The organism is Streptomyces sp. NBC_00252, from assembly GCF_036187565.1.
In the GTDB taxonomy this organism is placed as follows: Bacteria; Actinomycetota; Actinomycetes; order Streptomycetales; family Streptomycetaceae; genus Streptomyces.
In genome coordinates this window covers 3,958,986-4,015,382 of the sequence record NZ_CP108087.1, presented here as the reverse complement: position 1 = coordinate 4,015,382, position 56,397 = coordinate 3,958,986, and the positions used below count along the sequence as shown (strand labels likewise).

General features: G+C 70.3%; 54 protein-coding genes (2 of these 54 running past the window's edge). 27 read left to right on the top strand and 27 right to left on the bottom strand.

Annotation, left to right across the window (positions count from 1 at the left end; all coding sequences use genetic code 11):
* A protein-coding gene (locus OHT77_RS17270; protein WP_443047871.1) for an IS5 family transposase occupies positions 1-836 on the bottom strand; the annotation gives its coding sequence in 2 pieces (ribosomal slippage) (positions 1-469 and positions 471-836; 861 coding nt in all) (it extends 26 nt beyond the left edge of the window).
* Positions 837-1,019: 183 nt separating this feature from the next.
* On the opposite strand from OHT77_RS17270, the gene OHT77_RS17265 reads away from it, so the two are divergent.
* Positions 1,020-2,321, top strand: a complete 1,302-nt coding sequence (locus OHT77_RS17265; protein ID WP_328829361.1) for an AI-2E family transporter — start codon at positions 1,020-1,022, stop codon at positions 2,319-2,321.
* A gap of 162 nt (positions 2,322-2,483) precedes the next feature.
* On the opposite strand, the gene OHT77_RS17260 is transcribed toward OHT77_RS17265, so the two are convergent.
* Both OHT77_RS17260 and OHT77_RS17255 read right to left on the bottom strand, forming a co-directional pair.
* Complete coding sequence (locus OHT77_RS17260) at positions 2,484-3,020, bottom strand: alkyl hydroperoxide reductase (RefSeq protein ID WP_033286581.1); 537 nt, start codon at positions 3,018-3,020, stop codon at positions 2,484-2,486.
* A 6-nt stretch (positions 3,021-3,026) separates the two neighbouring features.
* The gene (locus OHT77_RS17255) at positions 3,027-3,581 is read right to left on the bottom strand and encodes a peroxiredoxin (protein WP_328829360.1); all 555 of its coding nucleotides are present in this window, start codon (positions 3,579-3,581) and stop codon (positions 3,027-3,029) included.
* Between the two features lie 135 nt (positions 3,582-3,716).
* Here OHT77_RS17255 and OHT77_RS17250 point away from each other — a divergent pair, with 135 nt between their 5' ends.
* From OHT77_RS17250 to OHT77_RS17235, 4 genes are all read left to right on the top strand, one after another.
* On the top strand, positions 3,717-4,691 hold the full coding sequence (locus OHT77_RS17250) for a LysR substrate-binding domain-containing protein (RefSeq protein ID WP_328829359.1): 975 nt from the start codon (positions 3,717-3,719) through the stop codon (positions 4,689-4,691).
* Between the two features lie 177 nt (positions 4,692-4,868).
* Positions 4,869-5,777 (top strand): MarR family transcriptional regulator, encoded by a 909-nt coding sequence (locus OHT77_RS17245; RefSeq protein ID WP_328829358.1) that lies wholly within the window; start codon positions 4,869-4,871, stop codon positions 5,775-5,777.
* Between the two features lie 69 nt (positions 5,778-5,846).
* Positions 5,847-6,206 carry a roadblock/LC7 domain-containing protein gene (locus tag OHT77_RS17240; RefSeq protein WP_266776718.1) on the top strand — a complete coding sequence of 120 codons (360 nt, stop codon included), beginning with the start codon at positions 5,847-5,849 and terminating at the stop codon, positions 6,204-6,206.
* A 4-nt stretch (positions 6,207-6,210) separates the two neighbouring features.
* The gene (locus OHT77_RS17235; protein ID WP_266772045.1) at positions 6,211-6,639 is read left to right on the top strand and encodes a hypothetical protein; all 429 of its coding nucleotides are present in this window, start codon (positions 6,211-6,213) and stop codon (positions 6,637-6,639) included.
* Positions 6,640-6,670: 31 nt separating this feature from the next.
* Here the strand turns inward: OHT77_RS17235 and OHT77_RS17230 are convergent, their stop codons facing one another.
* The 5 genes from OHT77_RS17230 to OHT77_RS17210 form a co-directional block, all read right to left on the bottom strand.
* Positions 6,671-9,004, bottom strand: a complete 2,334-nt coding sequence (locus OHT77_RS17230; protein WP_328829357.1) for an ABC transporter permease — start codon at positions 9,002-9,004, stop codon at positions 6,671-6,673.
* The gene (locus OHT77_RS17225) at positions 9,001-9,693 is read right to left on the bottom strand and encodes an ABC transporter ATP-binding protein (RefSeq protein WP_328829356.1); all 693 of its coding nucleotides are present in this window, start codon (positions 9,691-9,693) and stop codon (positions 9,001-9,003) included. Before OHT77_RS17225 ends, OHT77_RS17230 begins: the two co-directional genes overlap by 4 nt.
* Complete coding sequence (locus tag OHT77_RS17220) at positions 9,690-10,214, bottom strand: PadR family transcriptional regulator (RefSeq protein WP_019058490.1); 525 nt, start codon at positions 10,212-10,214, stop codon at positions 9,690-9,692. The genes OHT77_RS17225 and OHT77_RS17220 overlap by 4 nt, the downstream gene beginning before the upstream one ends.
* Before the next feature lie 116 nt (positions 10,215-10,330).
* Positions 10,331-10,570, bottom strand: coding sequence for a hypothetical protein (locus OHT77_RS17215; protein ID WP_328829355.1), 240 nt, complete (start codon positions 10,568-10,570; stop codon positions 10,331-10,333).
* Positions 10,567-11,493 carry an SPFH domain-containing protein gene (locus OHT77_RS17210; protein WP_328829354.1) on the bottom strand — a complete coding sequence of 309 codons (927 nt, stop codon included), beginning with the start codon at positions 11,491-11,493 and terminating at the stop codon, positions 10,567-10,569. Before OHT77_RS17210 ends, OHT77_RS17215 begins: the two co-directional genes overlap by 4 nt.
* Positions 11,494-11,728: 235 nt before the next feature.
* On the opposite strand from OHT77_RS17210, the gene OHT77_RS17205 reads away from it, so the two are divergent.
* Positions 11,729-14,038, top strand: a complete 2,310-nt coding sequence (locus tag OHT77_RS17205) for a transglycosylase domain-containing protein (protein WP_328829353.1) — start codon at positions 11,729-11,731, stop codon at positions 14,036-14,038.
* A gap of 82 nt (positions 14,039-14,120) precedes the next feature.
* On the opposite strand, the gene OHT77_RS17200 is transcribed toward OHT77_RS17205, so the two are convergent.
* The 7 genes from OHT77_RS17200 to OHT77_RS17170 form a co-directional block, all read right to left on the bottom strand.
* Positions 14,121-15,578, bottom strand: a complete 1,458-nt coding sequence (locus tag OHT77_RS17200) for a catalase (RefSeq protein WP_328829352.1) — start codon at positions 15,576-15,578, stop codon at positions 14,121-14,123.
* Positions 15,579-15,674: 96 nt separating this feature from the next.
* Entirely contained in the window at positions 15,675-17,777 is a 2,103-nt protein-coding gene (locus tag OHT77_RS17195; RefSeq protein ID WP_328829351.1) for a SpoIIE family protein phosphatase, read from the bottom strand.
* A 290-nt stretch (positions 17,778-18,067) separates the two neighbouring features.
* Complete coding sequence (gene fomD, locus OHT77_RS17190) at positions 18,068-18,760, bottom strand: cytidylyl-2-hydroxypropylphosphonate hydrolase (protein WP_328829350.1); 693 nt, start codon at positions 18,758-18,760, stop codon at positions 18,068-18,070.
* 72 nt (positions 18,761-18,832) lie between these two features.
* Positions 18,833-20,236: a class II fumarate hydratase gene (locus OHT77_RS17185; RefSeq protein WP_328829349.1), complete on the bottom strand. Its 1,404-nt coding sequence runs from the start codon at positions 20,234-20,236 to the stop codon at positions 18,833-18,835.
* An 89-nt stretch (positions 20,237-20,325) separates the two neighbouring features.
* On the bottom strand, positions 20,326-21,126 hold the full coding sequence (locus tag OHT77_RS17180; protein WP_328829348.1) for a DUF2690 domain-containing protein: 801 nt from the start codon (positions 21,124-21,126) through the stop codon (positions 20,326-20,328).
* 159 nt (positions 21,127-21,285) lie between these two features.
* Positions 21,286-21,648 (bottom strand): SH3 domain-containing protein, encoded by a 363-nt coding sequence (locus tag OHT77_RS17175; RefSeq protein ID WP_328829347.1) that lies wholly within the window; start codon positions 21,646-21,648, stop codon positions 21,286-21,288.
* A 166-nt stretch (positions 21,649-21,814) separates the two neighbouring features.
* Positions 21,815-23,485 (bottom strand): fumarate hydratase, encoded by a 1,671-nt coding sequence (locus tag OHT77_RS17170; RefSeq protein WP_328829346.1) that lies wholly within the window; start codon positions 23,483-23,485, stop codon positions 21,815-21,817.
* A gap of 191 nt (positions 23,486-23,676) precedes the next feature.
* On the opposite strand from OHT77_RS17170, the gene OHT77_RS17165 reads away from it, so the two are divergent.
* Both OHT77_RS17165 and OHT77_RS17160 read left to right on the top strand, forming a co-directional pair.
* Positions 23,677-24,396 carry a DUF1707 SHOCT-like domain-containing protein gene (locus OHT77_RS17165; RefSeq protein ID WP_328829345.1) on the top strand — a complete coding sequence of 240 codons (720 nt, stop codon included), beginning with the start codon at positions 23,677-23,679 and terminating at the stop codon, positions 24,394-24,396.
* A gap of 173 nt (positions 24,397-24,569) precedes the next feature.
* Complete coding sequence (locus tag OHT77_RS17160; protein WP_266772065.1) at positions 24,570-24,944, top strand: WhiB family transcriptional regulator; 375 nt, start codon at positions 24,570-24,572, stop codon at positions 24,942-24,944.
* A 187-nt stretch (positions 24,945-25,131) separates the two neighbouring features.
* On the opposite strand, the gene glpX is transcribed toward OHT77_RS17160, so the two are convergent.
* Positions 25,132-26,166 carry a class II fructose-bisphosphatase gene (gene glpX, locus OHT77_RS17155; RefSeq protein WP_328829344.1) on the bottom strand — a complete coding sequence of 345 codons (1,035 nt, stop codon included), beginning with the start codon at positions 26,164-26,166 and terminating at the stop codon, positions 25,132-25,134.
* 126 nt (positions 26,167-26,292) lie between these two features.
* Between glpX and OHT77_RS17150 the strand changes: the two genes are divergently transcribed.
* Positions 26,293-26,814, top strand: a complete 522-nt coding sequence (locus OHT77_RS17150) for a DUF4245 domain-containing protein (RefSeq protein WP_328829343.1) — start codon at positions 26,293-26,295, stop codon at positions 26,812-26,814.
* An 84-nt stretch (positions 26,815-26,898) separates the two neighbouring features.
* Here OHT77_RS17150 and OHT77_RS17145 read toward each other — a convergent pair whose 3' ends face one another.
* From OHT77_RS17145 to OHT77_RS17130, 4 genes are all read right to left on the bottom strand, one after another.
* Positions 26,899-27,489: a malonic semialdehyde reductase gene (locus OHT77_RS17145; protein WP_328829342.1), complete on the bottom strand. Its 591-nt coding sequence runs from the start codon at positions 27,487-27,489 to the stop codon at positions 26,899-26,901.
* Between the two features lie 260 nt (positions 27,490-27,749).
* A complete protein-coding gene (locus tag OHT77_RS17140) occupies positions 27,750-27,983 on the bottom strand; it encodes an exodeoxyribonuclease VII small subunit (RefSeq protein WP_328829341.1) in 234 nt (77 codons plus the stop codon).
* 9 nt (positions 27,984-27,992) lie between these two features.
* Positions 27,993-29,201 (bottom strand): exodeoxyribonuclease VII large subunit, encoded by a 1,209-nt coding sequence (xseA, locus tag OHT77_RS17135; protein WP_328829340.1) that lies wholly within the window; start codon positions 29,199-29,201, stop codon positions 27,993-27,995.
* Positions 29,202-29,464: 263 nt separating this feature from the next.
* Positions 29,465-30,835: an APC family permease gene (locus OHT77_RS17130; protein WP_328829339.1), complete on the bottom strand. Its 1,371-nt coding sequence runs from the start codon at positions 30,833-30,835 to the stop codon at positions 29,465-29,467.
* Between the two features lie 98 nt (positions 30,836-30,933).
* On the opposite strand from OHT77_RS17130, the gene OHT77_RS17125 reads away from it, so the two are divergent.
* Together OHT77_RS17125 and ppgK are read left to right on the top strand one after the other, a co-directional pair.
* Complete coding sequence (locus OHT77_RS17125) at positions 30,934-31,959, top strand: 4-hydroxy-3-methylbut-2-enyl diphosphate reductase (RefSeq protein ID WP_328829338.1); 1,026 nt, start codon at positions 30,934-30,936, stop codon at positions 31,957-31,959.
* Between the two features lie 29 nt (positions 31,960-31,988).
* Entirely contained in the window at positions 31,989-32,735 is a 747-nt protein-coding gene (gene ppgK / locus OHT77_RS17120; RefSeq protein WP_328829337.1) for a polyphosphate--glucose phosphotransferase, read from the top strand.
* Positions 32,736-33,075: 340 nt separating this feature from the next.
* Here ppgK and OHT77_RS17115 read toward each other — a convergent pair whose 3' ends face one another.
* Positions 33,076-33,651 carry a DUF6542 domain-containing protein gene (locus OHT77_RS17115; protein ID WP_328829336.1) on the bottom strand — a complete coding sequence of 192 codons (576 nt, stop codon included), beginning with the start codon at positions 33,649-33,651 and terminating at the stop codon, positions 33,076-33,078.
* Between the two features lie 199 nt (positions 33,652-33,850).
* Between OHT77_RS17115 and ychF the strand changes: the two genes are divergently transcribed.
* From ychF to OHT77_RS17050, 13 genes are all read left to right on the top strand, one after another.
* On the top strand, positions 33,851-34,939 hold the full coding sequence (gene ychF / locus OHT77_RS17110) for a redox-regulated ATPase YchF (protein ID WP_033286607.1): 1,089 nt from the start codon (positions 33,851-33,853) through the stop codon (positions 34,937-34,939).
* Between the two features lie 142 nt (positions 34,940-35,081).
* Positions 35,082-35,576 carry a hypothetical protein gene (locus tag OHT77_RS17105; protein ID WP_328829335.1) on the top strand — a complete coding sequence of 165 codons (495 nt, stop codon included), beginning with the start codon at positions 35,082-35,084 and terminating at the stop codon, positions 35,574-35,576.
* A complete protein-coding gene (locus OHT77_RS17100) occupies positions 35,560-36,531 on the top strand; it encodes a bifunctional lysylphosphatidylglycerol flippase/synthetase MprF (RefSeq protein ID WP_328829334.1) in 972 nt (323 codons plus the stop codon). The genes OHT77_RS17105 and OHT77_RS17100 overlap by 17 nt, the downstream gene beginning before the upstream one ends.
* Positions 36,532-36,871: 340 nt before the next feature.
* A complete protein-coding gene (locus OHT77_RS17095; protein ID WP_328829333.1) occupies positions 36,872-38,002 on the top strand; it encodes an acyl-CoA dehydrogenase family protein in 1,131 nt (376 codons plus the stop codon).
* Between the two features lie 128 nt (positions 38,003-38,130).
* Entirely contained in the window at positions 38,131-39,279 is a 1,149-nt protein-coding gene (locus OHT77_RS17090; protein WP_328829332.1) for an SDR family oxidoreductase, read from the top strand.
* A 443-nt stretch (positions 39,280-39,722) separates the two neighbouring features.
* The gene (locus OHT77_RS17085) at positions 39,723-41,096 is read left to right on the top strand and encodes an aspartate aminotransferase family protein (protein ID WP_328829331.1); all 1,374 of its coding nucleotides are present in this window, start codon (positions 39,723-39,725) and stop codon (positions 41,094-41,096) included.
* A gap of 100 nt (positions 41,097-41,196) precedes the next feature.
* Entirely contained in the window at positions 41,197-41,664 is a 468-nt protein-coding gene (locus tag OHT77_RS17080; RefSeq protein WP_328829330.1) for a type II toxin-antitoxin system RatA family toxin, read from the top strand.
* Positions 41,657-42,214: a flavin reductase family protein gene (locus OHT77_RS17075; protein ID WP_328829329.1), complete on the top strand. Its 558-nt coding sequence runs from the start codon at positions 41,657-41,659 to the stop codon at positions 42,212-42,214. The genes OHT77_RS17080 and OHT77_RS17075 overlap by 8 nt, the downstream gene beginning before the upstream one ends.
* Positions 42,211-43,566 (top strand): NAD(P)/FAD-dependent oxidoreductase, encoded by a 1,356-nt coding sequence (locus tag OHT77_RS17070; RefSeq protein ID WP_328829328.1) that lies wholly within the window; start codon positions 42,211-42,213, stop codon positions 43,564-43,566. Before OHT77_RS17075 ends, OHT77_RS17070 begins: the two co-directional genes overlap by 4 nt.
* Before the next feature lie 71 nt (positions 43,567-43,637).
* Positions 43,638-44,318, top strand: coding sequence for a class I SAM-dependent methyltransferase (locus OHT77_RS17065; protein WP_328829327.1), 681 nt, complete (start codon positions 43,638-43,640; stop codon positions 44,316-44,318).
* A 10-nt stretch (positions 44,319-44,328) separates the two neighbouring features.
* Positions 44,329-45,738, top strand: a complete 1,410-nt coding sequence (locus OHT77_RS17060; RefSeq protein WP_328829326.1) for a cytochrome P450 — start codon at positions 44,329-44,331, stop codon at positions 45,736-45,738.
* A gap of 58 nt (positions 45,739-45,796) precedes the next feature.
* Complete coding sequence (locus OHT77_RS17055) at positions 45,797-46,813, top strand: hypothetical protein (protein ID WP_328829325.1); 1,017 nt, start codon at positions 45,797-45,799, stop codon at positions 46,811-46,813.
* Complete coding sequence (locus OHT77_RS17050) at positions 46,810-47,292, top strand: SRPBCC family protein (protein ID WP_328829324.1); 483 nt, start codon at positions 46,810-46,812, stop codon at positions 47,290-47,292. The genes OHT77_RS17055 and OHT77_RS17050 overlap by 4 nt, the downstream gene beginning before the upstream one ends.
* 109 nt (positions 47,293-47,401) lie before the next feature.
* Here the strand turns inward: OHT77_RS17050 and OHT77_RS17045 are convergent, their stop codons facing one another.
* The 5 genes from OHT77_RS17045 to OHT77_RS17025 all read right to left on the bottom strand — a co-directional run bounded on the left by OHT77_RS17045 (position 47,402) and on the right by OHT77_RS17025 (position 52,737).
* Complete coding sequence (locus OHT77_RS17045; protein WP_328829323.1) at positions 47,402-48,955, bottom strand: ABC1 kinase family protein; 1,554 nt, start codon at positions 48,953-48,955, stop codon at positions 47,402-47,404.
* A 102-nt stretch (positions 48,956-49,057) separates the two neighbouring features.
* Entirely contained in the window at positions 49,058-49,678 is a 621-nt protein-coding gene (locus tag OHT77_RS17040; RefSeq protein ID WP_328829322.1) for a hypothetical protein, read from the bottom strand.
* A gap of 64 nt (positions 49,679-49,742) precedes the next feature.
* Positions 49,743-50,297, bottom strand: a complete 555-nt coding sequence (locus OHT77_RS17035) for an RNA polymerase sigma factor (RefSeq protein ID WP_266772105.1) — start codon at positions 50,295-50,297, stop codon at positions 49,743-49,745.
* A gap of 191 nt (positions 50,298-50,488) precedes the next feature.
* Positions 50,489-51,244, bottom strand: a complete 756-nt coding sequence (locus OHT77_RS17030; protein WP_328829321.1) for an SDR family oxidoreductase — start codon at positions 51,242-51,244, stop codon at positions 50,489-50,491.
* A 14-nt stretch (positions 51,245-51,258) separates the two neighbouring features.
* A complete protein-coding gene (locus OHT77_RS17025) occupies positions 51,259-52,737 on the bottom strand; it encodes an FAD-dependent monooxygenase (protein WP_328829320.1) in 1,479 nt (492 codons plus the stop codon).
* Positions 52,738-52,860: 123 nt separating this feature from the next.
* Here OHT77_RS17025 and OHT77_RS17020 point away from each other — a divergent pair, with 123 nt between their 5' ends.
* From OHT77_RS17020 to OHT77_RS17010, 3 genes are all read left to right on the top strand, one after another.
* A complete protein-coding gene (locus tag OHT77_RS17020; protein WP_328829319.1) occupies positions 52,861-53,478 on the top strand; it encodes a TetR/AcrR family transcriptional regulator C-terminal domain-containing protein in 618 nt (205 codons plus the stop codon).
* Between the two features lie 285 nt (positions 53,479-53,763).
* On the top strand, positions 53,764-54,780 hold the full coding sequence (locus tag OHT77_RS17015) for a glycoside hydrolase family 11 protein (RefSeq protein WP_328829318.1): 1,017 nt from the start codon (positions 53,764-53,766) through the stop codon (positions 54,778-54,780).
* 35 nt (positions 54,781-54,815) lie between these two features.
* Positions 54,816-55,814: a polysaccharide deacetylase family protein gene (locus tag OHT77_RS17010; RefSeq protein WP_328829317.1), complete on the top strand. Its 999-nt coding sequence runs from the start codon at positions 54,816-54,818 to the stop codon at positions 55,812-55,814.
* A gap of 491 nt (positions 55,815-56,305) precedes the next feature.
* On the opposite strand, the gene OHT77_RS17005 is transcribed toward OHT77_RS17010, so the two are convergent.
* Positions 56,306-56,397 carry the 3' portion of an SsgA family sporulation/cell division regulator gene (locus OHT77_RS17005; RefSeq protein WP_328829316.1) on the bottom strand. It continues 325 nt past the right edge of the window, so 92 of the gene's 417 nt are visible here — the last part of the coding sequence; its start codon lies off the right edge, out of view; its stop codon occupies positions 56,306-56,308.

Below are 56,397 nucleotides of genomic sequence, written 5' to 3'. Positions count from 1 at the left end.
ATGACGCGAGATTGACCGCTGCTTCGTAGGAGGTGGCGGTCTTGTCGTATCTGGTGGCGATGCCGCGGAAGCCCTTGAGCTGGTTGAAGCAGCGCTCGACGACGTTGCGCCGACGGTAGAGCTGGCGGTCGAAAGCGGGTGGCCGGCCTCCTCGGTAGCCGCGATTGTGGCGGTGACGCTTCTGGTCGGTCTTTTCCGGGATGGTGCATGCAATTCCGCGTTTGCGCAGGTAGGCGCGGAAACCACGAGAGCTGTAAGCCTTGTCGGCGACGACCTGGTCGGGTCTGCAACGGGGTCGGCCCAGTCCCATACGCGGGACGCGAATGCGTTCCAGGAGGGGACGCGCGCAGGTGCTGTCGTGGCGTTGTCCGGGTGTCAGCAGGACGGCCAGGGGCCTGCCGCGGCCGTCGCAGGCGAGGTGGATTTTGGTGGTCAGTCCGCCTCGGGATCGGCCGAGGGCGTGATCGTCCGGTTCGTCCGGCCGGCTGATCCCCTTTTCGGCCGGTGGCGGCCGAGTGTTGGTGGGCGCGGACGATGGTGGAGTCGATCTGGACGAGCCAGTCGATGTCGCCGACAGCGTCCGCGTCGGCCTGGATCTGCTGGAGTGCCCGGGTGAACACGCCGTCCAACGCGTAGCGGCGAAAGCGGGTGTAGACCGTCTGCCACGGCCCGTAGCGTTCCGGCAGGTCACGCCAGGAGACCCCGGTCCGGATCTTGTAGACCATCCCGTTGATGACCTGCCGGTCTGGCACGCGCGGTCGTCCCGTCGCGGCACGCGGTATGAGCGGAGCAAGTAACTCCCACTCCAGGTCGGTGAGTTCATGGCGGCGTATCACCCGACCATGATCCACCACTCAATGATCTTTGAAGACGGACCCTAGGTCGTACGCCCGTTCCGGGCCGCTCAACCTCACGAGGCCCCTCCCCGTCATAGGGGGAGGGGCCTTCGCCCTGTACGGTCGGACTCGCAGCGACTCCAGGGGGGAGTAGTGGGGCAAGACGGGGGAAGAGGACGCATCATGTCGCGAGTACCAGGATGGCTCGGCAAGGTCGGTGCCGGACTGAGCGAGATGGGGGAGCGGTTGGACGAGCGCCGTGCCGAGGTGGCGAAGGAACACGCCGAGGCCGCGCCCGCACCGCCCGCCGAACACCCCGAGCCCCGGGAGCCCGTCCCGGTCACCATCGCCCGCGACCGCCCGGACCCCTCGCTCGCCGTGCCGTGGGGCGTGCGCGTCGCCGCCGAGGCCGGCTGGCGGCTGCTGATCCTGGCCGGCACGGTCTGGGTCCTGATGCGGGTCATCAGCGCGGTCCAACTGGTCGTCCTGGCCTTCGTGGCGGCCCTCCTCATCACGGCCCTGCTCCAGCCGACGGTCGCCCGCCTGATCCGCTACGGCTTCCCGCGCGGCGTCGCCACGGCGCTCACCGCGATCCTCGGCTTCGTCGTGATGGGGCTCATCGGCTGGTTCGTGACCTGGCAGGTCATGGCCAACATCGACAACCTCTCGGACCAGGTCCAGAACGGCGTCGACGACCTGCGCAACTGGCTGCTCAAGGGCCCGTTCCACGTCACCGAGAAGCAGATCAACCAGATCGCGAAGAACCTCCGCGAGGCCATCGGCGCCAACACCGACCAGATCACCTCGGCGGGCCTGGAGGGCGTCCAGGTCATCGTGGAAGCCCTGACCGGCATCCTGTTGACGGTCTTCTCGACCCTCTTCCTTCTCTACGACGGCCCGCGCATCTGGCAGTGGTCGCTGAAGCTGGTGCCCGCGGCGGCCCGGCCGGCGATGGCGGGCGCGGGCCCGCGCGCCTGGCGCACGCTCACGGCCTACGTCCGCGGCACGGTGATAGTCGCCCTCATCGACGCCGTCTGCATCGGCATCGGCATCTATTTCCTCGGCGTTCCGATGGCCGTGCCGCTGGCCGTGTTCATCTTCCTGTTCTCGTTCATCCCGCTGGTCGGCGCGGTGGCCTCCGGCGCGCTGGCGGTGGTCGTCGCGCTGGTCACCCAGGGCGTGTTCACCGCGCTGATGACGCTCGCGGTGGTCCTCGCGGTGCAGCAGATCGAGGGCCACATCCTCCAGCCCTTCATCCTGGGCCGCGCGGTCCGGGTCCACCCGCTCGCGGTGGTCCTCTCGGTCGCCGCGGGTGGGATGGTCGCGGGGATCGGCGGAGCGGTGGTGGCGGTGCCGTTGGTGGCGGTACTGAACACGGTCGTCGGCTACCTCAAGTCGTACTCCCAGGAACCGGTGCCGCCCCAGTCCCCGAAGCCGCGGGGAGCGACGGCGCTGTCCTCGACGCCGGACGACGAGGCCCCGTAGCACCCCTGGGGGCTCCGCCCCCAGACCCCCATTTCCCGCCCACCCACCCGTTACTGGCGTTTCAAGGTGAACCTGAAAGCGCCCGTAAACGGGTGGTGGGCGGGCAAAGGCCCGGGGGTCTGGGGGCGGAGCCCCCAGCAAGCACACGACGGTCAGCCGAAGTCACTCGGCGGCGAGAACCGCCTCCGCCTCCAGCGTCACCCCGACCGCCTCCACAACCGCCGCGATCTTGAACGCCTCCTGGATCACCTCGCGCTCGACACCCGCCTTGCGCAACACCTGTTCGTGCGAGTCGAGACACATCCCGCACCCGTTGATCGCGGACACGGCGAACGACCACAGCTCGAAGTCGACCTTGTCGACCCCGGGGTTGCCGATGACGTTCATGCGCAGGCCGGCGCGGAGCGTGCCGTACTCGTGGTCGGACAGGAGATGCCGCGTCCGGTAGAAGACGTTGTTCATCGCCATGATCGCGGCGGCTGACTTGGCCGCGCCGTACGCCTCCGGCGAGAGGTTGGCCTTCGCCTCGGGCGCCAACTCCCGCAGCACCAGAGGAGAACGCGAGGCGATCGCCGTGGCGAGGACCGTGCCCCACAGCTGCTGTGCCGGCAGGTCGGAGTTGCCGATGACCGAACCGAGGTTGAGCTTCAGGTCCTTGGCGTAGTCCGGTATGGCGGACTTCAGGGTGTCCAGTGACATCTCAGGTCACTCCCCGGCGAGCAGCGCGCCCGCGTCCAGGGTGTCGTCGCCCTTGGTCCAGTTGCACGGGCAGAGCTCGTCCGTCTGGAGCGCGTCGAGGACCCGGAGGACCTCCTTCGGGTTACGGCCGACGGAGCCCGCGGTCACCATGGAGAACTGGATCTCGTTGTTCTGGTCCACGATGAACACCGCGCGCTTGGCGAAGCCGTCCTCGCCCTCGATGCCGAGCTCGCGCATCAGCTCGTGCTTGGAGTCGGCGAGCATCGGGAACGGCAGGTCGCGCAGGTCGTCGTGGTCCTTGCGCCAGGCGTGGTGGACGAACTCGGAGTCGCCGGAGAAGCCGAGCACCTGGGCGTCACGGTCGGCGAACTCGTCGTTCAGCTTCCCGAAGGCGGCGATCTCGGTGGGGCACACGAAGGTGAAGTCCTTGGGCCACGCGAAGACGATCTTCCACTTGCCCTCGTAGGTCTTGTGGTCGATCTGCTGGAACTCCTCGCCCTTCTCCAGCGAGACACAGGCGGTCAGATCGAACGACGGGAACTTGTCACCGACAGTGAGCACACGCACTCCTTGCAGCGGAGAAACACCCAAGCGGAATGGGTGCTTCTCGTGGGTTGGTCGGCCCCGATCCTGGCACAACGTGCATTGATTGTGGAAATAGCTACACTTGGTCGTGTTGATCGGAGGCGGTTATCAGTGACCGTTAGTAATACGAGCAAGAGGCGCCAGCCCAGCCTCGCGCAACTGCGCGCCTTCTCCGCGGTCGCCGAGCACCTCCACTTCCGGGACGCGGCCGCCGCGATCGGCATGAGCCAGCCCGCCCTCTCCGGTGCCGTCGCCGCGCTGGAGGAGACCCTCGGCGTCACCCTCCTGGAGCGCACCACCCGCAAGGTGCTGCTCTCGCCCGCCGGTGAGCGGCTCGCCGTACGGGCGAAGGCGGTGCTCGACGAGGTCGTGGCGCTGCTGGAGGAGGCGGAGGCGGTGCGGGCGCCGTTCACCGGGGCGCTGCGGCTCGGGGTCATCCCGACCGTCGCGCCGTATCTGCTGCCGACCGTGCTGCGGCTGGTGCACGACCGGTACCCGGACCTCGACCTCCAGGTGCACGAGGAGCAGACCGCGAACCTGCTGGAGGGGCTGACCACCGGACGGCTCGACCTGCTGCTGCTCGCCGTGCCGCTCGGGGTGCCCGGGGTGGTCGAACTCCCGCTGTTCGACGAGGACTTCGTGCTCGTCACGCCCCTCGGTCATCCCCTCGGCGGGCGCTCCGGCATCCCGCGCGAGGCACTGCGCGAGCTGAACCTGCTGCTGCTCGACGAGGGGCACTGCCTGCGCGACCAGGCGCTCGACATCTGTCGGGAGGCGGGGCGAGCGGACGCCCCGGTGACCACGACCGCGGCCGGGCTGTCCACGCTGGTGCAGCTGGTGGCCGGCGGGCTCGGGGTCACCCTGCTGCCGCGCACCGCCGTGCGCGTCGAGACCACCCGCAGCGACCAGCTCCTCACCGGCTACTTCAGCGAGCCCGCCCCGACCCGCCGGATCGCCCTCGCGATGCGCACCGGCGCGGCCCGTCGCGCCGAGTACCAGGAGCTGGCCGCCGCCCTCCGCGAGGCGCTGCGGCCGTTGCCGGTAAGGGTGTTGGGCGGCGACCGGACCGCACCGGCCACCCGCTGACCCGGCCCCGTTCGGTCAAATGGGCGTCGTACAAAGGACGTCGAACGGCGGGAATTCTCAACTTCCGTCACCCGCAGGCAGGTAGGAAGAACCCGTCCTGAATATGCGCCCGGACTGATAAACCTTCACCCCTCAGCGCTACACGTCAGTTGCGTGTACGAAAAGCCTAGGGGAGTGATGTCGGGCATTCGGGATTCCCTCGGCCGGGTCGGTCACGACCTGCTCGCGCGGGCTCTCGCGGACTGCGGACGCGAGGAGTTCACCGGGGGACTGCGGGTGGCCGGCAGACCCGGCGGCACCTTCCATCTGCGCGGCGGGCTCGTCATCGCCGTGGAGAGTCCGGGCGCTCCCGGACCGGAGGCGCTGCTGCTGCGCTCCGGACGGATCGGCGGGGACCAATGGGCCGAACTGGTACGGGAGTCGGGCGGCAAGCGCTGGCCGCTTGAGGGGCTCGTCGCCCACGGGTACGCGGGCGCAGCCCAGTTGCGGATCGTGTGCGTGCTCGCCCTGCACGACGCGGCCTTCGCGGTCGCCTCCGGAGACGTCGAGGACTGTCAACGCGCCCCGGACATAAGGCCGTTGGCCCCGGTCGCGCTGGGTGAGCCGCCGGTCCGGCTGCTCCAGGACGCGGCCCGGAAACTCACCGCGCTCGCCGCGCTGCCGTATCCCGTACGACCCGACCGGGAGCGCCCGCGGGCCCCGGCATGCCCGCTCGACGAGGCCGGACTCGGGCTGCTGCAACGGGAGTTGCTCGCCCACGTCGACGGCCGCAGGACCGCCCGCGATCTCGCGTTCCGTGCCGGGCGCGGGGTCTACCCGGTCACCGCCGAGGTCGCGCGGATGCTCGCCGAGGGACTGCTGGAGTGCGCGGACACCCCCGTGCCGATCCCGGTCCTGCTCCCGCCCGACGCGCCCGTGGTGCGCCGCCGCGAGCAACCGGCGCTCCCGCCCGCGCAGTTCACCGCGCCCGCCGAACTGCCCCGCCGTAATCCGGGCGCCAGCGGTATCACCGAATCTCTCGTCCCCGAGAAGAGCGGGGCGGGTTGGAAAGGGTTCTTCCGCATGCGGAACGGAACCTCCAGATGACCCCGATGGACACATGCGATCAGTTTCAGGGGAGTTGAGTAAGTGGATCACAAAGCCCTGGCTTTGGAAATGCGCGAACTGCGGGAAAAGGTGACCGGTATCACCGACACCGCGCTCACGGCGGCCGACGGACTGCTCATCGCGGCCGACACCGCCGCCTCGATCGACCCGGAGGCCCTCGCCGCACTGGCGGCGGCCGGCCTGGGTCTGGCCCGGCGCACCGCCGAGGCCACCGACCGCGGCACGCTGCGCCAGATGGTGACGTACGGCAGTCACGGCTGCGCCGTGACCTACGCCGTCGGCGACACCGCGCTGATGGTGGTGCTCGGCGACGAGGGGATGGACGTGGACCGGCTGCATCTCGCGGCCCGGCCGACGCTCGACCGCATCGAGTCGATCCTCGCCGAGAAGGCGTCAGAAGGAGTGTGAAGGGATGGCGACGAAACGTATGACCCCAGGATTCTCCGACCAGGTGATGGGCCTGGTCAAAACCCTCAGGACCGATGCCCCCGACTGCGTGGCCTCGGGCGTGGTCGACATGGCGACCGGCATGCTGCTGTCGTACGAGACCATCGACAACCACCCGCCAGAGGTCCTCGACCTGCTGGCGGGTGCGACCCTCGACCTGTTCCAGGGCCGGACGGTCGTGATGATCGAGGACGTCTTCAAGGAGCGTCGCGGGATCACCAGTGACCACCACTTCTTCCAGGAGATCCTCGTCAACAGCGAGAACCTCACCCATCTGTTCGTGCGGATGACCGAGCAACAGGACGTCGTCGCCGTGGTGGTCTGCCGCAAGTCGGTCAACGTGGGCATGCTCTTCGCCCAGGTCCGGCGCGTGGTGAAGGAGTACGGACTCTGACGAAGGCGGGCGGGCGGCTGCGGACGGACTCCTACTCCGTGCGCAGCCCGTCCGGTCGCATCATCCGCAGCAGCGGCGGCAGGCTCAGCAGGGTCACCACCAGGACGACCCCCGCCCCGATGCCGGACATCGCCAGCACGCTCGACCAGTCGATGCGGATCTTCGCGGCGCTCATCTTCAGCAGCACCGCGCCCAGCGTCAGCCCCACCGCCGTGGCCAGCACCAGGCCCAGGGCGACCGGGATCGCCGTCTGCCACAGCACCGACAGGCTCAGCGTGCGCCGCCGGGTGCCGAAGGCGACCAGCGACGACAGCAGCTTCTTGCGCTCACGCAACTGCTCCAGCTGCGACACCAGCAGACTCGCCCCGATGAGCAGCAGCACACAGCCCGCGCCGACGAACAGCCCGGTACGGATCGAGCGGAACTGCCGGGACTGCTCGCTGGCCCCCAGCGAGAACACGTTCGCCAGCGGATCCATCCGTGCCACGGTGTTCCGTACGTACTCGGTCGCGTCCGGCACCGACGGGTCCAGTGAGACGTACGCCCTCTGGGTCAGCCCCTTCGCCGCCTGCGCGGGCAGCGCCCCCGAGGTGAACAGCAGCCCGTCGCGCGCGTACCCGGTCGGGTCCTTGCGGTGGGCCGCGGACTTCACTCCGGCCGGCACCTTCCACGGGGTCGGTTCGGTCGGCGAGGCGGCGTACGTGGGGTTGAGGTAGACCGTGTTGCCCGTCTTGGTCACGCGGCGCGTCTGGTCGTCGTACTCGCCGCCCCCGATCCGGAAGACATCGCCGTTGCGGCAGCTCGTCAGGCGGGCCACCTCGCGCAGTTCGGCGCAGCTGCCGACGGTCACCTCCAGCTCGTCGTCCGGGTTGTGCGCCCGGTTCCCGACCGAGGTCGTCGAGATCGCCCAGGCTTCACGCACGCCCTTGGTGTCCGTGAGCCGGCGGCCGACCTCGGCCAGCGAGGTCGTACCGGCGACGTTGGCCTCCATCTGGGCACGGCTGAGATCGTTGGCGGTCTCCTTGGTGTAGTCGCCCTGGACGCCGGCGAACAGCATCTGCAGGGCGATCGCCCCGGCCACCGCGACCGCGATGCCGTTGACCATCCGGGCGGCCGAACCACTGCTCAACTGAAGCCTGCGGACGGCGAGTTGCCAGGACACCGAGCCGGAGTTCAACCGGATCACGGCGGCCTCGACGACCCAGGGCAGCAGGGCGGTGACGCCGACCAGCAGCAGCACCGTGCCGCCGATCACCAGCCACTGGTTGAAGTTGCCGTTCGTGTTGCCCTTGCCGGTCATCGGATAGAGCATCGCCAGGCCGATCAGCGGCATCAGCAGCCGCCACCACAGCCGGCGGCGCGGCGGCTTCGCCTTGCGGACCACACCGAGCGGTTCGATGACGACCCCGCGCAGCGCGAACAGCGTCACCAGGACGGCCGCGGCCGGTACGGCGACGGCCACCAGCAGGGCGAGCGCGGGCGACGGGTTGAGGTCGCTGGTGAACACGCTGATGTCCCGCACGTCGACCAGGGTCGCCAACTGCCGCCCCACCAGGAAGAACCCGGTGCCGAAGACGAGCCCGAGGAGCGCCCCCGCGAGCGCCTCGCCACCCGCGATCCGGCGCGCCATCCGGCCGTCCGCCCCGACCAGCCGCAGCGCCGCGAGCCGCCGGTCCCGGCGCTCGCCGCCGAAGCGCACCGCCGCGGCGATGAACACGGCGACCGGCAGCAGCAGGACGACGAAGACCATCACGATCAGCAGCAGCAGGATCGGGTCCAGCTTGTCCGGCCGGGTGTTGGGGGAGGGCCCGAAGTAGTTGATGCGCTCGACCGTGCCGCCGGAGAAGTGCTGCTCAAGACCCGTCCCGCCCGCGTAGTAGGCGAGTTCGGCGGGTCCGATGAGCCCGGTCTGCGCGATGGTGCCGGTGACCCGGTACGGCAGCCGCTCGCGCAGCAGCTTCCCGGAGTCGGACGTGAGGAGCTTGTCGAGCGCGGGGGAGACCACCATCTCGCCGGTCGCGGGGAACGCCCCGATGCCCGGCGGCAGCGGCGCCTTGGAACCCTCCGGCTGCAGCAGCCGGCCGCGGACGTCCTTGTTGTGGAAGGTGGTGTCCCGGTCGGCGACGATGAGGGTGTCGTCCGCCTTCGGCAGCAGCTTCCCGCTGTAGGTGAAGTCCTGCCGGGCGCTGCCGCGTTCGTCGCGGTTGGCCAGCGCGTTCGGCAGGGCCGTGGTGAGCAGCAGCAGCGCCACCCCGAGCCCGACGCCGACGGCCGTCAGGACCGCCCGTATCCAGCCCTCACGCCCGCCGCCGAAGGCGAACCGCACGCCCATGGCCAGATCGGCCCCCCACTGACGGGCGTTCATACGATGCGCTCCATGTCCCGGGACTTCCCGTCCCGTACGACGATCTCGCGGTCCGAGTAGGCGGCCACCCGCGCCTCGTGCGTGACCAGCACGACGGCCGCGTTGGTGGACCGGGCCGCCTCGGTCAGCAGCTCCATCACGCGCTCGCCGTTGAGCGAGTCGAGCGCGCCGGTCGGCTCGTCGGCGAACAGCACCCGCGGTCCGGTGACCAGCGAGCGGGCGACGGCGACGCGCTGCCCCTGTCCGCCGGAGACCTCACCGGGCCGCTTCTTGGCGAGGTCGTCGACCTCGAGCCGCTCCATCCAGGCGAGCGCGGTCCGCTCGGCCTCCTTGCGGTGGGTGCCGTTCAGCCGCAGCGGCAGCGCGACGTTCTCGACGCAGGTCAGTTCCGGCACCAACTGCCCGAACTGGAACACGAACCCGAACTCCGAGCGGCGCAGCGCACTGCGCTGGGCGTCGCTCATGGTCGCCATCTCCTGCCCGTTGTACGTGATCGAGCCCGAGTCGGGCGGCACGATCCCGGCGAGACAGTGCAGGAGCGTCGACTTCCCCGACCCGGAGGGCCCCATCACGGCGACGACCTCGCCGGGGTGGATGGAGAACTCCGCGCCGTCGAGCGCGGTCGTCGGGCCGTAGGCCTTGCGCAGCTCATGGGCCGCGAGCAGGGAACCGGCGGGATGTGTCGTCACTTGGCCACCACCTCGGCGAGCTTGTCGAGGCGCGCGGCGGTGAGCTCCAGCCACCGCAGGTCGGCCTCCAGATGGAAGAGGGCGTGGTCGCAGATCAGCTGGTCCGCGAGATCGCCCTTGCGCTTGCGGTCGGTCAGGATGCGCATGCTGCGCAGATGCTCGGAGCGCTGCACGTCGAGGATCTCCGCCGCGTTGCGGTGGGTCAGCAGCGCGAGGACGACCTTGGTGTAGAGGGCCGACTGCAGATACGGCTCGGGCTTCTCCGGTGTCGCGAGCCACTGCTGTACGTCGGTGATCCCGGCGTCGGTGATGGCGTACCGCTTGCGCTCGGGACCGCCGCCCGCCTCGATGCCGTCGACCTCGACGAGGCCGTTCTTCAGCAGTCGGGACATCGTCGAGTAGACCTGGCCGTAGTGCAGCGGCCGGTCGTGACCGAACTTCTCGTCGAAGGCCCGCTTCAGGTCGTAACCGTGGCGCGGGCCGGACTCCAGGAGCCCCAGGAGGGTGTGACCGATGGACATGCCGAGCACTCTACACACGGGGTATACCTGCCGTGTATACGCACCGTGTGTAGATCATGGCGGGGGGTGCGAACGCGCAGGTGGGGCCCGGGTGGAGCCCGATTGTCACGGTTCTGTCATTGAGGCGGCGCGGGAGGCCGGCCACGACGCGGCAGCGGTCCCGCCTCGCCGGGAAGCCGCCCCGCCTCCGCCAGCGCCCGCCGCAGCAGGAACTCGATCTGCGCGTTCGCGGACCGCAGTTCGTCGCCGGCCCACCGCGCGATCGCCTCGTACACCGAAGGGTCCAGCCGCAGCAGCACCTGCTTGCGCTGCTGCGGCTGACGCTGGGGGGCCGAACCCCCGGAGGGAACCGTCACTGGTACAGGGTGCCCGTGTTCAGCACCGGCTGCGGCGCCCGGTCCCCGCAGAGCACCACCAGCAGGTTGGACACCATCGCCGCCTTGCGTTCGTTGTCCAGCTCCACGATGTCCTGCTCGGTGATCCGGGTCAGCGCCGCCTCGACCATGCCCACCGCCCCGTCCACGATCTGCCGCCGCGCCGCGACGACCGCTCCCGCCTGCTGCCGCTGAAGCATCGCCGACGCGATCTCGGGCGCGTAGGCGAGGTGCGTGAAGCGGGACTCGATGATCTGCACCCCGGCCGCCTCGACCCGCGCGCTCAGCTCGACGGCCAGCTTCTCGGTGATCTCCTCGGCGTTCCCGCGCAGCGAGAGCCCGCCCTCGTCGTGGGCGTCGTAGGGATACTCGATCGCGATGTGGCGGACGGCCGTCTCGGTCTGGGTGGCGACGAACTCGGTGTAGTCGTCGACCTCGAATGTGGCCTGCGCGGTGTCGCGGACCTTCCACACGACGACCGCGGCCAGCTCGATCGGGTTGCCGTAGGCGTCGTTGACCTTGAGGGCCGGGGTCTCGTGGTTGCGGACCCGGGTCGAGATCTTGGTGCGCGAGGTGAACGGGTTCACCCAGCGCAGCCCGTCCTGCCGGATCGTCCCCCGGTACCGCCCGAAGAGCTGCACGACCCGCGCCTCGCCCGGCGCCACCGTGTTCAGCCCGCGCATCGCGATGAACGCGGCGATCAGGACGAAGATGCCGCCGATGATCAGCGCTGCCTTGGCGCCGGCCTCGTCGACCGCGCCGGCGCCGGTCAGCAGCCCGGCGGCGACGAGCAGTCCGGTGAGGCCGAGGACGAGCGCGAGCGCGCCGCCGATGCTGTGCGCGGCGAACTCGCGCACACGTGGTGCGGGCATCTCCGGGACGTCCGCGGTCACGTCGGTGGTCATGGTGTTCCCCCGTAGCTCGGTTGAATCAAAGTGATATCACTTTACCCGGGTGCGGCAACCCTCAACCCCTCTCGTACGTCGGTTCCATAAGGACGGGTGCTGATTGTCACGTCCGTAATGGACCGGATCGACAGCCCTTTGTCACAACTCCTGGTGTTAGCTTTCTGAGCTGACTTGACGGGCGAACCTGTGTGACAACGGATCACAAGAGAGCGAAGCGGAGCGGAACGGACTCATGGGACGAGCGGAAGAGAGACGAGCGCGCCAACGCGGTGGCCACCGCGCTGCGCCCAAGACCCGCCGCTCGTCGGGGGCGGCCGCCGAGGGCGCCAAGGGCGGCAAGGACGGCAGGAGCCTCATACGCAGGCTCTTCACCTGGAAGAAGATTCTCGGCGCGTTCCTCGGCGCCTGCCTGCTCGGCATCGGCGCGTTCATCGTGCTCTACATGATGATCAGCATCCCCGCGGGCAACGCCGACGCGAAGCTGCAGAGCAACGTCTACAAGTACAGCGACGGCTCGATCCTGACCCGCAAGGGCGATGTGAACCGCGAGAACGTCGACCTCTCGCAGGTCCCCAAGGCCGTCCAGGAGACCTTCGTCGCCGCCGAGAACAAGACGTTCTACAGCGACGCAGGCGTCGACCTCAAGGGCACCGCCCGCGGCCTGCTCAACACGCTGTCCGGCAAGGGCGCGCAGGGCGGCTCGACGATCACCCAGCAGTACGTCAAGAACTACTACCTGACGCAGGACCAGACCGTCACGCGCAAGCTGAAGGAAATGGTCATCTCGCTGAAGCTGGACCGCGAGAAGTCCAAGGACTACATCCTCGCCGGGTACATCAACACCAGCTACTACGGCCGCGGCGCCTACGGCATCCAGGCCGCCGCCCAGGCCTACTACCGGGTCGACGCCAAGGACCTCACCGTCCAGCAGGGCGCCTATCTCGCCGCGCTGCTCCAGGCGCCGAACCAGTACGACTGGGCGATCGCGAGCGACACCGGCAAGAAGCTGGTGCAGGCGCGCTGGAACTACGTCCTGGACAACATGGTCGGGCAGGACTGGCTGAGCTCCACCCAGCGCCAGGCCATGAAGTTCCCGGTCCCGAAGGCGCCCAAGCCCGAGGCCGGCATGGCGGGCCAGACCGGCTACATGGTGACCGCCGCCAACGCGGCCCTGGAGAAGCAGCTGATCTCCTCGGGGCAGGCCTCCGACACCAAGGAGGCCGAGGCGCTGGTCGACGCGGGCGGCTGGACGATCACGCTCAACATCGACAAGAAGAAGCAGGCCCAGCTGGAGAAGTCGGTCAAGTCCCAGCTGACCAGCAAGCTCGACGCCAAGAAGCGCAAGGTCGACGGCAACGTCCAGCCCGGCGCGGTCTCCGTGAACCCGAAGACGGGCGCGGTCGTGGCGATGTACGGCGGATCGGACTACCTCAAGCACTTCACGAACAACGCGACCCGCAGCGACTACCAGCCCGCCTCCACCTTCAAGCCGGTGATCCTGGCCGCGGCCCTGGCCGACGAGGCCAAGACGCAGTCCGGCAAGCAGATCACGACCGACACCCTCTACGACGGCACCAGCAAGCGCCCCGTCGTGGGCAGCGACATCGGGTTCGCGCCGGAGAACGAGGACGACCAGAGCTACGGCAAGGTCACCGTCCAGACGGCGATGAACAAGTCGATCAACTCGGTCTTCGCGCAGCTCGGTGTCGACGTCGGCATGGACAAGGTCATGAAGACCGCGGGCGAGCTGGGCATGGACACCGGCGACCTGAAGGCCGTACCGGCGCAGACCCTCGGCACCATGGGCGCGAGCCCGATGGAGATGGCCGGGGTCTACGCCACCTTCGACAACCACGGCAAGAAGGTCACCCCGGCGATCATCAAGTCGGTCGCGCACAACACGCGCACGGTCACCATGTCGAACCCGATCGGCGCCCAGGTCATCCCGCGAGGGGCGGCCGACACGGTGTCCTCGGTGCTGACCGGTGTGGTCGACGACGGTACGGCGAAGGTGTCGGTGGCCGACAACAGCAAGCGTGACGGGCAGCAGGTCGCGGGCAAGACCGGTACGTCCGACAACAACAAGTCGGCCTGGTTCACCGGTTACACGCCCGACCTGGTCACCTCGGTGGGCCTGTTCGGTGAGGACGCCAAGTCCCACGCCCAGGTGCCGCTGACCGGGGCGACCGGCCTGATCAGCGCGGGCGGCGGCCGTATCAACGGTGGTGGCTACCCGGCGCAGATCTGGGCGACGTACATGTTCGGAGTGACCAAGGCGAACGGCAAGTTCGACCTGGACACCGACCAGGGCGCGGCCGTCGAGCCGACCTACACCCCGACGCCGACCCCGACCCCGTCGGCGACCCCGTCCGAGACGCCGACCACCAAGTCGCCGTCCCCGACCCCGACGACGGAGTCCCCCACCCCGACTCCCACCCCGACGCCGACCCCGACACCCACCCCGACGCCGACGACCAGCGCGCCGACGACACCGGGTGAGGGCGACGGCACGGACGAACCGTTCGGCGGGCTCGGCCAGTAGGGGTCGTCCCGTACGACGAGAGTGGGCGCCCGGCATGCCGCCGGGCGCCCACTCTCGTACCGCTGGGTGAACTCGCCTGTCGTTAGGCGAAGTTCGCGGCGATCCGGTCGCCGACTTCCTTGTCGATGTTGTGCCAGTACTGCAGGGCGCGGTCGAGGACCGAGCGGGAGACGTCGGCCTTCAGGTGGCCGCTGACGTTCTCCACGAGACGGTCACGGGCCGCGTCGTCCAGGACCTCGCGGACCATCGTGCCCGCCTGGCCCCAGTCGTCGTCCTCGGCGTGCCGCTTCGTCGCCTCGCGGACCAGTTCACCCGCGGTCTGCCAGCTCGCCGGGTCGCCGAACTGCTCGTAGTCGGCGGCGGGGCCGCCGTAGGAGTTCGGGGCGTACGGGCGGGCGGTGCGCGACGGTTCGTAGCGCATCGGGCCGTCCTTGGCGTACGAGTTGACCGGGGAGTGCGGCCGGTTGGGCGGCAGCTGGGCGTAGTTGGGGCCGATCCGGTACCGGTGGGTGTCCGGGTACGAGAACAGCCGGCCCAGCAGCATCTTGTCCGGCGAGGGGCCGATGCCCGGCACCAGGTTCGAGGGCTCGAAGGCGGCCTGCTCGATGTGGACGAAGTAGTCCTCGGGGTTCTTGTTGAGGGTCATCCGGCCGACGTCGATCAGCGGGTAGTCCCCGTGCGGCCAGACCTTCGTCAGGTCGAACGGATTGAACCGGTAGTCCGCCGCGTCCTCGAACGGCATGATCTGGACCTTCAGGGACCAGCTCGGCGCGTTCCCGGCCTCGATCGACTCGAACAGGTCACGGCGGTGCTTGTCGCCGTCGGAACCGGCCAGCTCGTCGGCCTCGGCCTGCGTGAGGTACTCGATGCCCTGGTCGGTCTTGAAGTGGTACTTCACCCAGAACCGCTCACCTGCGCCGTTGATCCACATGTAGGTGTGGGAGCTGTAGCCGTTCATGTGGCGGTACGTCTTCGGGATGCCCCGGTCGCCCATCAGCCAGGTCACCTGGTGCGCCGACTCGGGGGAGAGGGTCCAGAAGTCCCACTGCATGTCGTTGCTGCGCAGCCCGGTCACCGGGTGGCGCTTCTGCGAGCGGATGAAGTCCTGGAACTTGATCGTGTCACGGACGAAGAAGACCGGGGTGTTGTTGCCCACCATGTCGTAATTGCCGTGCTCTGTGTAGAACTTCAGCGCGAAGCCGCGGGGGTCGCGCCAGGTGTCGGGCGAGCCCTGCTCACCGGCGACAGTGGAGAACCGCGCCAGCATCTCGGTGCGTTTGCCCGGCTGGAAGAGGTCCGCCCGGGTGAACTGGCTGACGTCGTTGGTCACTTCGAAGAAGCCGTACGCACCGGAGCCCTTGGCGTGCACCACCCGCTCGGGGACCCGTTCCCGGTTGAACTGGGCCATCTTCTCGATGAGGTAGTGGTCCTGGAGCAGGATCGGGCCGTCGGGTCCGACGGTGAGCGAGTGTTCGTCGCTCTCCACCGGGATGCCGACGTTGTTCGTGGTGTACGGAGTGTGCTGGGGGGACTGCGTCACGAGCGTCCTCCTGTTCGAAGAAAGTAGGTCGCTTTCGCTTCGCGTACCCCAGCAGTCAACTCCGACGCCGGAATGTCGGCAACTTTTGGACGAGTTCTAATTCCGGTTCAGTTCGAACCAGACCACCTTCCCCGTGCTCAGCCGCGTGGCTCCCCACCGACGGGCCAGTCTGTTGACCAGATACAGCCCGCGTCCGCCCTCGTCCGTGGCCCGCGCCTGGCGCAGCCGGGGCAGCTGGGGCACGTCGTCGCCGACCTCGCAGCGCAGCACGTCGGTCCGCAGCAGTCGGAGCGTGACCGGCCGCGAGGCGTACCGCACGGCGTTGGTCACGACCTCGCTGACCAGCAGCTCCACGGAGTCGCTCATGTCCTCCATGCCCCAGCGGGCCAGCGCGCGCCGGGCCAGCCGGCGGGCCTGGCCGGGGGCCGAGTCCTCCGGGTCGAGGAACCAGTACGCCACGTCACTGGGCGCGATCCCGTCGAAGCGGGCGGCGAGCAGCGCGATGTCGTCGTCCCGGTCGCCCGGGCCGAGCATGTCGAGCACCTCGTCGCACAGGGCTTCCAGGGGCGGCGGGTGATCGGGTCCGGTGAGCTGCGCGACCGCGGCGAGCTTTTCGCGCAGCTGTTCTATTCCGGTCCACACGTCCCGCAGCCGCGACTCGACCAGCCCATCCGTGTACAGCAGCAGCGTCGCGCCCGCCGGGGCGTCCAGCTCCACGGCCTCGAAGTCGACCCCGCCCACGCCGATCGGGGCGCCGGGCGGCACCCGCAGCACCTCGGCCCGGCCGCCCAGGTGCAGCAGCACGGGCGGCGGGTGGCCCGCGTTGGCGATGGTGATGCGGTGCGAGACCGGGTCGTAGACCGCGTAGAGGCAGGTCGCCATGCGGTCGGTGCCCAGCCGCTGGGCCTGTTCGTCGAGGTGGTGCAGGACCTCCTGCGGGGGCAGGTCGAGACCGGCCAACGTCTGGGCGGTGGTGCGGAGTTGGCCCATGATCGCGGCCGAGGTCATGGAGTGGCCCATGACATCGCCGACGACCAGGGCGACCCGGCTGCCGGGCAGCGGGATCGCGTCGTACCAGTCGCCGCCGACGCGTGCCGTCTCGGCGGCGGGCAGGTACCGGGACGCCAGCCGGACACCGGTGGGGCGGGGCAGGGTCTCCGGGAGCATGGTGCGCTGCAGCTCGTCGGCGATGTACGCCTCACGGCCGTAGAGGACCGCCTTGTCGATGCCCAGGGCGCTGTGCGTGGCGAGTTGGGCGGCGACCAGCAGGTCGTCGGCCTCGAACGCCATGCGCTCGGGGCGGCGCAGGAAGAGCGCGGCGCCGATCACCCGGCGCCGGCCGCGCAGCGGCGCGAGGATCGCGCGCTGACCGGCCGGGACGATCAACTCGCCGCCCTCGCCGAGCAGTTCGGGCAGTGCGGCGCGGGCGGCGGGGGAGTCGGCGAACACCGGACGGACGCCCCGCAGCACCTCGTTCAGCGCGCCGCCGGGCCGTACCTCGCACAACTCGGCGGTGACCGCGGACAGTTCGGAGGGCTGTTCCGGCTGGATCGCGGGCATGAAGCCGTTCTCCGTGTCCCGCTCCTCCGGGATGCGGTCGGTACGGCGCAGGCGCAGCACTACGGGACCCGTCGGCCGCTCGTCGCCCACCGGGAGCGGGTCGCGGAGATAGACCAGGATCGCGTCCGAGAACGTCGGCACGGTCGCCCGGCACAGCCCCATGACGATCTCGTCGAGGTCGATGCCGCGGGCGATCCGCCGGGTCGCGGCGCCCACGAAGCGCAGCCGGTCCCCGTCCCGCCGCATCGGCATGGGACCACCGGGCGGCAGCCCCTGTCCCGTACGGCGCTCCTTGCCGGAGGCGTCGGCGAGCCCCCCGCCGCCCGGCTGGGCCGGAATGCCGTCCGGCGAGGGGCGGGGGCGATGGGCGTCGGGTTCGGCCGCCGAGGGCTGGGAGTGCTCGGAACCGGCTGCGGCGGTATCGGGCTCGGGCTTCACAGGGGTACCTGCCGGGTCCTTCCGCTTGGCGCGGGACGTGCTCGTACCCGGTGCCGAGGGCGGCTCACCGGTGCGTGCCTGTGCCGGTAAGCCGGCTCCACCGGACGGCCTGGACGGCGTCGAGGTGTGCAGGAGCGCCCCGCGGGGGTCTGCGGGGTCGGCGCCGCCGGGGCGCTCGAACGAGGTGGGGTGCTCCGTCACGCGTGTCGAATCCGTCCGTCCGGGTCCGCACGCCGCGCGTACGGATCGTCCCGCCGAAATGCCGATACCCGGAATACGTGCCCCAGGAACGGAATTCCCGCGTGGTCAGAGGCTGTTCCTGTGCCACCGGCGGACCGGCGGCCCGAACCGGTGGTGTCCTGATACCCCTCGCTCACGTCCTGCCGCCCCTCGGTGACGTCTGGTCAGTCCCGGTGCCTACCCGGGGAGTTGTCGCTGTGTCCTTGCGGAGGACGATCCTACGGTTGTCGACCGGGGGCGCATCAAGGGTCTCATGTGGACAAGTGCGCGGGGGTGCGGTCCCAGTCCTCCGGAAGTGAAGGTACAGCCCAGGACGGATCCGGGCGCCAGTGCTGCCAGCCGTCCGCGAACGGCGACCCCCACGCACGGATCACCTCCACCGCCGACCAGCCCGCTTCCCTTACCCGCTCGGCCAGTTGGGGATCCATCAGACCGTCCCGCTGCGCCTGCGCGAACTCGTCCTCGTCCAGCCAGCGCCAACTGCGGTCCGGGTGCACGGAGATGTCCAGGAAGTGGTCCACCGAGTCGACCCCGCCGTCCCAACGGAGCTGCGGTTCCTCAAGGTTCACGTACCAGTTCTTGAACCGCCATCCGGGCTCCCAGAAGAGCCACACCGACCAGGGCTCACCGGGCCGCGCCAGCTTCAGCACACCCGTGCCGAACCAGTGGTCGCGCCGGACCGTGCGCGGCTTCGTGTACCGGGTCTCCAGCGGCTCCCCGTGCACCGACGTGCCGTCCGCGAGCACCGGCCGCACACACTCGGTGCCGGGCGCCATCCAGACGGCGAGCAGCTCCTCGTCGTCACGGACCACGGTGACGGGGCGGGCGATGTGGAAGCGCGGCCCGGCGTTCTCCCGGTAGCGCCACAGGATCTGATCCCCGGGCGCCCAGAAGGCCGTAGACGTACCCGCTTCCACCGCTCGCACCGCTCCACCGTCTGCCATGAACAGATATTAGGTGCCCCGGGCATACGACGCTGCGGTGCGCGTCACGGTTCACGCCAGGGCGCCCATTGGTTACGGACGCGTCATCCGCAGGACATCGAGGGCCGCGTCGAGCTGCGCCTCGGTCAGGTCGCCGCGCTCCACATAGCCGTTCTCGAGCACGACCTCACGGATCGTCTTCCGCTCCGCGAGCGCCTTCTTGGCGACCTTGGCGGCCTCCTCGTACCCGATGTACTTGTTGAGCGGGGTCACCACGGACGGCGACGACTCGGCGTACTCCCGCGCCCGCTCCCGGTGCGCGACGATCCCCTCCACGGTCCGGTCGGCGAGCAGCCGGGACACATTGGCCAGCAACCGGATCGACTCCAGGACGTTCTTGGCGATCACCGGCAGCATGACGTTCAGCTCGAAGTTGCCCGCGGCCCCGGCCGTGGCGACGGTCGCGTCATTGCCGACGACCTGCGCGGCGACCATCAGCACGGCCTCCGGAATGACCGGGTTGACCTTGCCGGGCATGATCGAGGACCCCGGCTGCAGATCGGGCAGCGAGATCTCCGACAGGCCGGTGCGCGGCCCGGACGCCATCCACCGCAGATCGTTCGAGATCTTCGTCAGCCCCACGGCGATGGTCCGCAGCTGCCCGCTGGTCTCGACGATCCCGTCCCGCGCGCCCTGCGCCTCGAAGTGGTCCCGCGCCTCGGTCAGCGGCAGCCCGGTGACCAGCGCGACCTCGGCGATCACGGCGGCGGAGAACCCGGGCGGGGTGTTGATCCCGGTGCCCACCGCGGTACCGCCCAGGGGCAGTTCGGCGAGCCGGGGCAGCGAGGCCTCCAACCGCTCGACGCCGTACCGGACCTGGGCCGCGTACCCGCCGAACTCCTGGCCCAGCGTGACCGGCGTGGCATCCATCAGGTGGGTGCGCCCGGACTTCACGACATCGGCGAACTCGACGGACTTGCGCGACAGCGCGCCCGCGAGGTGCTCAAGGGCGGGGATGAGGTCGTGGATGACGGCACCGGTGGCCGCGATGTGGATCGAGGACGGGAAGACGTCGTTGGACGACTGCGAGGCGTTGACGTGGTCGTTGGGGTGCACATCGCGCCCCAGCCGCTCGGTCGCGAGGGTCGCGATCACCTCGTTGGTGTTCATGTTGGACGAGGTGCCGGACCCCGTCTGGAACACGTCGATCGGGAAGTGCTCGTCCCACTTCCCGCCGGCCACCTCACGTGCGGCTTCCTGGATCGCCTCCGCGATGTCCTTGTCGAGCACGCCCAGTTCGGCGTTCACCTTCGCGGCGGCACCCTTGATCCGGGCCAGCGCCTCGATGTGGGCGCGCTCGATGCGCTGCCCCGAGATCGGGAAGTTCTCCACCGCCCGCTGGGTCTGCGCCCGCCACTTCGCGTCGACCGGGACCCGCACCTCCCCCATCGAATCGTGCTCGATACGGAACGGACCCACTGTCTGACCGTCGGCCATCGCCGATCACCTCCTGTGGGGGACAGCATCGCGGACACGTCCCGTGTTCCCGGCGCGGCGGGCGTCAACGGAGTGTCCCGGCCGAGCGCTCAGCCGGCGGGCCCCGTGCACACCGGCCTGCCGCCCACCTCGGCGCACGCCTGGGCACCTCGCGGGTCGGCGGCGGCCAGCATCGGGCTGCTGTAGCCGTCCGAACGGTGACCGGGATACTCGGCGGACAGCTCGTCCTGGCCCGCCCTGATGGAGATCTCCCGCGCCCCGGCGACCCGGGTGCGCACCTCGGACCACACGGTCGCGCAGGACGGCGAGTACCGCAGCAGCACGACCTGGGCGGCCCGGGCCGCGGACCGCTCCGTACGGGCGTCCCGGGCGCAGGTCTCCGAGGACGGCAGCGCCCCCTGGCAGCCGCCGCCCCGGCAGGAGGCCACCGTGCGCGGCTCCGCCCCGGTGTCGTGGTCGAGGACGTCGGCGGCACCGGCGGTGACCGCGACCGTGGTGGCCATCGCGGCGAGGGCGACGAGGGCGCGGACCGGGGGCCGGAGCCGACGGGACCGTACGGCCGGCACGGGAACAGGAGCAGGCGGCTGCGGCGGGGGAGGTGTGGGCCGGCTGACCTGCTCCCGGGTCGCCGCGTCCCACAGGGAGAGCAGCGCGCCGGGGTCGGTGTGCGCGAGCCGGGCGAGGGCCTCGACCGCGGACCGGGGCGGGAGGTGGTCGCCGTTGAGATAGCGGTGCCACGTCGACTTGCTGAACGGGGTCATGGAGGCCAGCGCGGCCAGGCTCAGCCCGGTCCGCCGCCTGAGGAGACGGAGCCGTTCCGTCAGGAGCCGCCCTGCGTCGTCGTACGGGCCGGGCAGCGGCTGCCGCTCGACCGTCACGTGGCTTTCCATCCTGCTCCCTCGCCGTACCGGGGTGACCGCCGTGATCCGTTCCCGGGGGCGGTGCCGGGCCACACCCGGATCGCCGGAATATGAAGGGGTGTTGACCTGGCGTCCCCCGACGGGACGTACGGGACCGTTCCGCCGGGGGCGCCGTGGGTCAGGCGGGGGTCAGCACCAGCGGACGGCGCTGCGGTTGTGGACGTAGTGGGCGGAGACGTAGCCCTCGTGGTGCGGGAGCTTGTACCAGCGGTGGTTGCCGAAGACGTCCGACCCGTACGTCTTGCAGACGATCGGCAGCGTCCGCCCGACCGGCCGGGAACCGACCACGCGGTAGCCGGTGCCCGGGCCGGAACGGACGTTCAGCCGCTTGTAGTGCCGGGTGGTGACCTGTCCCACCACGTGCCGCGCCGCGTGGTGGTGGGTGACGTGGTGCGAGGCCGGGGCGGCGGTGGCGGCTACGGCTGTCACGGGGAAGACGGCGACAGCCGCGACCGCGGCCACGAGCCCGTTGCGCAGAAGGCGTCCGAACATGGGGGGTTCCTCCGAGTCGACCGTGGATCACGGGATGTGATCCAGTCGACCCGGAGCGTTTCCGGCAAAGCACCCGAAAATGCCGTCCCGGATGTCCCTGGGACGAACTGGGACGGGGGCGGTTTTGTGACCTGTCCCGGGACACCCCCAACTGGGTTCAGGGGGCCTACGCCAGCCCCGGCCCCCGCACCGGAATATGCGTGAACGTGGGCTCCGGCGCCGGGTTCTGGAAGAAGTCGTTGCCCTTGTCGTCGACGACGACGAACGCCGGGAAGTCCTCGACCTCGATCTTCCAGACCGCCTCCATCCCGAGCTCCTCGTACTCGACGACCTCGACCTTCTTGATGCAGTCCTGGGCGAGCCGCGCAGCAGGCCCACCGATGGACCCGAGGTAGAACCCACCGTGCGCGTCACACGCGTCGGTGACCTGCTTGCTACGGTTCCCCTTCGCCAGCATCACCTTGGACCCCCCCGCCGCCTGGAACTGCTCGACGTACGAGTCCATGCGCCCGGCGGTCGTAGGCCCGAAGGACCCGGACGCGTAACCCTCAGGGGTCTTCGCGGGCCCCGCGTAGTACACGGGGTGGTCCTTCAGGTACTGCGGCATCTCCTCGCCCGCGTCCAGCCGCTCCTTGATCTTGGCGTGCGCGATGTCCCGCGCCACGACCAGTGGCCCGGAGAGCGAGAGCCGGGTCTTGACGGGGTACTTGGTGAGCTCGGCGAGGATGTCGTCCATCGGCTGGTTGAGATCGATCCGCACGACGTCCTCCTCACCGGAGTCCAGGTGCTCGTCGGTCGTCTCCGGCAGGAACCGCGCCGGGTCCGTCTCCAGCTGCTCCAGGAACACACCCTCGGCGGTGATCTTCGCGACGGCCTGCCGGTCGGCCGAGCAGGACACGGCGATGGCGACCGGGCAGGACGCGCCGTGCCGGGGCAGCCGCACCACACGCACGTCGTGGCAGAAGTACTTGCCGCCGAACTGCGCGCCGATCCCGATCTTCTGCGTCAGCTCGAAGACCTTCTGCTCCAGCTCCTTGTCCCGGAAGCCGTGCCCCAGCTCGGAGCCCTCGGCCGGGATCTCGTCCAGGTAGTGCGCGGAGGCGTACTTCGCGGTCTTCAGCGCGTACTCGGCGCTCGTGCCGCCGACCACGATCGCGAGGTGGTACGGCGGGCAGGCGGCCGTACCGAGCGAACGGATCTTCTCCTCGAGGAACTTCATCATGGAGCCCTCGTTGAGGACCGCCTTGGTCTCCTGGTAGAGGAACGACTTGTTGGCCGAGCCGCCGCCCTTCGCCATGAACAGGAACTTGTAGGCGCCGCCGTCGGTCGCGTACAGCTCGATCTGGGCCGGCAGGTTCGACCCGGTGTTCTTCTCGTCCCACATGGTGAGGGGCGCCATCTGCGAGTACCGCAGATTGAGGTTCAGGTAGGCGTCGTAGATGCCGCGGGACAGGGCCTCCTCGTCGCCGCCCTCCGTGAGGACGTTCTGTCCGCGCTTGCCCATGACGATCGCCGTGCCGGTGTCCTGGCACATGGGGAGCACGCCGGCCGCCGCGATGTTCGCGTTCTTCAGGAGGTCGAGCGCCACGAACTTGTCGTTGTTCGACGCCTCGGGGTCGTCGATGATCCGGCGCAGCTGCGCGAGGTGGGCCGGGCGCAGATAGTGCTGGATGTCGTGGATGGCCTCGGCGGCCAGCTTCCGCAGCGCCTCCGGCTCGACCTTGAGGAACGTCCGCCCGTCGGCCTCGAAGGTGGAGACACCCTCGGAGGTCACCAGCCGGTACGGGGTGGTGTCCTCTCCCATGGGGAGCAGATCGGTGTACGCGAACTCAGGCATCGCAGCCCATTCCTCACTCGACAGACGGCCGCCCGCCGACACTGGCGGGCGCTCACCAGCGTAGAACCTGCCGCTGACAGCGAGCTTGTGAGGTAGGGCTCAGTTGTCCGGGGCCGCTCTCCGGGGCCGCGGCGCGCCAACGTTGTCCACACCCCTAGTCGCGATCTATCGCGTTTCGGTACGCTGCTGCCGTGGACCTTCAGAAGCAGCCCGCGGCCCCGCAGTCCGCCGCCCAGCAGCCCGCCCCCGCCGCCCCGGCACTGCGCGCGTCGGACGCCGACCGCGACCGCATCGCCGACATCCTCCGCGAGGCCCTGGCCGAGGGCCGGCTGGACGCGGACGAGCACGCCGAGCGGGTCGAGGGGGTGCTGAGCGCCAAGACGGTCGGCGAGCTGGAGGTCTTCATCCAGGACCTCCCGGCCGCGCACGGCCACCGGCGGCAGCCCCCGTCGTACAGCCCGGCCCCGAACCGCCCGACGGAGGGCGCGATCCCGGCCGAGGCCGATGAGAACGTGGTGGCGGTGTTCAGCTCCGCGATGCGCAAGGGCCGCTGGCGCGCGGGCCGCAGAATGCACGCGTACGCCGTGTTCGGCAATGTGGAGATCGACCTCAGCGAGGCGATCTTCGAGTACCAGCAGGTCGTCATCAAGGCGATCTCGGTCTTCGGCAACGTCGAGATCCGCGTCCCGGAGAACGTGTCGCTGCGCGGCACCGGCGGCGGCGTCCTCGGCAACTTCGAGGTGGACACGCTGGACTCACTGGAGCCGGACGCGCCCGTGGTCTACGTCGACGGCTGGGCCGTCCTCGGAAACATCGAGGCAAAACCGAAGCGGGGCAAGCTCGTTGCGGACATCCTCGATCGGGTTCAGCGCAAGGTCGACAAGAGTTTGCGCAAGCACCTGGACCGTTGACGGTTGTGAATCGGGACACATGCGGAGCCGATCGGTCCACGCCCGTCGGGCCCTGACGGCGCACGGAAGCGCCCGAAATCCAGCGGTTCGGAACTCAGTGCATAGGCGCGCGCACAGCGGGTAGGCCTTGCTGCATCGTCTCTCGCTCGCGAAGCCGTCGTCAGGAGTAGACCGTGCTGCAACCGCCGCATTCGTCCCTGCAGGTAGCTGCTGTTCCGGCCCAGCGGGTGCCTGCGCGAGACAGGGACCAAGACGCTCCCTGGCACACCGAAGCGGTGTGCCGGCGCGACGAGGCCGGCCTGTTCTTCGCACCTTCCAAGGAACCCACCGCCGCCCGTCTCTCCCGTGAGGACGCCGCCAAACGCGTCTGCGCCCGCTGTCCGGTCATGGTCGAGTGCCGAGAGCACGCCCTCCTGCAACCCGAGCCCTACGGCGTCTGGGGCGGCCTCACCGCCGCCGAACGCCGCGTGGTCCTGGCCAGGCGCCGCCGCCGCGACCTGGAACTCCAGAAATCCCGAGCGGCGGCCCGCATAGCAGCGGCAGGCTGACCAACGAAGAAGAGGCGCCCCCACCGCACCGGGGGCGCCTCTTCAGTTGCCGGGCAGGGCATCCCACCGAGGGGCCACCTTCTGGTCACCGAGCAGGACAACCCCGAAAGGGGCGCGGGGAACTGCGCGACCAGCCACAGCGCACCGCGAGCCGCCCATGATCCGCAGCCCGCCACTCCTGGGCGCGTTACTTGGCCCGATCGAAGTCGATCGCGCTGTACGCCCGCAACTTGCTCAGCCGGTGCTCCGAATCGATCCGCCTGACCGTCCCGGACTTCGACCGCATCACGATCGAGTCGGTGGTCGCGGTCTCCGCCCGATAGCGAACGCCCCGCAGCAACTCCCCGTCCGTGATCCCGGTGGCGACGAAGAACACGTTCTCCCCCGACACCAGGTCATCGGTGGTGAGCACCCGGTCGAGGTCGTGCCCCGCGTCCAGCGCCCGCTGCCGCTCCGCGTCGTCCTTGGGCCACAACTTGCCCTGGATCACGCCCCCGAGACACTTCACGGCACACGCGGAGATGATGCCTTCAGGGGTGCCACCGATACCGAGCAGCAGATCCACGCCGGTATTTTCCCGCAGCGCCAGGATCGACCCCGCGACATCCCCGTCGGAGATCAGCTTGATCCGCGCACCGGTCTCCCGGATCTCCTTGATGATGCCGTCGTGCCGAGGCCGGTCCAGCACGACGACGGTGACGTCCTCCGGGGTGACCCGCTTCGCCTTGGCGACCCGTCGCACGTTCACCGAGATCGGCGCCTCGATGTCGACGAACTCGGCCGCCTCGGGCCCGGCGACGAGCTTGTCCATGTAGAACACGGCGGACGGGTCGAACATCGACCCCCGGTCCGCGGCGGCCAGCACCGCGATCGCGTTCGGCATGCCCTTCGCGTTGAGCGTGGTTCCGTCGATCGGGTCGACGGCGATGTCGCACTCCGGCCCGGTCCCGTCACCGACGCGCTCGCCGTTGAAGAGCATCGGCGCCTCGTCCTTCTCGCCCTCCCCGATGACGACGACGCCGTTCATCGAGACGGTGGAGACGAGGGTCCGCATGGCACGCACGGCGGCACCGTCGGCGCCGTTCTTGTCACCGCGCCCGACCCAGCGGCCCGCGGCCATCGCGGCGGCTTCGGTCACCCGGACGAGCTCCAGGGCGAGGTTGCGGTCGGGGGCCTCGGAGGGGACTTCGAGTTCGGACGGCAGATGATGATGCTCGGTCATCGGAGCGCACCTTTCTGATACGACGACGGCCGGATGAGGGTATGGCCACGACTCTATCGCCAGGCAGACAAAATGAGCAGGGGGCCCCACGGATGAGCGGACCAGGGCACCTGCGACGATAGGGACGTGGCAGGTTCGAACGGCAAGCAGAAGACGGTCCGGGACATGATCCTCTCCCTGGGCCTGATCGGGATCGCGGCGGCGATCGTCTACATCTTCATCCCGCACAGCGACCACGCTCCGGACGTCAAGCGGGTCGACTACCGCGTGGAGCTGCTCACGGCACGCCGCGCGGCGCCGTACCCGGTGGCGGCCCCGGAAGGCCTGGCCAAGAGCTGGAAGGCGACCTCGGTCAGCTACGACGGCGCCGCGTTCGACGCCTGGCACCTCGGGTTCAGTGCCCCTGGCGGTCAGTACGTGCAGATAGAGCAGTCGACTCAGAAGCCGGCCGATTTCGTCGACACCGCCAGCCAGGGCGGCACCGCGACGAAGACCACCCAGAACATCGACGGCCACACCTGGACCCGCTACACCGGCGGCCGCTACGACGCCCTCGTGCTCACGGCCAAGGGCTCGACGACGGTCGTCGCGGGCACCGGGTCCTTCGACCAACTGACCGAGATGGCGAAGGCGTTGAGAACGAAGTAGCCCGACCGGGACGACGTGGACCGGCAGTCATGACGAAGGCCCCCGGCACTGTGCGTGCCGGGGGCCTTTCGTGTGTCACGCGTCTCAGACGGTGGTGACGACCTCGTCGTAGGACAGGCGCGGGGAGCGCGGGAACCAGGCGTCCTCGCCCGGCTTGCCGATGTTGACGACCATGATCGGGGTGTGGTCGCCGTCCAGGAACTCCTTCTGGACCCCGGCGAAGTCGAGACCGGTCATCGGGCCCGCGGCGAGGCCGGCGGCGCGGATGCCGATGATGAAGTACGCGGCCTGGAGGGCGGCGTTCAGCGCGGCGTTGCCCTCGCGGACCGAGCGCTCGCCGAAGACGGCGTCCTTGGCCTGCGGGAAGTGCGGGAAGAGGTTGGGCAGTTCCTCGTGGAACTCGTTGTCCGCGGAGAGGATCGCGACCAGCGGGGCGGCGGCGGTCTTCTTCTTGTTGCCCTCGGCGAGGTGCTGCACGAGGCGCTCGCGGGCCTCGGGGGAGCGGACCAGGGTGATGCGCAGCGGCGACTGGTTCATGGAGGTCGGGCCGTACTTGACCAGGTCGTAGATCGCCTGCACCTGCTCGTCCGTCACCGGCTCGTCGGTGAACGTGTTCGCGGTGCGGGCCTCGCGGAACAGCAGGTCCTGGGCGGCGGGGTCAAGAACGAGAGACATGCGTGAACTTCCTCGGGGGCCGGGAACCGGGATATCCGGACCGCGGTCCGGATAAGCTGACACGGCAGACCGTACGCGATGAAGGTTCAACCTTCAACAAAAAACGGGGCGAGGTGATCCGCTTCACAGGGATCACTGCCGGTGGCGCGTACCAGGGCGCCGCGACCCGCGGATACCGGCTGCCACCCGCGCCGATCGGCAGCCGCCCTCGGCGACCGGCGCGGGGCCGCTACTCGGTCTCGCCGTCCTCCGCGGGACCGCTACTCGCTCTCGTCGTCCTCCGCGGCCTCTTCCTCCGCCAGGGCCGCGTCCAGCCGGGCCCGGGCGCCGTCCAGCCAGCGGCGGCACACCTTGGCCAGCTCCTCGCCGCGCTCCCAGAGGGCGAGCGACTCCTCCAGGGTCGTGCCGCCCGCCTCCAGCCGTCGGACGACCTCGATCAGCTCGTCGCGCGCCTGCTCGTAGCCGAGCGTCTCTTCCGTCACCTTGCTGGTCATTCGCCCACCCTATGCATCCACTCGTACGGAGAACTCACCCTCGGCGACCCGTGCGCGCAGCACGTCGTCGGCGCTCACCTCGTCCGGGTCCCGGACCACATGACTGTCGGCCCGCTGGAGCACGGCGTACCCGCGCTTCAGGGTGGCGGCGGGGGAGAGGGCCACCACGCGTGCGTGCGTGTGGGTCAGCTCCGAGTCGGCGCGGTCCAGGAGGTGGCCGAGGGTGCGCCGGCCGCGGTCGAGGAGGGCGGCGACATGGTCCGCGCGCTCGTCGATCATCCGGTGCGGATCCTGTATCGACGGCCGCGACAGCGCCTGCGCGAGCCCGCGCTCCTCGCGGTCCACGAACGCCACCGCGCACCGCCGGGCCCGGTCCCGCAGCTGCCGTACGCGCTCGTACTCCTCGCCGACGTCCGGTACGACCTTCTTCGCGGCGTCGGTGGGGGTGGAGGCGCGCAGGTCGGCGACGTAGTCCAGGAGGGGCGTGTCGGGCTCGTGCCCGATCGCGGACACCACGGGCGTACGGCAGGCCGACACCGCGCGCACCAGCTGCTCGTCGGAGAACGGCAGCAGGTCCTCCACGCTGCCGCCGCCCCGCGCCACGATGATCACGTCCACGCCGTCGAGCGCGTCCAGCTCCTTGACGGCCTGCACGACCTGCGGCACGGCGTGCACGCCCTGCACGGGCACGTTGCGCACCTCGAAACGGACCGCCGGCCAGCGGTGCCGCGCGTTCTCCAGGACGTCCCGCTCGGCCGCCGAGGCACGCCCGCAGACCAGCCCGATCAGCTGCGGCAGAAAGGGCAACGGCTTCTTCCGGTCCGCCGCGAACAGCCCCTCGGCCGCCAGCGACTTCTTCAACTGCTCCAGCCGCGCCAGGAGTTCACCCACCCCGACCGGCTTGATCTCCGTGGCCCGCAACGACAACTGCCCCCGCGGCGCGTACCACTCGGGCTTCGCCAGGACGACGACCCGCGCGCCCTCGGTCACCACATCGGCGACGTCGTCGAACACCTGCCGGAAACAGGTCACGCTCACCGAGATGTCGTACGACGGGTCACGCAACGTCAGAAACACGACCCCCGCACCCGGCCGCCGCGACAACTGGGTGATCTGCCCCTCGACCCACACCGCACCGAGCCGGTCGATCCACCCGCCGATCAGCCGGGAGACCTCACCGACGGGGATGGGCGCATCCGAAGCAGTGTTGAGAGCCATGCGCCCGAGCGTAACGGGCGCCTCTGACAACGCCGCCCGGCATCTCGGGCCTGTTCGGCACCTCCCAACGCGGGCCGCGCAAATTCAGCCCGTCCGGCACCTCCCAACGCAGGCCGCGCAAATTCAGCCCGTCCGGCACCTCCCAACGCGGGCCGGCATTATTCAGCCCGTCCGGCGTTTGAGGACGAGGCCCCTTCAGGGCCGATGGGGGTCTGGGGGCGGAGCCCCCAGGAGACGCCCGCCCCCACCCACACACCACCTAGCTACTGCCGAACCGCCCCACGCGACTGCACCACCAGCACCACCAACCCCACCGCCAACCAGATCGCCCCCACCACCTGCGCCGTCCCGGACGCCTCCACGATCACGGCGATGGTGATCGCCGCCCCCAGCACCGGCACGAGCACATGCCGCCACCACACCACCGGCCCACCCCGACGCCGTACCGCGAACCACCCCACCACGCTCGCGTGCAACAACGTGAACGCGGTGAGCGCACCGATGTCGACGACCGAGACGAGGTGGTCGAGCCCGTCGTCACGCCGAGCCGCCCAGACCGCGGCGATCAGCGTGATGACGGCCGCCGAGAGCAACGCGACCCGCGGCACTCCGTCATCGGTCTTGGACAGGGCACGCGGCAGCCGCCGGTCACGCGCCATCGCGAACACCAGGCGCCCCGCCGCGGCCTGCCCGGCCAACGCGGCGAACGCCGCGCCGATCGCCTTGCTGACGGCGACCAGGTTGTGCAGCCAGTTGCCGACCGACACGTCGACGGCGTCGTAGAACGCCGATCCCTGCTTGCCCGCGTCGGCGGCGAGCTGCGCGGACGTCGTCGGCTCCAGGAGGGCGACCAGGTACGTCTGGGCGATGAACAGCACACCGGCCAGCGCCAGGCAGAACAGCAGCGCCCTGGCGACCTTCTCGGAGCCGCCGGTGACCTCCTCCGCGAAGGTGGCGACCGCGTCGAAGCCCAGGTAGGACAGGACGGCCACCGAGACCGCGCCGATCACCGCGGACAGCGCGAACGCGCCCTGCGTGCCGTCCCCGGAGAGCGGCGAGAGCCAGCCCCGTTCGGCACCGTCGCGCGCGAGGACGACGATCGCCGACACGATGAAGATGATGAGGACGACGATCTCCATCGCGAGGACGAGGAAGCCGACGCGGGCCGCCGCGCGCACACCCCAGAGGTTGAGGCAGGTCGTGATGACGACCGCCAGCGCGGTCCACACCCAGCGCGACACGTCCGGGACCAGCGCGTTCATGGCGATCCCGGAGAACAGATAAGCGACGGCCGGGATGAGGATGTAGTCGAGCATCGCCATCCAGCCGGCGATGAACCCGGCCTCCTTGCCGAGCCCCACGCGCGCGTAGGCGAACACCGAGCCCGCCTGGGGGACAACCCGCACCATCTGCGCGTAGCTGAACGCGGTGAACGCCATCGCGACCGTGGCCACGATGTAGACCAGCGCGACCGCGCCGTGCGACTTGGCGTCCAGCGTGCCGAACACGCCGACCGGCGCCATAGGGGCGATGAACAGCAGCCCGTAGACGACGAGATCCCGGAAACCCAGGCTGCGCCGCAGCCCGGGCCCGTCGCCGCCCGTGGCCGTCGTGTCCGTGTCCGTCTCCGCCATCTCGCGTCTCCCGTACGTCGTGCCCGGCCCCACCCCTCCCACTCCACGGCCAGTCTCCCCAAGGACGCGATCTTTGACCCGTCGAGCGCGGCCTTACGATGGGACGCATGACTGCTTCGTCTGGCCGCCGTGTCCTGCTCGCCGCCCCCCGGGGCTACTGCGCGGGCGTGGACCGCGCCGTGATCGCCGTCGAGAAAGCCCTTGAGCAGTACGGGGCTCCGATCTATGTCCGGCACGAGATCGTGCACAACAAGTACGTCGTGCAGACCCTGGAGAAGAAGGGCGCCGTCTTCGTCGAGCGGACCGAGGAGGTCCCCGAGGGGAACATTGTGATGTTCTCCGCGCACGGCGTCGCCCCCGTCGTCCACGACGAGGCCAAGCAGGGCCGCCTCGCCACCATCGACGCGACCTGCCCCCTGGTGACCAAGGTCCACAAGGAAGCCGTCCGGTTCGCGAACGACGACTTCGACATCCTCCTCATCGGCCACGAGGGCCACGAGGAGGTCATCGGCACCTCCGGGGAGGCCCCCGAGCACATCACCCTGGTCGATGGCCCCAAGGACGTCGCCAAGGTCGAGGTACGGGACCCGTCCCGGGTGGTCTGGCTCTCCCAGACGACCCTCTCCGTGGACGAGACCATGGAGACGGTCGACGCGCTGAAGGAGAAGTTCCCGCAGCTCATCTCCCCGCCGAGCGACGACATCTGCTACGCCACGCAGAACCGCCAGCTCGCCGTGAAGCAGATGGGCGAGGAGGCCGACCTGGTGATCGTGGTCGGCTCGAAGAACTCCTCCAACTCCGTACGGCTCGTCGAGGTCGCCAAGCTGGCCGGCGCCCGCGCCGCCTACCTGGTGGACTTCGCCGACGAGATCGAGGAGGCCTGGCTGGAGGGCGTCACCACGGTCGGCGTGACCTCGGGCGCCTCCGTACCGGAGGTCCTGGTCGAGCAGGTGCTGGAGTGGCTGTCGACGCGCGGCTACGAGGACGTCGAGCTGGTCAAGGCGGCCGAGGAGTCCATCACGTTCTCGCTGCCCAAGGAGCTCCGCCGCGACCTGCGCGAAGAGGCGGCCGCGCTGGTCGCCGAGCGCACCGGCGCGGACCGTACGGCACCCTCCGGGCAGTGACCGTCAGTCGTTCGTCGTAGCGTGGATCCATGCAGATCTTCGGCGTGGACATCGGTGGATCCGGGATCAAGGGCGCCCCTGTGGACCTGGACAAGGGCGAATTGACAGAAGAGCGGTGCAAGGTGCTGACCCCGCACCCGGCGACACCGGACGGAGTGGCCGACGGCGTGAAGGAAGTCGTCGACCACTTCGGCTGGACGGGACCGGTCGGGCTCACGTTTCCAGGTGTGGTGACCGGCGGATCCACGATCCGTACGGCGGCGAACGTCGACAAGAGCTGGATCGACAAGGATGCGGGCGCGCTCTTCGCCGACCGGCTGGGCGGCCTCCCGGTGACGGTCGTGAACGACGCGGACGCGGCGGGCGTCGCCGAGATGCACTTCGGCGCGGGCCAGGGCCGCAAGGGCACCGTGATCCTGCTGACCTTCGGCACGGGCATCGGCAGCGCCCTCTTCGTCAACGGCGTCCTGGTCCCGAACACGGAGCTGGGACACCTCGAGCTGAACGGCCACGACGCCGAGAAGAAGGCGTCCAGCAAGGCCAAGGAAGACGGCGAGCTGACCTGGGAGCACTGGGCCCACCGGGTCCAGAAGTACCTCGCGCACGTCGAGATGCTGTTCTCCCCCGAGCTGTTCATCATCGGCGGCGGAGTCAGCCGCAAGGCCGACAAGTTCCTCCACTTCATCGAGGACATCAAGGCCGAGATCGTCCCGGCCCAGCTGCAGAACAACGCGGGGATCGTGGGGGCGGCGATGCACGCGGCGGGGGACGACTAGAGCGGGGTCCCTCCGGGGGTGAGGGAGGGGGCAGGGGTTGCGCGCGCGTGCCTGAGAAGGGGGCGCGCGCGTTTGCCTGGGCCGGTGTCACGCGTGCGTGGCTGTGGGCGGTGCGGCGACTGCGGGCGGCGCGGGCGTACGGGTACGGGGGCCACGCGCGTGTGTCCGTGGACGTACGGACGTCACGGTTGGTGGCGTACCGGGACTGCGGGCGGCACGAGTCGTACGGGGGCTGCGGGCCCGCGCGGGCCCTACTGGGACTGCGGCCCGCGCGAGCCCAACGGGGACTGCGGGCCGCGCGAGCCACACCGGGACTTCGGGTCGTACGGGACCACCGGTGTCACCCGCGGCGCCGTCGGTTCAGTAGGCGGATTCTGCGGACCGTGGCGATGACGCCTGCGACGAGGGTGCCGCCGTAGAGCCAGCCGGCCTGGGTGGCGAGGGCGGTGAAGATGCCGACCAGGCGGTTGGCGAGGCCGTTGCTGCCGTCGGCCACCGGGAAGAGGCCGACGGCGAAGGCGATCGGGACGACGACCGGCGCGGTGAGCAGGTCGCCGCGGCGGATCCAGACGGCCGTGAGCACGCTCACCGGCACGAACAGCACGCCGTAGACGGTCGGAGAGCCGCCGAACAGCAGCTGGTCGAGACACCCGAGCACGAACATCACGGCCGTGCAGAACAACCCGCCGCCGAGCCCGGTGAGCCGGGGATTGGGCAGTTGCCGTACGGTCGCGGCCGCCGCCGGACCCGGCCGCCGTACCGCCGCCGGACGGCGCTGCGCGGTGCCGCGGGCCTGCGGGTTCGGCCTGGTCGTGCGGGCCGGGCCGCCGTTCGGGCCCCGGCCCGCCTGCGGGGGAAGGGGCGGGGCCCCGCGTTTCGCGCCGGGCTGTGGGGGTCGTGTCCTGTGTTGCTCCACTGCACCAACTTAGGTCGGTTTATGTGCCGAATAGGTCCTCAGACACGCCGATGGGCAGAGCTTGGCCACGTGTTCGACGCGGAGCCGGGAGGGCGCGGCACACGCCGTAGACTGGTGGATCGGCCCCCGGCCCCGGTCCCCGCGCCCCCGGCCGGCCCCTCCACTGCTCTCACGCCACTCACGTACGGGAAGTCGCAACGTGTCGCTCACGATCGGAATCGTCGGTCTGCCGAATGTCGGCAAGTCGACCCTGTTCAACGCCCTGACCAAGAACGACGTGCTGGCGGCCAACTACCCGTTCGCCACGATCGAGCCGAACGTCGGCGTGGTCGGTGTCCCCGACCCGCGCCTGACGAAGCTGGCCGAGATCTTCTCCTCGCAGAAGATCCTCCCGGCGACCGTCGACTTCGTCGACATCGCGGGCATCGTGAAGGGCGCGTCGGAGGGCGAGGGCCTGGGCAACAAGTTCCTCGCGAACATCCGTGAGTCCGACGCGATCTGCCAGGTCATCCGCGCCTTCAAGGACGAGAACGTCGTCCACGTCGACGGCAAGGTCTCGCCCAAGGACGACATCGAGACGATCAACACCGAGCTGATCCTCGCCGACCTGCAGACCATCGAGAAGGTCCTCCCGCGCCTCCAGCGGGAGTCGCGCATCAAGAAGGACATCGGCCCGAAGGTCGCGGCGGTCGAGGCGGCCCAGGAGATCCTGGAGAAGGGCGACACCCTCTTCTCGCAGGGCATCGTCCAGGGCTCCGGCAACGAGGAACTCCTGCACGACCTGCACCTCTTGACGACCAAGCCCTTCCTCTACGTCTTCAACGTCGACGAGGACGAGCTGGTGGACGAGGACTTCAAGACCGAGCAGCGCGCCCTGGTCGCCCCCGCCGAGGCGATCTTCCTCAACGCGAAGCTGGAGGCGGACCTCGCCGAGCTCGACGACGAGGAAGCGATGGAGCTCCTGGAGTCGGTCGGCGTCGAGGAGCCCGGCATGACGACCCTGGCCCGCGTCGGCTTCGACACCCTCGGCCTCCAGACCTACCTCACGGCAGGCCCCAAGGAGTCCCGCGCCTGGACCATCAAGAAGGGCGCCACCGCCCCCGAGGCCGCCGGCGTCATCCACACCGACTTCCAGAAGGGCTTCATCAAGGCGGAGGTCATCTCCTTCGCCGACCTGGTGGAGACGGGCTCGGTCGCGGAGGCGCGCGCCAAGGGCAAGGCGCGCATGGAGGGCAAGGACTATGTGATGCAGGACGGGGACGTGGTGGAGTTCCGGTTCAACGTGTAGAGCACCATCGACTGACGAGGCCGGAACCAGCACCTGGTTCCGGCCTCGTGGGTTTATCGTAAGAGTTACTAACTCTGTATTTGTTTTCCTGTGAGGGTTTCCGTCGCTTCCCCCGTAAACAAGGGTGAAGGGTGGAGGGCACATGGATGCAAAAAACAGATTCGAGACGAGAGCCACCTTCCTGCTGCTGCGCTTGGAATGGCTGGGCGGTCTTGTCGTCTGTGCCGTGTTGGCCGTGCGGCATTTATCGGATATCCGGTGGGGAGTGTTCGTCTCCCTCTTCGTCGTCATCGATGCCATCGGTTATCTCCCTGGCGCGCTGGCTTTTCGGCGGAGTCCGGACGGGCGGATCTCGCGCTGGTACTTCGTGGCGTACAACACCATGCACAGCCTGGTGACGGCGGGTGTTCTCGCCGGGGCGTGGGCGGTGCTGGTGAAGCCGGAGTGGGCGTTGCTCGCGCTTCCCCTGCATCTGCTGGGGGACCGTGCACTGTTCGGGAATTCGCTCAAGCCGTTCGGAGTGCGCTTCGAGCCGCATCCGCATCCGGCGTACGGTGAATTCGAGCGGGCTTACTCGAATTCGGCCGGGTGTAATTCCGACCAGTCGCGGAGGAGTGCGGATGCCGTCCGTCTTTGAGACTCTCGTCCGGCACAGCGACAATCCGAGTTCTTTTCTCGCCCTCAATCAGGGCAATGAATACTTCCGGGATCCGCGGTTCGACGGCACCTGTGTCTATCGGCGGTCGGGGCGGCATCTGTTGCAGTTCGCGGGGCCCTTCGCGGCGGAGGAGCAGCGGGCGGATCTGCTGGACGCCTTCGCGGCGCAGGCCCGGCCGCGGCGGCTGGTGGCCGTACAACTGCAGCGGGCGGACGCGGAGTTGTACGCGGCGCACGGGTTCACGGTGAATCAGCTCGGGGCGTCGTACGCGGTCGACCTGGGCCGGTTCACGCTGCGCGGGTCGGCCTTCGTACGGCTGCGGAACAAGATATCCAGGGCCCGGCGCGCCGGACTCGAGGTGGTCGAGGCTCCCCCCGTGGCCGACGACGAGGCGCAGAACGAGCTGGATCTGATCGACCGGGCCTGGTTGCAGGGCAAGGGCGGGGCGAAGGAACTGCGGTTCCTGGTGGGGGAGCGGACCGGGCTGGCGCAGCGGCACCGGCGGTTGTTCGTGGGGCGGGTCGGTGGGGTGGCCGTCGGGTACATCAGTTACTCGCCGGTGTTCGGGAGTCGGCCGGGGTGGTTGCACGACCTGAGCCGGCGTTCTCCGGATGCTCCGCCCGGGGTGATGGAGGCGTTGAACGCGACCGCGATGGAGCGGATGTCTGCCGACGGTGCGGGGTGGTTGCACTTCGGTTTCACGCCGTTCACCGGTCTCTCCGATGAGCATGAACTGCCGTGCGCGAGCCGTACTTTCACGCGTTGCGTGCGGTTGCTTGCGCGGCATGGGGAGCGGATCTATCCGGCTGCGGCGCAGCTTGAGTACAAGCGGAAGTGGGCGCCCCATGTGGTGCTGCCCGAGTACATCGCCTTTCAGGGGCGGCCCGGGCCTGCGGCGGTGTGGCAGCTGCTGCGGGCTACGCGGGCGGTGTAGGGGGCGGGTGGGGTGCGCGGGGAGCCGGTGGGGTGCGTGGAGCCGGTGGGGTGCGTGGGGGCCGGTGGTGTCGGTTCCGCCATCCGGCCAGTCCCACGTCTCCGACCAATCCCGTCAACCTGCTTGTCCCGTCAACCTGCTTGTCCCGTCAAACCCGCCCGTCTCGTCAACCCGCCCATCCCGCCAACCCACTTGTCCGGTCAAACCCGTCCCGCCATCCCGCCATCCGCCATTCCGCCATCTCGCCATCCGTCATTCCGCCATCCGTCATTCCCGCCACCGTCATCCCGTCCGCCGGGCGGGGCCAGCGCGACCGGGTCGTCCCGGAGCAGGGGAGCACATGAGGTTTCTGGAGCGCGAACGCGCCGTACTGACGAAAAAGCTGCCGGGGCTCGACGAGAGTCTGCGGGCGGTGCCGCTCATGGAGTTGGAGAGTCCGCGCAGTCCGGGTATCGGGCTCTTCCGCGACAGCGGGGGGCCCGGGCTTCTGGTGCCGGTCTCCTGCAAGGGGAAGGGGGCCAGCGCGCTGGACGCCCTGCGGGTGCAGCGTGCGTTGGGGAGCAGGTCGCCGTCTCTGGCGGTGGCCACGACGATGCATCACTTCTCCATGGCCACGCTCGTCGGCCTGGTCACCGATGGCGAGGGACTGGAGTGGATGCTCGTCGAAGGGGTGGCCTCCGGGAATCGACTGGTGGCCTCCGGGTTCGCCGAGGGGCGGCCGGGGGCCGGCATCCTCTCGCCGTCGATGACCGCCACGGTGGGGCCCGACGGGGTCCGGATCAGCGGGGTGAAGCGGCCGTGCAGTCTCGCCCGGTCCATGGATCTGCTCACCGCCAGTGTGCTGGTACCCGGTGAACGGGGGGCGCGTGACGAGGTGGCGGTGGCGTTGGTGCCGGCCGAGAGCGAGGGAGTGAGCGTCAGCGGGTTCTGGTCCAGCTCCTTCCTGGCGGGGGCGGAGAGCGACCAGGTCACGCTCACCGATGTGCTCGTGCCGCCCGAACTGCTCGTGCGTACCTCCGGTTTGGACGGGTGTCTGGACGAACTGCAGACCGCGGGACTGGTGTGGTTCGAGCTGCTGATGACGGGGAGCTATCTCGGGGTCGCCAGTGCGCTGGTGGAACGGGTGCTGCTCAACGAGCGGGTGCCCGAGTCGGAGCGGGTGCGGCTGTTGGTGGAGGCCGAGGGGGCGATGGCCGCCGCGGAGGGTGTCGCTCGGCGGCTCGACGAGGGTTGCCCGGACGAGTCGACGCTCGCCGACTCGCTGTACGTGCGGTACTCCGTCCAGGACGCCCTGGCCCGGATCGTTCCCCGGGCGGTGGAGCTCCTCGGCGGCCTCAACTTCATGAGCTCCGACGAGGTCGGCCACCTCGCGGCCTGCGCCAACGGGCTCTCCCTGCACCCGCCCGCACGGTCCAGGATGACCGGCCCCCTGGCGACCCACCTGGCCGACGGCCCCCTCACGGTCACCTGACCTGACCTGACCTGACCTGACCTGACCTGACCTGACCTGACCTGACCTGACCGGCACTGGGCACGACGGGCCCCGGCCCTGGCCTTCCCCACCCCAACACCCCTCCACCCGAAGGGAGTTCCCGAACCATGCCGCCAAATCCCACCGGTGCCACCGATCCCACCGGCCCTACCGCCCCCAACGCCCCCACCACCCGGCCCCTCTCATCCCACCCCCGGACCCCCCGCCCCACCCTCCTCCTCACCGGCGCCGCAGGCGTACTCGGCCAGGCCCTGATCGACGAGCTCTGCGACGACTACGACCTGATCTGCCTGCGCCACCGCGCACCGTTGGACGACCCCCGGGTCCGGGAGGTGACGGCTGATCTGAGAGCGCCCGGGCTGGGGCTCTCCGCAGCCCAACGGCTGGACCTGGCCGCCGAGGTGGACGTGGTCGTGCACTCCGCCGCCGCCACCAACTGGCGTCTCGACCCGGCCGACATCTGGCGCACCAACCTGGACGGCACCCGTTCGATGCTCGACCTGGCGGCCCGCGCCGACGCCCCGTTCTTCTACATGAGCACCGCCTTCGTGGCGAACCCGCTCGCGCCCGACGAGCAGGAGCGCTTTCCCGGGGCGGCGGCCTACCTCGCGTCCAAGTCGGCCGCCGAGGAAGCCGTACGGTCGGCCGAGGTCCCCGGGGTCATCCTGCGTCCGTCGTTGGTCATGGGGGACTCGTCCACCGGCCGGATCGCGCGGGTGCAGGGTCTGACCCGGGCGCTGGGCGGGATCGTCAAGGGCCAGGTCCCGGTGCTGCCGGGTTCGCCCGGGACGCGGATCGACATGGTGCCGCAGGATGTCGTGGCCCGTGCGGTGGGCGACCTGGTCAGGTCCGGGGTCGCGCGGGGCGAGTACTGGCTCACGGCCGGGCGGGAGGCCATCCTGCAGCGGGAAGTCGTAGACATCTGCCTGGAGTTCGCCGGCCACCACGGCGAACGCCCGCACCCGCCGCGGTTGATCCCGGTGGAGGCGGTGCACCGGTTGCTGCTGCCGCTCCTGGAGGGCCCGTCCTTCCCCGCCCTGGTACGACGCCGGCTCCAGGACTACGCCGAGCTCCTCCTCGTCTTCCAGCGCGAACTGCCCTTCGCCTCCGACCTCGGCACGCCACACTGCGGTACGGCCCCCACCCGCGCCGCGATCCGCTCGGCACTGACCCGCAACGTGGAGTGCTGGGCCACCGGCCGGGGCGGCCTGCGCCGGGCGCGGGCCACCCAGACCCCGGCGGAGCTGGCGTCATGACCGCGATGGAAGCGCCGGCTCACGCGCCCGTAAGGGTGGCCGACCCTGCTGCCGGGGAGGTGGCCGGCCCCGCCGTCGTAGAAACGGCTGCTCCCGCCGCCGTAGAAACGACTGCCCCCGCTACCGCAGGGATGGCTGCTTCCACCCCCGGAAAGACGGCTGGCCTCGCCGTCGTAGCAACGGCTGCATCCGCTCCCGCAGGGATTGCTACTACCGCCTTTGAGGAGACGGCCGGTCCCGTTCCGGTAGGGATGACCGGTCCCGTCGCCGGAGGGACGGTCGGTTCCGTTGCGGTAGGGATGATCGGTCCCGCCCGCAGAGAGACGGTCGGTTCCGCCGTTGTGGAGATGGCCGCTCCCGTTACCGGAGGGGGACCCGCACCCGCCCCCGCAGGGGTTGCCGCTTCCGCCTCTGAGGAGACGGCCGGACCCGTTGCCGTAGGGATGACCGATCCCGTCCCCGAACAGACGGCCCCTCCCGCCACCCTGGAAACAGCCGCTCCCCCCACCCCGCAGACGGCCGCCCCCGCAAAAGCAGTCACCCCCAACCCCGCATCCCCACCCACCCCCAACCCCGCATCCCCACCCACCCCCACCACCGCCGAGCTCTACCGCCGTCACCTCGGCACGGGCCGTGCCGTAATGGGTACCGTGCTCGGCGGCATGGCCGAGATCCACTCCGAAGGTGCCTGGGTGTATACCGACGACGGGCGTCGGTATCTCGACTTCGGGGGATACGGCGTCTTCATCCTGGGGCATCGGCATCCGGCCGTACTCGACGCGGTGCAGCGGCAGTTGGACGCGCATCCGTTGGCGACGCGGGTGTTTCTGGAGCCTGTTGCGGCGCGGGCTGCCGCCGCGCTGGCCGCGCGTACCCCGACCGGTCTCGATCACGTTCACTTCGTCAACTCCGGTGCCGAGGCGACCGAAGCGGGGCTGAAGTTGGCCCGCGCTCACGGGCGCAACGCGCTGGTGACCACCGTGTCGGGGTATCACGGGAAGACCCTGGGAGCGCTCAGCGTCACCGCCAACTCCCTTTATCAGGAGGCTTTTCAGCCGTTGCTGCCGGATACCGTGCAGGTCTCCTACGGGGACTTGGCCGGGCTGGACACGGTGCTTCGGGCGCGTCGGGACCGGGCCTGTGTGATTCTCGAACCGGTGCAGGGCGAGGGCGGGGTGCGTATCCCGCCGGTCGGGTATCTCGCGGAGGCGGCCGCGTTGTGCCGGGTGTACGGCGCGTTCCTGATCGTGGACGAGGTGCAGACCGGGCTCGGGCGGCTCGGTACCTGGTGGGGTGTGGACCCCGAGGGTGTGGCGCCCGATGTCCTCCTCGTGGGGAAGGGGCTGAGCGGCGGGGTCGTACCGGTCGCCGCGATGGTGGCCACCAAGGACGCCTACGGGCCGTTCTCCCGCGACCCCTACCTCCACACCTCCACCTTCGGCGCCTCACCGATCGCCTGTGCGGCCGCGCTGTCGGCCGTGGAGACCATTGATCGTGAGGACATCGTGGAGCGGGCCGCCTCGCTCGGCCGGCAGCTGCTCGCGGGGGTCGAGGACGTCTGCGCCCCCTACCGGGACCGCCTCGTGTGTGACGTGCGCGGCAGGGGGCTGCTGATCGGCATCGAGTTCACCCGGGCCCAGGCCGTCGGCGAGACGCTGCTGGAGCTGGTCAGCCGGGGCGTCCTGGTCAACCACTCCCTCAACTCCACCCGCGTACTCCGGCTGACACCCCCGGCGATCGCCGACGCCGACGAGACCCGGCTCTTCCTCGACACCCTCGCCGAAGCCCTGAAGGCCGTACACACCCGCCTGACCTGACCCCACCCGATCTCATCTCACCTCACCTGACCGGGCGTGGCATCCGCACGGCCGCCCCCCCCCACATCCATCACGACCGCACCCCCTAAGGACAAACCCCATGCGCCACGTGACAGTCCGGATGACAGCCCCCGGCATCGACCCCTCCCACGCCTACCGCAGGATCAGCGACTTCAGCCGGTACCCCGAACTCACCACGACCGTGCGCGCGGTGGAGGTGCAGCCGCCGCGGCCGGACGGTTCCGTGGTCTCCGGGTGGACGGTCGCCTTCCGCAACGGGCTGATGCGGTGGACGGAACGCGACACCTTCTCGCCGGCCACGCTGTCCATCGCGTTCGAGCAGCTCAGCGGTGACTTCGAGACCTTCGAGGGGAGTTGGGCCTGCGAGCCGCACCGGGACGGTACGACCGTCACCTTCCGGGCCTCGTTCGACCTGGGGATCCCCACGCTGGCGGAGATCCTCGACCCGGTGGCCGAGTCGACGTTACGCACCAACATCGAGAAGATCCTCCAGGGCCTGCTCGGCACGGTGTCACCGGCCGGTCTCGCACCCGCCGCGCATGGCTGACCTCGCCCTGGCCCGGACGCGGGACCCGGGCGAACACCTACGGGACGAGCCCGGCCCCGACACCGAGCACTGCCTGCGCCTGTACGCGAAACTCGCCTCCGGCGTCACCGTGGTCACCACCCAGGGCGGCAACGGCCCCACCGGGATGACCGTCTCCTCCCTCACCTCCCTGTCGGCCCGCCCACCCCTCCTCCTCGCCTGCCTGCGCAACGGCTCGCACACCCTCTCGGCGATCGGCGGCCAGGGCGTCTTCGCGGTCAACCTGCTCCGGGACAGCCAGCTCTCGCGGGCCACCCGCTTCGCGGACCCGGCCGCCCTGCCCGCCGAACGGTTCCGTGAGGTCCCCGTCCGTACCGTCCTGGGCGCCCCCGTCTTCGGCGACGCGCTCGCCTGGTCGGTCTGCCTGGTCGAGGACATCCGCCGCTACGGCGACCACAGCGCCGTCGTCGGACGGGTGGCCGTGGTGCAGGTGGCGTCGGGCCGGCCGCTGCTCTGGCACGACCGGAGGTTCGGGTCGCTGTCGGGGGCCGGGGAAGGGGCGCCCCGGTGACCCTGTTCGCACCGGGCACGCCCTGCTGGGACCCCGGGGACCCGGCCGGGGCCGGTGCCGCGGACCCGCTTCCCGCGGTCCACGGCGGGATCGATGCCGATGTGGCGGTGGTCGGCGCGGGACTCGTAGGACTGTCCACCGCCTATCACCTGGCGGAACGTCAGCCCTCCCTGGACATCGTGGTGGTGGACGCGCGGCGGCCCGCGGCCGGGGCCAGTGGGCGGGGCACCGGGCTGCTGGGGCCCCGGGTGGGGCCGCCGGTCGACCGGGCGGTGCGTCGGTACGGGGCCGCCGTCGCCCGCCGGATGCACCGGGCGAGTGCCGAGGCGGTACGACGGGTCGTGGACCTGTGCGACCGGCTCGGCGTGCCCTGCGCGGACGGGGAGCAGATCGTCGCGGCCCGTTCCCGCACCGGGCTCGCGTCCCTCGCGCGGCAGGCCGCCGCCTACCGCGCCCTGGACCTGGAGGTGCCCGTCCTCTGCGCCGCCGACATCCGGCGCCGGGTCGACGTGCCGTACCACGCGGGCCTGCTCCACCGGCACACGGCCACCCTCGACCCGGCCGCGCTGACGGCGGCGCTGGCGAGGGCCTGCGTGGCGAAGGGCGTACGGCTCCACGGCGGCAGCCCGCTGCTGGAAGTGCGTGGCGGGGACGGGCAGCAGCCTCAACTGCTGTTCCCCCAGGGCACGGTGAGGGCGCCGAAGTCCGTGCTGGCGGTGAACGCCGGGGTGGCCGGGCTCGGGCTGCCGGTGGGCACGGTCCTCGGACTCGAAGTCCACGCGGTGGCGACCGAACCGCTCGGTCACGAGGCGCGGGCGCTCCTCGGACACGGCGGCCTGGCGGTGATCGACGCGGTGCCGCTCGCACCGTACTTCCGGCTCACCGCCGACGGCCGACTGGTGGTGGGAGGCGGTACCGCGCTCTGTCCGGACGGGGTCGGGGTCCGCCGTAGAGCCGTGTTGCGGGTGTTCGCGTTCCATCGGCTGGAGCAGTGGCTGCGGGCGCTGCATCCGGCGCTGGCCGGGGTGGAGGTCACGCACCGCTGGGCGGGCGGGATCGCGGTGACGGCGGACGGGCTGCCTGTGGTGGGGCCCGTGCGGGGGCGGCCCGGGGTCTGGTACGCGGGCGGCTGCAACGGGCACGGGCTCGCGATGTCCGTGGCGCACGGCTCCTACCTCGCCGCCGCCCTGCTGGGCGACGCGGACACACCCGAGCCGTTGCCCTGGCACCGCTCGCGGGCACCCCGGCTGCCGGTGGCGGGACCGGCCAGGCCCCTGCTGCGGGCCCACCTGGCGGCCTTGGACCGCACCGCCCGCCGCGCGGCGGGGCCCGCACTCGGACCCCGGGGGTGAGGAGCCGTGGACCACCCGACCGATTCCCCCAGCACCACACGGACGCAGGGCCCACAGGGAAAGGAACACCAATGATCGGCACACTGCTGGCAAGGCCGTTGGAGCTCATGGAGGACAACTTCCGCAGGCCGACCGGGCGCGCCGGGCGGTTCTTCGGGAACCTGATGGCGGTGCAGCACCGGAGCCTCACCGAGTGGACGATCGAGCACATGGACGTGCGCGGCCGTCATCGCGTGCTCGACGTCGGCTGCGGCGGGGGCATGGCGGTGAAGCTGCTGTCCCGGCGGGCCGCGCAGGGGTTCGTCGCCGGGGTGGACTACTCGATGGCGATGGTCGAGCAGGCCGTACGGCGCAATCTGCCGGCCATCGCGCGCGGCCGGGCCGAGGTCCGGCACGGCGACTGCTCCCAACTGCCGTACGAGGACGACTCGTTCGACCAGGTCTGCGCGATCGAGACCTTCTATTTCTGGCCGGATCCGCACAGCGGTCTCGCCGAGGCGTACCGGGTGCTGAAGCCGGGCGGGCAGGTGGCGGTCACGCTGGAGATGAGCCGGGAGGCCGCCGACGCTCCGTCACTCACCCAGCGGTTCTTCGGCCGGCGCTTCACGGAGCGCTCCGAGCGCGCGGGGCTGCACATCCTCTCCGGGGACGACCTGGTGGACCGGCTCACCAAGGCCGGGTTCCAGGACGCCCGGTTCGTGTCGGAGCCGCGCCGCTCGCTGGGCTGGGTCTGCGCGCTGGCGCGGAAGTGAGGGCGGGGCGATGACCGACGTACTCGACATCGGCGCGGTGCCGGATGCTCCCCGGGCGGCCGGACTGCCGTTGCTGGGCAGCGTGCTGGACTTCCGGCGCGACATCCTCCGGGCCATGCACCGGGGGCGCGCGGCGCACGGCGACCTGGTCCGCTACCGGCTCGGCCCGGTGACCGTGCACGGCGTGACCAGCCCGGAGCTGGCCGCCGACGTACTGACCGACAGCGACCGGTTCGGGAAACTCGGGCCGGACAACCCGCTCCGGCTCGTTCTCGGCGAGGGCCTGCTGACCAGCGACGACCACAAGAGCTGGCTGCGCAACCGGCGGATGATGCAGCCGATCTACACCAAGCAGGCCCTCGTCGGCATGTTCGCGACGATGGGCGTCTCGGCGGCCGAGCAGATCGCGCACATGGCCGACCGCTACCGGACCGGCGCGGTGGTGGACCTGCACACGGAGATGATGCGGGTCACCCTCGACATCGTCAGCCGCTGCATGTTCAGCACCGATGTGAGCCGCACCCTGGCCGGGCTCGGCCCGGACGCGGTGGACGTCGCCGTCAACTACGCCTTCGACCGGCTCCAGAACCCGCTGAGCCCGCCCACCTCCTGGCCCACTCCGCGCAACCGCCGCTTCCACGAGGTCATGCGCGGCCTCGACGACCTCATCCACCGGATCATCGCGGAACGCCGCCGGCCCGACGCCCCCACCGGCGGCGGGGACCTCCTCGACATGCTGCTGGCCGCCCGCGACGCCGACACCGGCCAGGGCATGACCGACCGGGAACTCCGGGACGAGGTGATCACCACCTTCGCCGCCGGCCACGAGACCACCGCGATCACCCTCACCTGGGCCTTCTACCTGCTCTCCCGGCACCGCGAGGTCCTGGAGCGGGTCCAGCGCGAGGTCGACGGCGTCCTCGGCGACGCCCTGCCCACCCCCGACGACCTGGCCGGGATGCCGTACACCCTGCGGGTCTTCGAGGAGGCGCTGCGGCTCTACCCGTCGGCGCCGATCCTGCCCCGGCTCGCGCGCCGGGACACCGGACTCGGCGGCCACCGGGTGCCTGCCGGGTCACGCGTCCTGGTGAATCTGTACGACATCCACCGCCACCCCCGGCACTGGCCCGACCCCGAGCGCTTCGACCCGGACCGCTTCCTGCCGGAGGCGGGCAAGGGGCGCCACCGCTTCGCCTATCTGCCGTTCGGCGCCGGGCCGCACCTCTGCATCGGGAAGCACTTCGCGCTCATGGAGGCGCATCTGCTGCTGTGCGCCCTGGTGCGCCGCTGGGAGTTCCGCCATGTTCCCTCTCACCGGGTGGTGAACCACGCCACCATCACCCTGCGGCCGCGGTACGGAATGCTGATGACGATGCATCAGCGGACGCCCTCGGCCGCCCGGCCCGCCCATGTCCAGTAGACCGTCGCCGCACACCACCCCCGCGCCGGAGCCGACCGCACCCGGGAGAACGGACCTCATGAACGCCGACGCCTCGCTCCTCGACCCCGAGCACATCAACCGGACCCGCTACCGGCCGGGCCAGCGGGCCGGTCACTACGAGAGCTTCTACCAGCGGGGCAACCACCCCACCGAACCCCGCGCGTTCTGGATCCGGTACACCGTGTTCAGCCCCGCGGACATGCCCGAGGCGGCCATCGGCGAACTCTGGGCGATCTGGTTCGACGGAGTCACCGGACGGCATGTGGTGGCCAAGGAGGAACACCCCATCGCCGACTGCCACTTCAGCACCGACTCGTTCGGCGCCCGGGTCGGCGACCGCGTGCTGGAACCGGGCCGCCTCAAGGGCGAGGCGCGGGGACCGGACGGCCGGATCGGCTGGGACCTGACGTACGCCGGGGGCCAGCAGCCGCTGTTCCTGCTGCCGCCGCGGATGTACACGGGCGGCTTCCCCAAGGCGAAGAGCCTGGTCGGGACACCGCTCGCCCGGTACAGCGGCAGCCTCGACGTCAACGGCGAGGAGATCGACATCGACGGCTGGACCGGCAGCCAGAACCACAACTGGGGCAGCCGGCACACCGACCACTACGCCTTCGGGCAGGTCGCCGGGTTCGACGGGGAGCCCGACAGTTTCCTTGAGGTCGTCACGGCCCGCGCCAAGCTCGGCCCCGTGCACATCCCGCAGGTCACCTTCCTCGTGCTGCGCCACGACGACCGCGAGTACTCGCTCGTGTCACTGCGTCAGGCGCTCACCGCCAAGGCCGACTTCGGCTACTTCTACTGGGACTTCGCCACGTCCGACGGCACCGTCGACATCCGCGGCCGGATGACCGCCCCCAAGGAACGGTTCGTGGGCCTCAACTACTACAACCCGCCCGGCGGGATCAAACACTGCCTCAACACGAAGATCGGCTCCTGCACGGTCGAGATCGCCAACCGGGTCACCGGCAAACGCACCGCGCTCAAGACCGACAGCCGCGCCCTGATGGAGATCCTCACGGACGACCGTGAGCACGGCATCACCATCCGCGCGTGAGGAGGAACCCGGCCCCGATCGGCGAACGCGTCACGGTCCGGGTGCCGCCGGACATCGCCTACGCCGCCGTGGCCGACGTGACGCGCATGGGGCAGTGGAGTCCGGAGGTCCGGGGCGCCCGTGTGCTGGGCGGCCCGGGCCCCGTGCGCGTGGGCACCCGCTTCGTGGGACTCAACCGCGCCTCCTGGCTGCCCTGGGCCACCCTCTGCACGGTGGTCTCCGCCCGCCCGGGAAGCTGCTTCGCCTTCAAGGTCGGCTTCCTGGGCGTCGCCCTCTCCCAGTGGACGTACCACTTCAGGGAGGTACCCGGCGGATGCGAGATCACGGAGGAATGGCTCGACCTCCGCTCACCGGTCGCCGGCCGACTCCTCACCGCCGTCAGCCCGGCGATCACCGGCGTACTCCGCCGCCGCGAACGCAACCGCGAGACGATGCGCGCGACCCTGGCCGCCCTCCGGACTGCGCTGGAGGGCGGCTGAGGGGGAGCGTGGGGTGCGGGTGAGGGGGGAGGGGCGGGTGAGGGGGGAGGGGCGGGTGCAGGTTTCTGGCGGGCGGTTGCGGCAGTCGGCGCGTCGGGGTCCGGTCGGGTCAGCGGGTTCTGCGGCGGTGGTCCAGGAGCAGGGCCATGGCGCCGAGGGCGATCAATCCCGCGTAGGAGGAGCCGCGTTCGCCGCCCAGGGAGGCCGGGGTCCTCGGGTGGTGGACCTGGAGGGCGAAGCGGCGGTTGGACGCGTCGGCCAGGAGTCCGCGCAGCTGCTCGGGGCTGGTGGTGGCGGTGACCATGAGGTCCATCGCCGTACGGCCCAGCTGCTCCAGCGAGATGAACTCGCCCAGCAGGGACATCACGATGCCGCGGACCTCGCCCTTGAAGATCTCCGCGAGGGACAGCTCGGGCGCGAGGCAGCGCACCGAGCCTTCGAGGTTGGCGAAGGACTTGCCGAGCAGGGAGATCGAGGGCGCGGAGCCGATGCCCCGCTTGGTGGCCTTCTCCAGCACCGTGGTGAGCGAGACGCCGAAGTTGAGTTCGCCCAGCGAGGCGCTGGAGATCTTGGGGACCAGCGCCGCCATGTCGGAGGCGAACGCCGGCAGGTTCGCCCAGGCGGTCAGCTTCCCCATGTCGGCCCAGGCGCGGGCCAGTCCGTGCCCGTCGTTCTGCGCCAGCGCCATCAGCAGCGGCAGCAGCTGCAGGCTGGTCCGCTTGTCCAGGCGCCCCACCATGCCCCAGTCGATGAGCGTCGCGGGGCCCCCGGGCAGCGCGAAGACGTTGCCCGCGTGCGGGTCCGCGTGGAACGTCCGCTGCAGGAAGTAGCCGCGGTACATGAACCGCAGCAGGTCCTTGCCGATGTCCGTGCGCTCGCTGTCGCTGAACGACCTGGGGTCCAGATGCCGTACGGACATCCCGGTAGCCATCGACTGCACCAGCACCCGGGGTGTGGCCAGGAGGACCTCGGGGACGGCCAGGGTGCTGAAGTCACGGGCCGCCTCCCGGCCCTCCTCCATGTTGCGGGCCTCACCGGTGAAGTCCAGCTCGGGTTCCATGGCGTCGAAGATCGAGCCCAGCATCGCCTCGACGTCGATGACCTCGTTGAACCGGGGTGCCGCCCGGGCCACGATGCGGGAGGCCCGGCGCAGCAGGGCCATGTCGGCCCGGACGGCCTCACGGATCTCCGGCCGCTGGATCTTCACCACGGCCGGTCTGCCCCCGGGCAGGGTCACCTTGTAGACCTGGGCCAGCGAGGCCGCGCCCAGCGGCTTGGTGGTGTCGATGTCGTCGAACGCGAGCTTCCAGTCGGGGCCGAGATCCTTCTCCAGGACCGGCTCGAACAGGGAGAACGGCTGCACGTCGACCTGGTCGTGCAGGTTCTGGAACTCGGCGATCATCGACGGCGGCACCATGTCGGGCCGCGTGGACAGGATCTGACCGAGCTTCACATAGAACGGGCCGAGGCTCTCCAGCGCTTTCCGTACGGCCCGGGCGCGCCGTTGGGCGTCCCCGGCGGCGGATTCCTCCTCCTCCGCCGGGGACCGGCCGTTCCCCTTGGATCTGCCGCGTTCCCGCGCCGTATGACCGACCTCGTCGGCGATCAGACTGCCCAGCACCTTCACGACCAGCCGGAGCCGGTCGCCGATCAAGGTCCTCACGACGCGGGTTCCCTCCTAAGGGTTCTCAGGGTTCTGCGGAAGCCGGCCCGGACCGCCGGGCGCGGACCGCGGGTCAACGGCCCTGTGCCAGGACGGCGTCGGTCATCCCTTCTTGGCCGGCGGACGGACTCCGGCACTCGCCGCGACATCGCTGATCGTGTCCAGGGCGCCGACCAGCGAGGACAGCAGCTCGGTCAGTTTGGCGATCTGCTGGGGCAGGGTCACCAGGGATTCGGCCAGGCCGCCGAGCCCGCCCACGGCGGCGGGCATCCCCGCGGCCGCACCAGCGAGCTGGCCGAAGGCGGCGAGCGGATTGTTGTGGGAGGAGGTGGACTGGCCGGCCAGCCCGGCGAGGGCGGCCGCCGGGTTCGCGCCCGCCAGGACGGCGAGCGGGTTGGCGTTCGCGAGGGCGGCCAGGGGGTTCACCTGGCTGGAGTTCCGGTCGGAGGAGGCGCCTGCCAGGAGGGCGAGCGGGTTGGCGCCGGCGAGTGCGGCCACGGGGTTCAGCCCGCCACCGCCGAACGCGGCCATCGCCTGCAGTGCCCCGAGGGGCGTCCCGGCGAGGGCCGCCATCGGATGGGCGGCGCCGAACCAGTCCGGGAAGTCGGACTTCCTGGATTTGTTCGGCGGGTCGAGGAAATCGTTGAACGCTTTGTTGGAACTGTCGGCGATGTCGCCGAGTAAGTTCTTGATGGTGTCCTGTGTGCTCGGTTTGTCGGCCACTTTTCGGAGTGTCCTTCCCTAGAGGGCATCATGGAATTGGCCAGGATGCCGAACCATTTTCCGGTCATCCGCAGGATTCGCCCAGAGACTGGGTGCACATGTGCCGGAGCCTCGCTCTGCCACGTGTGAATGCACCCTCGGCGGCCTTTACGGAGATCTGGTTGATGCGGGCGAACTCGGCGATGGAGATCCCGTCGGCCCGCGCGAGCATCACCTGCCGTTCCCGGCCCCGGAGCTGGCCGGCCTGCCGGAGCAGCCAGCGCCCGAATTCCTGGTCGCAGACGGCCTCCTCCAGCATTTCCGGCTCCCCGTCGGTGATGCGCAGCAGCAGCCTCTGCCAGCGCTCCCGCTCCCGGTAGCTGTCGATGCACAGCCGCATGGCGACCGTGGTCAGAAACGGTCCGAGCCGGTCACGGTCCAGGTCGCGGTGGGTCGCCGCGCGCAGCATGGCCTCCTGGACGCAGTCCTCGGCGTCATGCAGGTTGGGCAGCCGGCGGCGCACCAGCCGCAGGAGGCGCTCGCGATGCTGAAGGACTTCGGTCCAGAAGGAATCGCAGCATAAGTGCATGCGCCTCACCAATGATCGAACGAAAGAAATGCACCCGGCGATTGGCTCCACGCATGCCCTCATGGCACGAAAATCCCCTCCACTCTTTCCACCCCCTCGCCCTTCCTTTTCATTCTTTGCTGTAAACAACGGCTTTCTGCCCTGGGGGGAGGTGGTTAACCCGCACATCACACCCTTCCTTCGTTTGAATGAGAAAATGAGAAGGGATAACAGTATCTTCGGTCCGGAGAGTGGACACCCCGTCAGAACCCCCGCCGAGCCCCGCCGTCCACCGAAACCATCACCCCGCTGACATACGACGCCGCGGGCGACAGCAGAAACGCTCCCGCGCGTCCGAACTCCTCCGGTGTCCCGTATCGCCGCAGCGGAATCGCGGCCTCGTTGGCGGTGCGTCGGGCGTCCGGGTCGGGGGCGAGGCCGTCCAGGTCGCGCATGCGGTCCGTGGCGATGCGGCCCGGGAGGACGCCGACGACGCGGATGTCGCGCGGACCCAGCTCGTCGGCCAGGGACTTGGCGAAGCCGGCGAGGCCGGGGCGGAGGCCGTTGGAGAGGGCCATGCCGGGGGCCGGTTCGTGGGCCGTGCCCGAGAGGACGAGGCCGATCGCGCCCCCGGCCGTCAGCTCGGCCGCCGCCGCGCGGGCCAGCCGTACCGCGCCCAGGAACACCGACTCGAACGCCGCCGCCCACTGCGCGTCGGTGGTGGCCGCCACGCCGCCCGCGGGCGGGCCGCCGACGCTGACGAGGATGCCGTCGAAGCCGCCGTACAACTCCCGTGCGAGGGCGATCAGTTGGTGCGGGGCGTGCGGGTCGGCGTTGTCCACACCGGCCCCGGCCGTGTGCGGGCCCAGCTCGGCCGCCGCCTCCGCCGCGCGCTTCCCGTCGCGGCCGGTGACGACCACCCTGGCGCCGTCGGCGACCAGTTCACGGGCGACGGCGTAGCCCAGCCCGCGGGTGCCGCCGGTGACGACGTACACCTTGTCCTTCAGTCCGAGATCCATGACTCTGATCCCTCCTAGTGGCCGAGGGCCGTGGTGACGACCGCGTCCACCCGGGCCGTCAGCTTCGTGTCGTCCTCCTCCGCCCAGGCCCACGCGACGTGCCCGTCGGGCCGGATCAGGGCCGCGCGCACGTCCGACCAAGCGGGCCGCGTGCCGTCGGGCGCACCGGCGTGGACCCTGACCCGCCGCTGCGCGCGGTCGGCGAGCGCGCCGTCGGCCGTCAGGTCCAGCAGGACGTACGAGTCCGCCCGCAGCGCGCCGAACAGGGTGCCGTCCGTGCCGGTCAGGGGCAGGTCGGGGGCGCGGGTGCCGGTCACCGGGTGGGCCGTCGGGTCGGTGCTCGGGTAGGCCACGTCCAGCGCGGTCAGCCGGCCGGCCAGGACATCGCTGAACTCCCGCGACTGCGCCACCATCCGGCTCAGCAGGTCGCGTAGCGCGAGCCCCTCGGGCGAGAACGCGTGGAAGAGATGGGTCTGCGCGCGGCTGTGCTCCATCAGCTGCTCGCCGACCGGGTGGCGGTCGGCGTGGTAGCTGTCCAGCAGCCCGTCGGAGGCCCAGCCGTCGATCGTCGCTGCCAGCTTCCAGCCGAGGTTGAAGGCGTCCTGGAAACCGACGTTCATCCCGACGCCCCCGGTGGGGAAGTGCTGGTGGGCGGCGTCGCCCGCGAGGACGACACGGCCGCGCCGGTAGGGGGAGGCGAGCCGGGTGGCGTTGCCGTAGCGGGAGAGCCAGGACGGGTCGCGCATGCCGAAGTCCTCGCCGGTGATGTCGACGACCTTCCGCCGCAGTTCGTCCATGGTGAAGTCGCCGGGCCACTCGGTGGTCACGCTGTCGGGGGTGGTGCCCGCGATCCGCCACCGGTTGTCGGGCAGCGGCACGATCATCAGGCCGCCACGTTCGTTGAAGCGGTTGTATCCGGGCGCCGGCGGGTTGTCGAAGCGGACGTCACCGAGCCAGCCGAGGTGGGTGGAGGCCGTGCCGGGGAAGTCGATCCCGGCCGCCTCGCGCACGGTGCTCCGGGTGCCGTCGCAGCCCGCGATGTACTCCGCCCCGATCTCGTACGGCCCCTCCGGCCCCTCCACCCGCACGGTCACCGAGTCCGCGTGCTCGGTGAATCCGGTGACCCGGTGCCCGCGCCGGACGGTAGCGCCGAGGTCGCGGGCGTACTCCTCGAAGAGCGCCTCGGTGCGCGCCTGGGGAATGAAGAGGGTGTACGGGAACGGGGTGTCGAGGACGGAGAAATCGAGCCGGTCGGACAGGTTGGCGAAGTGGCCGGTGGAGATCTTCAGGCTCTCGTCGAGGAACCGCTGGTGGATGCCGCGCGAGGCCAGCACCTCGATGCCGCGCGGGTGCACGGTGAGCGCCTTGGAGCGGTCGTCGATCTCGGTGCGGGTCTCCAGGACGGTGACGGAGATGTCGTTCAGGCGGAGTTCGGCGGCGAGCCAGAGCCCGACGGGGCCGCCTCCGGCGATGACGACCTGCTGTGTTTCCACGGGATCACCCTTTTCTCGGTGGTGGGGGACCGGTCGGGCCGTCGCCCGGCGACCGGCATGGCGGAGCCCCGGCCGCACCCTTGGTCACTGACCTAGAAGCTCCGTGTGCAGTAAACTAGGTCAGTGACCAACAAGCAACAGAGCGACCGACTGGATCCGGCCACGGTCATCCGCGCCGGACTCGACCTCCTGGACGAGAAGGGCCTCGACGCCGTGTCCACGCGCGCGGTCGCCGACCGGCTCGGCGTGCGCATCAACACCGTGCAGTGGCACGTGAAGACCAAGGCCCGGATGCTGGAGCTGATGGCCGACGCCGTACTCGGCGAGATCCCGCTCACCGGCCTCCCGGACGTCCCCGCCGACCGCGCCCGCGAACTTGCCCGCCGCTTCCGGCGCGCCCTGCTCACCCACCGCGACGGCGCGGCCCTGGTCGTCGGCACCTACGCCGCCGAACCCAAGACCCTCGCCTTCGCGGAACGCCTGGTGGAGGCACTCCTCGCGAGCGGCCTGGGCGACCGCGAGGCCGCGTGGACCTCATGGGCCGTCGTCTACTTCGCCCTCGGCCTCACCCAGGAGGAACAGGCCGTCGATCACCGCCCGTTGGGCGACGCCCTGACCCGCGCGATCTCCGACACAACCCACCCGGCGCTGCACCGCGTGGCCGTCCACCTCGCGCCGACGTCGTTCGATGAGCGCTTCGAGTTCGGGGTGACCGCCCTGCTCGCCGCGCAGGGTCGGTGACACCGACGACCGCGGAATCGCGCTCCGTATGATCGGGGAATTCTTCGAAACATTCGGGCGAAAACATTCGAAGACCGGATCTTGATTTCCCACGAGCGAGGAAAGCCCACCGGCTGTGAATCGTTCAATTGCGCTGCTGAGCTGGGAAGTTGAAAGCCAATCCGAGCAATTGCGGGCAGCGAATATTTCGTACTCGACACCGAAACTATTGACAGTTGTCAGGGCCAGACCAACACTGACGCCGTCGTGACCGTGATGTGACGAGGACGAGGAGGAAGCTCCCGCATGAACAACGCACCCGCACCCGCATCCGCGCGCACCCCCCAACCACCGCCGCGCTTCCGGCTGTTCGTCAGCAGTGCCTGCGCGCTGCTGCTGGCCCTCCTGGCGACGATGACGCTGCCGGGCACCGCCAGTGCCGACACGGTCGTCACCACGAACCAGACCGGCACCAACAACGGCTACTACTACTCGTTCTGGACCGACTCCCCGGGGTCGGTCTCCATGAACCTCGGCTCCGGCGGCAACTACAGCACCACCTGGAGCAACACCGGCAACTTCGTCGCGGGCAAGGGCTGGAGCACCGGCGGCCGCCGCAGCGTGACGTACTCGGGGACCTTCAACCCGTCGGGCAACGGCTACCTGTCGCTCTACGGCTGGACGTCGAACCCGCTGGTCGAGTACTACATCGTCGACAACTGGGGCACCTACCGGCCGACGGGCACGTTCATGGGCACCGTCAACAGTGACGGCGGCACCTACGACATCTACAAGACCACGCGGTACAACGCCCCCTCGGTGGAGGGCACGAAGACCTTCGACCAGTACTGGAGCGTCCGGCAGACCAAGCGGACCGGCGGCACCATCACCACCGGCAACCACTTCGACGCCTGGGCCCGCGCCGGCATGCCGCTCGGCAGCTTCAGCTACTACATGATCCTCGCGACCGAGGGCTACCAGAGCAGCGGCAACTCCAACATCACAGTGGACGGCACCGGTTCGGGCGGCGGGGGCGGCGGAGGCGGTGGCGGCTCCAGCGGCTGCACCGCGACGCTGTCCGCCGGTACGCAGTGGAGCGACCGCTACAACCTCAACGTCGCGGTCACCGGCTCCAGCAACTGGACCGTCACGATGAACGTCCCGTCCCCGGCGAAGGTCCTCTCCACCTGGAACATCGCGGCCAGCTACCCGAGTTCGCAGGTGCTGACCGCGAAACCCAACGGCAGCGGCAACAGTTGGGGCGCCACCATCCAGGCGAACGGCAACTGGACCTGGCCCACGGTCTCCTGCACGGCGAGCTAGCCGCCCCCACTCCCAAGGCTGGAGGACCACTTCACATGAGATCCGCACCGCACTTCTCGTTACGCTCCCTGGTCGCCAGGCTCGCCGTCGTCGCCCTGGCCGCCGCGGGCACCCTCGCCGTCGGTACGGCGGCCCCGGCGCAGGCCGCCACCTGCAGCGGGTACGTCGGGCTCACCTTCGACGACGGCCCGTCCGGCAACACCCCCACCCTCCTCAACACCCTGAAGCAGAACGGCCTCCGGGCCACCATGTTCAACGAGGGTCAGTACGCGGCCTCCTACCCGGCGCAGGTCAAGGCGCAGGTCGACGCCGGGATGTGGGTCGGCAACCACAGCTACACCCACCCGCACCTGACCCAGCAGACGCAGGCGACCGTCGACTCGGAGATCTCCCGGACCCAGCAGGCCATCGCGTCCGCGGGCGGCGGCACACCCAAGCTGTTCCGCCCGCCGTACGGCGAGACCAACGCGACCGTGAAGGCCGTGGAGGCCAAGTACGGTCTGACGGAGATCATTTGGGACGTCGACTCGCAGGACTGGAACGGCGCGAGCACCGACGCGATCGTCGCGGCGGCGGGCCGGCTCACCAACGGCCAGATCATCCTCATGCACGACTGGCCCGCCAACACGGTCGCGGCGATCCCGCGCATCGCCCAGGGCCTGGCCGCCCGCAACCTCTGCGCCGGAATGATCTCCCCGACGACGGGCCGCGCGGTGGCCCCCGACGGCAGCGGCACCGGCGGCGGCGGTGGTGGTGGCGGTGGCGGCGGCAGTTGTACGGCGACGCTGTCTGCCGGTACGCAGTGGAGCGACCGCTACAACCTCAACGTCGCGGTCACCGGCTCCAGCGCCTGGACCGTGACGATGAACGTGCCGTCGCCCGCGAAGATCATCGCGACCTGGAACATCGCGGCCAGCTACCCGAGTTCGCAGGTGCTGACCGCCAAACCCAACGGCAGCGGCAACAGTTGGGGCGTGACCATCCAGACGAACGGCAACTGGACCTGGCCCACGGTCTCCTGCACGGCTAGCTGACCCCGGCGGGACCGGACGCTCGTAGTAGTCCTCGAAGTGGGCCCGGACGGTCTCCGGGGAGCGGTCGGTGAGGAGGTGGAAGAGGAAGCCGGAGCCGTCCGGGCTCCCGTGGCCCACAGGGAAATCGATGGCCGAGCCGGCGCGCCACACGGTGTCGCCGGTCTCGCGCCACAGGCAGACGGTGGCCCGCGGGACGCCGAGGCCCTCGTCACGGAAGGCCGGCTCGTCCAGCAACGGCCGCAGGGCGGCGGGCACTTCGTCGACGACGCCGGGCCAGACCTGCTCGTCCTCCGTCGCGTACGGGCTCATCGCCGACTCGTGGTCGAAGCCGCGGACGAGCACACCGGCCGGGGCGAAGACGACGGAGAAGTCGTCCCCCGAGCCGTTGTCCATCAGTGCCGCCTCCTCGCCGGTGCCCCAGTCGGCGTGGAAGGCGTACGCGCGGAACCGCGGCCTCATGGAAGCAGCCGCCACGGACAACCGGCCCGCGCTCACGCACCGTCGAGCAGCGAGGCGAGCCCGCGGTCGAGGGACGGTTCCACGGCCTCCCGGCCCGGTTCGGTCACCCGGTACGTGCGGCGCA

What these genes read in the sequence shown, in the direction of transcription:
- OHT77_RS17235 (WP_266772045.1), top strand. Translation starts at nt 6,211, where the DNA reads ATGGCGACGAAACGTATGACCCCAGGATTCTCCGACCAGGTGATGGGC.
- OHT77_RS17065 (WP_328829327.1), top strand. Translation starts at nt 43,638, where the DNA reads ATGATCGGCACACTGCTGGCAAGGCCGTTGGAGCTCATGGAGGACAAC.
- OHT77_RS17055 (WP_328829325.1), top strand. Translation starts at nt 45,797, where the DNA reads ATGAACGCCGACGCCTCGCTCCTCGACCCCGAGCACATCAACCGGACC.
- OHT77_RS17140 (WP_328829341.1), bottom strand. Translation starts at nt 27,983, where the DNA reads ATGACCAGCAAGGTGACGGAAGAGACGCTCGGCTACGAGCAGGCGCGC.
- OHT77_RS17080 (WP_328829330.1), top strand. Translation starts at nt 41,197, where the DNA reads ATGCGCCACGTGACAGTCCGGATGACAGCCCCCGGCATCGACCCCTCC.
- OHT77_RS17095 (WP_328829333.1), top strand. Translation starts at nt 36,872, where the DNA reads ATGAGGTTTCTGGAGCGCGAACGCGCCGTACTGACGAAAAAGCTGCCG.
- OHT77_RS17060 (WP_328829326.1), top strand. Translation starts at nt 44,329, where the DNA reads ATGACCGACGTACTCGACATCGGCGCGGTGCCGGATGCTCCCCGGGCG.
- OHT77_RS17240 (WP_266776718.1), top strand. Translation starts at nt 5,847, where the DNA reads ATGCGCGAACTGCGGGAAAAGGTGACCGGTATCACCGACACCGCGCTC.
- OHT77_RS17175 (WP_328829347.1), bottom strand. Translation starts at nt 21,648, where the DNA reads ATGTTCGGACGCCTTCTGCGCAACGGGCTCGTGGCCGCGGTCGCGGCT.
- OHT77_RS17085 (WP_328829331.1), top strand. Translation starts at nt 39,723, where the DNA reads ATGACCGATCCCGTCCCCGAACAGACGGCCCCTCCCGCCACCCTGGAA.
- OHT77_RS17125 (WP_328829338.1), top strand. Translation starts at nt 30,934, where the DNA reads ATGGGACGCATGACTGCTTCGTCTGGCCGCCGTGTCCTGCTCGCCGCC.
- OHT77_RS17265 (WP_328829361.1), top strand. Translation starts at nt 1,020, where the DNA reads ATGTCGCGAGTACCAGGATGGCTCGGCAAGGTCGGTGCCGGACTGAGC.
- OHT77_RS17130 (WP_328829339.1), bottom strand. Translation starts at nt 30,835, where the DNA reads ATGGCGGAGACGGACACGGACACGACGGCCACGGGCGGCGACGGGCCC.
- OHT77_RS17205 (WP_328829353.1), top strand. Translation starts at nt 11,729, where the DNA reads ATGGGACGAGCGGAAGAGAGACGAGCGCGCCAACGCGGTGGCCACCGC.
- OHT77_RS17170 (WP_328829346.1), bottom strand. Translation starts at nt 23,485, where the DNA reads ATGCCTGAGTTCGCGTACACCGATCTGCTCCCCATGGGAGAGGACACC.
- OHT77_RS17090 (WP_328829332.1), top strand. Translation starts at nt 38,131, where the DNA reads ATGCCGCCAAATCCCACCGGTGCCACCGATCCCACCGGCCCTACCGCC.
- OHT77_RS17210 (WP_328829354.1), bottom strand. Translation starts at nt 11,493, where the DNA reads ATGACCACCGACGTGACCGCGGACGTCCCGGAGATGCCCGCACCACGT.
- ppgK (WP_328829337.1), top strand. Translation starts at nt 31,989, where the DNA reads ATGCAGATCTTCGGCGTGGACATCGGTGGATCCGGGATCAAGGGCGCC.
- OHT77_RS17245 (WP_328829358.1), top strand. Translation starts at nt 4,869, where the DNA reads ATGTCGGGCATTCGGGATTCCCTCGGCCGGGTCGGTCACGACCTGCTC.
- glpX (WP_328829344.1), bottom strand. Translation starts at nt 26,166, where the DNA reads ATGACCGAGCATCATCATCTGCCGTCCGAACTCGAAGTCCCCTCCGAG.
- OHT77_RS17260 (WP_033286581.1), bottom strand. Translation starts at nt 3,020, where the DNA reads ATGTCACTGGACACCCTGAAGTCCGCCATACCGGACTACGCCAAGGAC.
- OHT77_RS17230 (WP_328829357.1), bottom strand. Translation starts at nt 9,004, where the DNA reads ATGAACGCCCGTCAGTGGGGGGCCGATCTGGCCATGGGCGTGCGGTTC.
- OHT77_RS17075 (WP_328829329.1), top strand. Translation starts at nt 41,657, where the DNA reads ATGGCTGACCTCGCCCTGGCCCGGACGCGGGACCCGGGCGAACACCTA.
- fomD (WP_328829350.1), bottom strand. Translation starts at nt 18,760, where the DNA reads ATGGCAGACGGTGGAGCGGTGCGAGCGGTGGAAGCGGGTACGTCTACG.
- OHT77_RS17220 (WP_019058490.1), bottom strand. Translation starts at nt 10,214, where the DNA reads ATGTCCATCGGTCACACCCTCCTGGGGCTCCTGGAGTCCGGCCCGCGC.
- OHT77_RS17180 (WP_328829348.1), bottom strand. Translation starts at nt 21,126, where the DNA reads ATGGAAAGCCACGTGACGGTCGAGCGGCAGCCGCTGCCCGGCCCGTAC.
- OHT77_RS17145 (WP_328829342.1), bottom strand. Translation starts at nt 27,489, where the DNA reads ATGTCTCTCGTTCTTGACCCCGCCGCCCAGGACCTGCTGTTCCGCGAG.
- OHT77_RS17010 (WP_328829317.1), top strand. Translation starts at nt 54,816, where the DNA reads ATGAGATCCGCACCGCACTTCTCGTTACGCTCCCTGGTCGCCAGGCTC.
- OHT77_RS17185 (WP_328829349.1), bottom strand. Translation starts at nt 20,236, where the DNA reads ATGGCCGACGGTCAGACAGTGGGTCCGTTCCGTATCGAGCACGATTCG.
- OHT77_RS17105 (WP_328829335.1), top strand. Translation starts at nt 35,082, where the DNA reads ATGGATGCAAAAAACAGATTCGAGACGAGAGCCACCTTCCTGCTGCTG.
- OHT77_RS17030 (WP_328829321.1), bottom strand. Translation starts at nt 51,244, where the DNA reads ATGGATCTCGGACTGAAGGACAAGGTGTACGTCGTCACCGGCGGCACC.
- OHT77_RS17015 (WP_328829318.1), top strand. Translation starts at nt 53,764, where the DNA reads ATGAACAACGCACCCGCACCCGCATCCGCGCGCACCCCCCAACCACCG.
- xseA (WP_328829340.1), bottom strand. Translation starts at nt 29,201, where the DNA reads ATGGCTCTCAACACTGCTTCGGATGCGCCCATCCCCGTCGGTGAGGTC.
- OHT77_RS17100 (WP_328829334.1), top strand. Translation starts at nt 35,560, where the DNA reads ATGCCGTCCGTCTTTGAGACTCTCGTCCGGCACAGCGACAATCCGAGT.